Annotated in this window: 55 protein-coding genes, 1 pseudogene and 1 riboswitch (1 of these 57 running past the window's edge); of the genes and pseudogenes, 31 read left to right on the top strand and 25 right to left on the bottom strand. The window is 67.5% G+C overall.

Annotated features, from left to right (window positions below; translation table 11 throughout):
* The 7 genes from AB839_RS10965 to AB839_RS10935 form a co-directional block, all read left to right on the top strand.
* Window positions 1–241, top strand: partial view of an MltA domain-containing protein gene (locus AB839_RS10965; protein ID WP_061479398.1) — the end only. The gene continues 926 nt to the left of window position 1, outside the view; the window shows 241 of its 1,167 coding nt (coding positions 927–1,167); its start codon lies beyond the left edge, outside the window; the stop codon is at window positions 239–241.
* Window positions 242–348: 107 nt separating this feature from the next.
* Window positions 349–663, top strand: a complete 315-nt coding sequence (locus AB839_RS10960; protein WP_061479377.1) for a hypothetical protein — start codon at window positions 349–351, stop codon at window positions 661–663.
* Between the two features lie 138 nt (window positions 664–801).
* The gene (locus tag AB839_RS10955; RefSeq protein ID WP_061479376.1) at window positions 802–2,847 is read left to right on the top strand and encodes a TonB-dependent receptor; all 2,046 of its coding nucleotides are present in this window, start codon (window positions 802–804) and stop codon (window positions 2,845–2,847) included.
* Between the two features lie 170 nt (window positions 2,848–3,017).
* Window positions 3,018–4,079, top strand: coding sequence for an ATP-binding protein (locus tag AB839_RS10950; RefSeq protein ID WP_061479397.1), 1,062 nt, complete (start codon window positions 3,018–3,020; stop codon window positions 4,077–4,079).
* Window positions 4,072–5,520, top strand: a complete 1,449-nt coding sequence (gene ntrC / locus AB839_RS10945) for a nitrogen regulation protein NR(I) (protein ID WP_061479375.1) — start codon at window positions 4,072–4,074, stop codon at window positions 5,518–5,520. Before AB839_RS10950 ends, ntrC begins: the two co-directional genes overlap by 8 nt.
* A gap of 93 nt (window positions 5,521–5,613) precedes the next feature.
* Window positions 5,614–6,183 carry a superoxide dismutase family protein gene (locus AB839_RS10940; RefSeq protein ID WP_049439225.1) on the top strand — a complete coding sequence of 190 codons (570 nt, stop codon included), beginning with the start codon at window positions 5,614–5,616 and terminating at the stop codon, window positions 6,181–6,183.
* Window positions 6,184–6,215: 32 nt separating this feature from the next.
* The gene (locus AB839_RS10935) at window positions 6,216–6,842 is read left to right on the top strand and encodes a superoxide dismutase family protein (protein ID WP_061479374.1); all 627 of its coding nucleotides are present in this window, start codon (window positions 6,216–6,218) and stop codon (window positions 6,840–6,842) included.
* Window positions 6,843–7,039: 197 nt separating this feature from the next.
* Here AB839_RS10935 and AB839_RS10930 read toward each other — a convergent pair whose 3' ends face one another.
* A complete protein-coding gene (locus tag AB839_RS10930; protein ID WP_061479373.1) occupies window positions 7,040–7,927 on the bottom strand; it encodes a hypothetical protein in 888 nt (295 codons plus the stop codon).
* A 93-nt stretch (window positions 7,928–8,020) separates the two neighbouring features.
* Between AB839_RS10930 and AB839_RS10925 the strand changes: the two genes are divergently transcribed.
* Entirely contained in the window at window positions 8,021–9,316 is a 1,296-nt protein-coding gene (locus AB839_RS10925) for an acetyl-CoA C-acetyltransferase (RefSeq protein WP_152985301.1), read from the top strand.
* A gap of 118 nt (window positions 9,317–9,434) precedes the next feature.
* Here AB839_RS10925 and AB839_RS10920 read toward each other — a convergent pair whose 3' ends face one another.
* From AB839_RS10920 to AB839_RS10910, 3 genes are all read right to left on the bottom strand, one after another.
* Window positions 9,435–10,730, bottom strand: a complete 1,296-nt coding sequence (locus tag AB839_RS10920; protein WP_061479372.1) for a heme biosynthesis HemY N-terminal domain-containing protein — start codon at window positions 10,728–10,730, stop codon at window positions 9,435–9,437.
* 6 nt (window positions 10,731–10,736) lie between these two features.
* Window positions 10,737–11,714, bottom strand: coding sequence for a uroporphyrinogen-III C-methyltransferase (locus AB839_RS10915; protein ID WP_061479371.1), 978 nt, complete (start codon window positions 11,712–11,714; stop codon window positions 10,737–10,739).
* A gap of 105 nt (window positions 11,715–11,819) precedes the next feature.
* Window positions 11,820–12,629 carry a uroporphyrinogen-III synthase gene (locus tag AB839_RS10910; protein WP_061479370.1) on the bottom strand — a complete coding sequence of 270 codons (810 nt, stop codon included), beginning with the start codon at window positions 12,627–12,629 and terminating at the stop codon, window positions 11,820–11,822.
* Between the two features lie 35 nt (window positions 12,630–12,664).
* Between AB839_RS10910 and AB839_RS10905 the strand changes: the two genes are divergently transcribed.
* The 5 genes from AB839_RS10905 to AB839_RS10885 all read left to right on the top strand — a co-directional run bounded on the left by AB839_RS10905 (window position 12,665) and on the right by AB839_RS10885 (window position 15,750).
* Window positions 12,665–13,132 (top strand): YiiD C-terminal domain-containing protein, encoded by a 468-nt coding sequence (locus AB839_RS10905; protein WP_061479369.1) that lies wholly within the window; start codon window positions 12,665–12,667, stop codon window positions 13,130–13,132.
* 32 nt (window positions 13,133–13,164) lie between these two features.
* A complete protein-coding gene (locus AB839_RS10900; RefSeq protein WP_061479368.1) occupies window positions 13,165–13,590 on the top strand; it encodes a hypothetical protein in 426 nt (141 codons plus the stop codon).
* Between the two features lie 57 nt (window positions 13,591–13,647).
* Window positions 13,648–14,085 carry a rhodanese-like domain-containing protein gene (locus tag AB839_RS10895; RefSeq protein WP_049416566.1) on the top strand — a complete coding sequence of 146 codons (438 nt, stop codon included), beginning with the start codon at window positions 13,648–13,650 and terminating at the stop codon, window positions 14,083–14,085.
* Window positions 14,086–14,185: 100 nt separating this feature from the next.
* A complete protein-coding gene (gene secB / locus AB839_RS10890) occupies window positions 14,186–14,704 on the top strand; it encodes a protein-export chaperone SecB (RefSeq protein WP_005407596.1) in 519 nt (172 codons plus the stop codon).
* A gap of 20 nt (window positions 14,705–14,724) precedes the next feature.
* Complete coding sequence (locus tag AB839_RS10885) at window positions 14,725–15,750, top strand: NAD(P)H-dependent glycerol-3-phosphate dehydrogenase (protein ID WP_061479367.1); 1,026 nt, start codon at window positions 14,725–14,727, stop codon at window positions 15,748–15,750.
* Window positions 15,751–15,893: 143 nt separating this feature from the next.
* Here AB839_RS10885 and AB839_RS10880 read toward each other — a convergent pair whose 3' ends face one another.
* Entirely contained in the window at window positions 15,894–16,349 is a 456-nt protein-coding gene (locus AB839_RS10880) for a nuclear transport factor 2 family protein (RefSeq protein ID WP_061479366.1), read from the bottom strand.
* A gap of 135 nt (window positions 16,350–16,484) precedes the next feature.
* Between AB839_RS10880 and AB839_RS10875 the strand changes: the two genes are divergently transcribed.
* The gene (locus AB839_RS10875; RefSeq protein WP_061479365.1) at window positions 16,485–17,159 is read left to right on the top strand and encodes an Ivy family c-type lysozyme inhibitor; all 675 of its coding nucleotides are present in this window, start codon (window positions 16,485–16,487) and stop codon (window positions 17,157–17,159) included.
* Window positions 17,160–17,172: 13 nt separating this feature from the next.
* Here the strand turns inward: AB839_RS10875 and AB839_RS10870 are convergent, their stop codons facing one another.
* From AB839_RS10870 to AB839_RS10855, 5 genes and pseudogenes are all read right to left on the bottom strand, one after another.
* Window positions 17,173–17,547 (bottom strand): hypothetical protein, encoded by a 375-nt coding sequence (locus AB839_RS10870; RefSeq protein ID WP_061479364.1) that lies wholly within the window; start codon window positions 17,545–17,547, stop codon window positions 17,173–17,175.
* Window positions 17,548–18,034: 487 nt separating this feature from the next.
* Window positions 18,035–19,066 (bottom strand): ACR3 family arsenite efflux transporter, encoded by a 1,032-nt coding sequence (gene arsB / locus AB839_RS10865; RefSeq protein WP_061479363.1) that lies wholly within the window; start codon window positions 19,064–19,066, stop codon window positions 18,035–18,037.
* Window positions 19,067–19,079: 13 nt separating this feature from the next.
* Entirely contained in the window at window positions 19,080–19,583 is a 504-nt protein-coding gene (locus tag AB839_RS21920; protein ID WP_043034987.1) for an arsenate reductase ArsC, read from the bottom strand.
* Window positions 19,584–19,619: 36 nt separating this feature from the next.
* Window positions 19,620–20,039: pseudogene (arsN2, locus tag AB839_RS21915) on the bottom strand (arsenic resistance N-acetyltransferase ArsN2); the annotation flags it as partial.
* A 1-nt stretch (window position 20,040) separates the two neighbouring features.
* A complete protein-coding gene (locus AB839_RS10855; protein ID WP_061479362.1) occupies window positions 20,041–20,370 on the bottom strand; it encodes a helix-turn-helix transcriptional regulator in 330 nt (109 codons plus the stop codon).
* 17 nt (window positions 20,371–20,387) lie between these two features.
* Here AB839_RS10855 and arsH point away from each other — a divergent pair, with 17 nt between their 5' ends.
* Window positions 20,388–21,116 (top strand): arsenical resistance protein ArsH, encoded by a 729-nt coding sequence (gene arsH, locus AB839_RS10850; RefSeq protein ID WP_061479361.1) that lies wholly within the window; start codon window positions 20,388–20,390, stop codon window positions 21,114–21,116.
* 28 nt (window positions 21,117–21,144) lie between these two features.
* Here the strand turns inward: arsH and AB839_RS10845 are convergent, their stop codons facing one another.
* From AB839_RS10845 to AB839_RS10830, 4 genes are all read right to left on the bottom strand, one after another.
* Window positions 21,145–21,477 (bottom strand): hypothetical protein, encoded by a 333-nt coding sequence (locus AB839_RS10845; RefSeq protein ID WP_229298501.1) that lies wholly within the window; start codon window positions 21,475–21,477, stop codon window positions 21,145–21,147.
* 192 nt (window positions 21,478–21,669) lie between these two features.
* Window positions 21,670–22,356 carry a L,D-transpeptidase gene (locus AB839_RS10840; RefSeq protein WP_061479360.1) on the bottom strand — a complete coding sequence of 229 codons (687 nt, stop codon included), beginning with the start codon at window positions 22,354–22,356 and terminating at the stop codon, window positions 21,670–21,672.
* Between the two features lie 156 nt (window positions 22,357–22,512).
* Window positions 22,513–22,785, bottom strand: coding sequence for a hypothetical protein (locus tag AB839_RS10835; RefSeq protein WP_005420910.1), 273 nt, complete (start codon window positions 22,783–22,785; stop codon window positions 22,513–22,515).
* Between the two features lie 212 nt (window positions 22,786–22,997).
* Complete coding sequence (locus AB839_RS10830) at window positions 22,998–23,993, bottom strand: DUF2268 domain-containing putative Zn-dependent protease (protein WP_241776769.1); 996 nt, start codon at window positions 23,991–23,993, stop codon at window positions 22,998–23,000.
* 161 nt (window positions 23,994–24,154) lie between these two features.
* Here AB839_RS10830 and AB839_RS10825 point away from each other — a divergent pair, with 161 nt between their 5' ends.
* The 3 genes from AB839_RS10825 (at window position 24,155) to AB839_RS10815 (ending at window position 26,474) form a co-directional block, all read left to right on the top strand.
* Window positions 24,155–24,730: an Ax21 family protein gene (locus AB839_RS10825; protein WP_049465985.1), complete on the top strand. Its 576-nt coding sequence runs from the start codon at window positions 24,155–24,157 to the stop codon at window positions 24,728–24,730.
* A 266-nt stretch (window positions 24,731–24,996) separates the two neighbouring features.
* On the top strand, window positions 24,997–25,971 hold the full coding sequence (locus tag AB839_RS10820; protein ID WP_061479359.1) for a Dyp-type peroxidase: 975 nt from the start codon (window positions 24,997–24,999) through the stop codon (window positions 25,969–25,971).
* A gap of 86 nt (window positions 25,972–26,057) precedes the next feature.
* Window positions 26,058–26,474, top strand: coding sequence for a hypothetical protein (locus AB839_RS10815; protein WP_061479358.1), 417 nt, complete (start codon window positions 26,058–26,060; stop codon window positions 26,472–26,474).
* A 96-nt stretch (window positions 26,475–26,570) separates the two neighbouring features.
* On the opposite strand, the gene pnuC is transcribed toward AB839_RS10815, so the two are convergent.
* From pnuC to AB839_RS10790, 5 genes are all read right to left on the bottom strand, one after another.
* Complete coding sequence (pnuC, locus tag AB839_RS10810) at window positions 26,571–27,143, bottom strand: nicotinamide riboside transporter PnuC (protein ID WP_061479394.1); 573 nt, start codon at window positions 27,141–27,143, stop codon at window positions 26,571–26,573.
* An 8-nt stretch (window positions 27,144–27,151) separates the two neighbouring features.
* Entirely contained in the window at window positions 27,152–29,341 is a 2,190-nt protein-coding gene (locus AB839_RS10805) for a TonB-dependent siderophore receptor (RefSeq protein ID WP_061479357.1), read from the bottom strand.
* A gap of 70 nt (window positions 29,342–29,411) precedes the next feature.
* A riboswitch (TPP riboswitch) is annotated at window positions 29,412–29,507 on the bottom strand.
* A 43-nt stretch (window positions 29,508–29,550) separates the two neighbouring features.
* Complete coding sequence (locus AB839_RS10800) at window positions 29,551–30,675, bottom strand: phosphotransferase (RefSeq protein ID WP_061479356.1); 1,125 nt, start codon at window positions 30,673–30,675, stop codon at window positions 29,551–29,553.
* A 128-nt stretch (window positions 30,676–30,803) separates the two neighbouring features.
* On the bottom strand, window positions 30,804–31,196 hold the full coding sequence (locus tag AB839_RS10795; protein WP_053497758.1) for a glycine zipper 2TM domain-containing protein: 393 nt from the start codon (window positions 31,194–31,196) through the stop codon (window positions 30,804–30,806).
* A 466-nt stretch (window positions 31,197–31,662) separates the two neighbouring features.
* Window positions 31,663–32,301, bottom strand: coding sequence for a response regulator transcription factor (locus AB839_RS10790; RefSeq protein WP_005420808.1), 639 nt, complete (start codon window positions 32,299–32,301; stop codon window positions 31,663–31,665).
* A gap of 75 nt (window positions 32,302–32,376) precedes the next feature.
* Between AB839_RS10790 and AB839_RS10785 the strand changes: the two genes are divergently transcribed.
* Entirely contained in the window at window positions 32,377–35,976 is a 3,600-nt protein-coding gene (locus AB839_RS10785; RefSeq protein ID WP_061479355.1) for a transporter substrate-binding domain-containing protein, read from the top strand.
* Here the strand turns inward: AB839_RS10785 and AB839_RS10780 are convergent.
* Both AB839_RS10780 and AB839_RS10775 read right to left on the bottom strand, forming a co-directional pair.
* Window positions 35,970–36,371 (bottom strand): c-type cytochrome, encoded by a 402-nt coding sequence (locus AB839_RS10780; protein ID WP_061479354.1) that lies wholly within the window; start codon window positions 36,369–36,371, stop codon window positions 35,970–35,972. The two genes, AB839_RS10785 and AB839_RS10780, sit on opposite strands and share 7 nt — an antisense overlap.
* A gap of 65 nt (window positions 36,372–36,436) precedes the next feature.
* Window positions 36,437–38,113, bottom strand: a complete 1,677-nt coding sequence (locus tag AB839_RS10775; RefSeq protein WP_061479353.1) for an electron transfer flavoprotein-ubiquinone oxidoreductase — start codon at window positions 38,111–38,113, stop codon at window positions 36,437–36,439.
* A gap of 256 nt (window positions 38,114–38,369) precedes the next feature.
* On the opposite strand from AB839_RS10775, the gene AB839_RS10770 reads away from it, so the two are divergent.
* Both AB839_RS10770 and AB839_RS10765 read left to right on the top strand, forming a co-directional pair.
* Window positions 38,370–39,533, top strand: coding sequence for an acyl-CoA dehydrogenase family protein (locus AB839_RS10770; protein WP_024956299.1), 1,164 nt, complete (start codon window positions 38,370–38,372; stop codon window positions 39,531–39,533).
* Window positions 39,534–39,615: 82 nt separating this feature from the next.
* Window positions 39,616–40,101 (top strand): hypothetical protein, encoded by a 486-nt coding sequence (locus AB839_RS10765; RefSeq protein ID WP_061479352.1) that lies wholly within the window; start codon window positions 39,616–39,618, stop codon window positions 40,099–40,101.
* Window positions 40,102–40,274: 173 nt separating this feature from the next.
* Here the strand turns inward: AB839_RS10765 and AB839_RS10760 are convergent, their stop codons facing one another.
* Window positions 40,275–40,754 carry a tRNA (cytidine(34)-2'-O)-methyltransferase gene (locus AB839_RS10760; RefSeq protein ID WP_061479351.1) on the bottom strand — a complete coding sequence of 160 codons (480 nt, stop codon included), beginning with the start codon at window positions 40,752–40,754 and terminating at the stop codon, window positions 40,275–40,277.
* Between the two features lie 69 nt (window positions 40,755–40,823).
* Window positions 40,824–41,300 (bottom strand): hypothetical protein, encoded by a 477-nt coding sequence (locus tag AB839_RS10755; RefSeq protein WP_061479350.1) that lies wholly within the window; start codon window positions 41,298–41,300, stop codon window positions 40,824–40,826.
* 416 nt (window positions 41,301–41,716) lie between these two features.
* Here AB839_RS10755 and AB839_RS10750 point away from each other — a divergent pair, with 416 nt between their 5' ends.
* The 4 genes from AB839_RS10750 (at window position 41,717) to AB839_RS10735 (ending at window position 47,228) form a co-directional block, all read left to right on the top strand.
* Entirely contained in the window at window positions 41,717–44,566 is a 2,850-nt protein-coding gene (locus AB839_RS10750; RefSeq protein ID WP_061479349.1) for a pitrilysin family protein, read from the top strand.
* A 194-nt stretch (window positions 44,567–44,760) separates the two neighbouring features.
* Window positions 44,761–45,078 (top strand): DUF4156 domain-containing protein, encoded by a 318-nt coding sequence (locus tag AB839_RS10745; RefSeq protein WP_061479348.1) that lies wholly within the window; start codon window positions 44,761–44,763, stop codon window positions 45,076–45,078.
* A 102-nt stretch (window positions 45,079–45,180) separates the two neighbouring features.
* Window positions 45,181–46,197: a 3-oxoacyl-ACP synthase III gene (locus AB839_RS10740; protein WP_010487115.1), complete on the top strand. Its 1,017-nt coding sequence runs from the start codon at window positions 45,181–45,183 to the stop codon at window positions 46,195–46,197.
* Between the two features lie 140 nt (window positions 46,198–46,337).
* Window positions 46,338–47,228, top strand: coding sequence for an alpha/beta fold hydrolase (locus tag AB839_RS10735; protein WP_061479347.1), 891 nt, complete (start codon window positions 46,338–46,340; stop codon window positions 47,226–47,228).
* A 76-nt stretch (window positions 47,229–47,304) separates the two neighbouring features.
* Here the strand turns inward: AB839_RS10735 and AB839_RS10730 are convergent, their stop codons facing one another.
* Window positions 47,305–47,736: a YkgJ family cysteine cluster protein gene (locus tag AB839_RS10730; protein WP_005407630.1), complete on the bottom strand. Its 432-nt coding sequence runs from the start codon at window positions 47,734–47,736 to the stop codon at window positions 47,305–47,307.
* A gap of 104 nt (window positions 47,737–47,840) precedes the next feature.
* Here AB839_RS10730 and oleC point away from each other — a divergent pair, with 104 nt between their 5' ends.
* The 3 genes from oleC to AB839_RS21150 all read left to right on the top strand — a co-directional run bounded on the left by oleC (window position 47,841) and on the right by AB839_RS21150 (window position 50,725).
* Window positions 47,841–49,499: an olefin beta-lactone synthetase gene (gene oleC / locus AB839_RS10725; RefSeq protein WP_061479346.1), complete on the top strand. Its 1,659-nt coding sequence runs from the start codon at window positions 47,841–47,843 to the stop codon at window positions 49,497–49,499.
* Window positions 49,496–50,488: a 2-alkyl-3-oxoalkanoate reductase gene (oleD, locus tag AB839_RS10720; protein ID WP_061479345.1), complete on the top strand. Its 993-nt coding sequence runs from the start codon at window positions 49,496–49,498 to the stop codon at window positions 50,486–50,488. The genes oleC and oleD overlap by 4 nt, the downstream gene beginning before the upstream one ends.
* 81 nt (window positions 50,489–50,569) lie before the next feature.
* Window positions 50,570–50,725 carry a DUF1328 domain-containing protein gene (locus AB839_RS21150; protein ID WP_005407633.1) on the top strand — a complete coding sequence of 52 codons (156 nt, stop codon included), beginning with the start codon at window positions 50,570–50,572 and terminating at the stop codon, window positions 50,723–50,725.
* A gap of 76 nt (window positions 50,726–50,801) precedes the next feature.
* Here the strand turns inward: AB839_RS21150 and ddlA are convergent, their stop codons facing one another.
* On the bottom strand, window positions 50,802–51,896 hold the full coding sequence (gene ddlA / locus AB839_RS10715; protein WP_061479393.1) for a D-alanine--D-alanine ligase: 1,095 nt from the start codon (window positions 51,894–51,896) through the stop codon (window positions 50,802–50,804).
* 533 nt (window positions 51,897–52,429) lie between these two features.
* Here ddlA and AB839_RS10710 point away from each other — a divergent pair.
* The 3 genes from AB839_RS10710 to AB839_RS10700 are packed head-to-tail and all read left to right on the top strand — an operon-like array spanning window position 52,430 to window position 55,301.
* Entirely contained in the window at window positions 52,430–53,065 is a 636-nt protein-coding gene (locus AB839_RS10710) for an SCP2 sterol-binding domain-containing protein (protein WP_005420772.1), read from the top strand.
* Window positions 53,062–54,717, top strand: a complete 1,656-nt coding sequence (ubiB, locus tag AB839_RS10705; protein ID WP_061479344.1) for a ubiquinone biosynthesis regulatory protein kinase UbiB — start codon at window positions 53,062–53,064, stop codon at window positions 54,715–54,717. Before AB839_RS10710 ends, ubiB begins: the two co-directional genes overlap by 4 nt.
* 32 nt (window positions 54,718–54,749) lie before the next feature.
* Complete coding sequence (locus AB839_RS10700; RefSeq protein ID WP_061479392.1) at window positions 54,750–55,301, top strand: O-methyltransferase; 552 nt, start codon at window positions 54,750–54,752, stop codon at window positions 55,299–55,301.
* Window positions 55,302–55,355 lie beyond the last annotated feature (54 nt).

Raw genomic sequence — 55,355 nt, 5'->3', positions numbered from 1 at the left:
GGCGGTGGATCGCACCGTGGTGCCACTGGGCAGCCTGCTGTGGCTGTCCACCACGCGCCCGGACGGCACCCCGGTGGTGCGCCCGGTGGCTGCGCAGGACACCGGCGGCGCCATCGCCGGCGAAGTGCGCGCCGACCTGTACTGGGGCAGCGGCGATGCCGCCGGCAAGCTGGCTGGCGACATGAAGCAGAAGGGCAACATCTGGATGCTGTGGCCGAAGGGCGTGCCCCTGCCCAACTGAACCGGCAAGGGTCGGATCCCTTCCAAAGGAAAGGGCTCTGACCCCGGATGCCTGATAATGGCGCCATTCCGTACTTTCCGGCCGCGCCTGCGGCCAGGGCTCCTGCAATGACCTACGCAAAGCACACCGCAAGATCCGGCGCGAAATCTGCCGCAAAGAAGTACTACAAGCACTGGGCCGAATCGGGCCTGGGCAAGGGCAACGTGCTGATGGAAGCGCGTGGCGAGAAGATCGTGCGGCAGGTGGAAATCTACGGGACCAAGATGGTCTGGGCCGACGAGCATGCCCACAGCGACGACCGCTTCCTGCTGGCCGACCAGCCAGTGTCGTTCCTGGATTTCGACGAGGACGACGAAATTTCCGCGCGTGAATTCGAAGCCGCCTGGAAGAAGGCACGGGAAGCCACCGGCTACCCGGTGTAGTCCCCCTCGCCACCCGTCTTTGTAGAGTCGAGCCACGCTCGACTGCCGTTTGCCAGCAGCAGTCGAGCGTGGCTCGACTCTACAACGGCTACATGTGAAATGTTATATAATTACATTTTATCGTAGCCGCCCCTTCCCATGAAGACTCCCACCCTGGTGGCCGCCCTCGCCGCCGCACCGTTTGCTCCTGAAGCCTTCGCACAGTCGGCCGACGCCGCGCTCACTCTCGGCAAGGTGCAGGTGCACCAGCACGGCGAAGGCCAGCTCAGTGCGCATCAGGTACTGACCTCGGTGGACGTCCTGGGTGCAGACCAGATCGAAAACCGCAACGTCTCGCACAGCTGGGAACTGCTCGGGCAGATGCCCGGCATCCAGCTCACCGAAACCCGGCAGGGCGCCGAATCGGGCAAGGTCAGCTTCCGCGCCTTCAACGGTGAGGGCTACCTCAATGCCATCAAGACGCTGATCGATGGCATCCCCAGCAACGTCAACAGCGGCAACCAGCGCTTCATCGACATGCTGTTCCCGCTGGACATCAGCTACATCGAAGTGGTGCGCGGTACCAACGACCCGCGCTACGGCCTCCACAACATCGGCGGCAACGTGAACTTCGGTACGCGCCAGGGTGGCAGCTACACCGATGCGCGCCTGGCCTACGGCAGCTATAACACCCGCGATGCGCAGCTGGCAGTCGGCCGTGAAGCCAATGGCTTCGCGCAGAACTATTTCGTCGGCACCCAGGCCAGCGACGGCTACCGCGACCACGACACCTCGAAGAAATATTCGCTGGGCGGCAAGTGGTTCTACGGCTCGCTGGACGACGGCCTGCGCGTGGGCCTGACCGCCCGTGCGTACCACCACGAAGCCGACGAACCCGGCTTCATGACCGCCGACGAGCTGCGCACGCACCGCCGTGGCAGCGACCTGCGCAACGGCAACGATGGTGATGACCGCGACATGCGCCAGCTTGCCGCGCACCTGGACATGAAACTGTCCGACGCACTCACCCTTGGCACGCGGCTGTACTACAACCGCTACGAAGACGACCGCCGCGTGACCTTCAGCAACCTGCCCACCGGCAACCTGCCGCGCCAGCGCCGCGTGTGGGACGAGCGGCAGCATGGCCTGCTCAGCACGCTCACCTGGCAGGCCAGCCCCACGCTCACCGTCGAAGGTGGCCTGAACTACGAGCAGCAGGACAACGGCTACCTCCGCGAGCGCTACGCCTACGCCGAACCCACTGATTTCAGCCAGCCGCCAGCGCGGGTGCAGAACAATGATCGCCACAGCTTCGACAACTGGGGCGCCTACGTGCAGGCCGTCTACCAGCCCGTCCAGGCCTGGAAGATCGTGCCGGCCTATCGTATCGATCGCTTCAGTGGCAGTACCCACCTGATGAACGGCGTCAACGGCCGCCTGCAGGACTACGGCAGCATCGGCCAGCCCAAGCTGAGCGTCATCCACAGCCTGGGCCAGACCACCCATGTCTACGCGAACTGGGGCCGCACCTTCCAGGTGCTGACCGGCTCCACCGCACCGGCCTACCTCACCCCGGGGCAGGCGCCCCTGCAGCCGTCCACCAACACCGGCATGGAGCTGGGCCTGAAATTCCAGCCGTTTGCCGGCAGCCAGGCACGCCTGGCGGTGTGGCAGCAGGACGCGGAAAACGAGGTGTCCAACATGCCGGCCACCGGCACCACGGTCACCCTGGGCAAGACCCGCCGGCGCGGGGTGGATGCGCAGTTGAGCCTGCAGCTGGGCGACGACTGGACGGTATGGGCGTCGCACGCCTACCAGGAAGCGAAGATCACCCGCGACGACCGCGATGCCAGCATTTCCCTGCAGGGCCGGGAAGTGGCCGCCACCCCGCGCCACATCAGCAACCTGGGCGTGGACTACCGCGCCACGGATGCGCTGCGGCTGGGCCTGCAGGCGCGTACACAGGGCGATTACTACCTGGAAGAGCGCAACGTGGCCGGCAAGTTCGGAGGCTTCGCCGTGCTCGACCTCAGCGCGGCCTACCAATTCACCCCGCGTTTCAGCGTGGACCTGCAGCTGAAGAACGTGACCGGCCGCGAGTACGCCTACGCCTGGTACGACAGCTTCTTCTGGGACAGCGCACGCCCGATGTTCTCGCCGGCCCCGGGCCGCAGCGTGTTCGTCGGCCTCAACATGAAGCTGTAACCGGCCACGCATGTGGTCGTGGTCGAGCTTGCTCGACCTGCGGCAGGGGTCAGAGCCCTTTCCAGGCGGAAAGGGATCCGACCCCGGACCCCGCAGCGCATGCGGTCAGATCCCTTTCCGCGAGGAAAGGCTCCGACCCCGAACCCCGCGTTTTGCACTACATTGGTGCAATGTCCGACCCCTCTCCCCCGCCGTCCCTCGATGCCCTGGGCACGCCGCTGGCCTGGGCCGGGGCCGATGGCCGCATCATCGGCTGCAATCCGGCCTTCGGGCGCTGGCTGGGCGTCAGCGGGCGCCGCCTGCTGGGCCAGCCATTGGCCGCACTGGAAGTGCAGGGTGAGGCACTGGCCCATTTCCTTGCCCGCGATGAGCGCGACAGCCTGCGCCTGAACCGGCTGGCGCTGGCGGTGCCCGGCGAAGCGCCGCGCTTCGCCGAGGGCTGGATGAGTCGCCGCGACGATGGTGGCTGGCTGCTGGAGGCGCATCCGGTCGATGAATTCCCCGGGCTGGACCCGACCCAGGCCCTGCCCAGCGCGCTCAGCGCGGCGCTGAAGGGCTTGGCCCACGAGCTGCGCAACCCGCTGGCCGGGTTGAAGGGTGCGGCCCAGCTGCTGGCCCGCCGCGCGGCCCAGCGCGAGGCCAGCGAACGCGAGCTGATCGAGCTGATCGGCTCGGAGATCGAGCGCCTCAACGGCCTGCTCGACCAGCTGCTGTCGCCGGCCCCGGCCGCACCGCACGCCGAACTGAACATCCATGCCGCGCTCGAGCGCGTGCTGCGCCTGGCCGAGAACGAGGCCGGCTGGGCGGTACGCCTGCAGCGTGACTACGACCCCAGCATTCCCGAATTCCATGGCGATGCCGACCGCCTCACCCAGGCGGTGTGGAACCTGGTGCGCAACGCGATCCAGGCCGGTGCCGGCGGCATCACCCTGCGCACCCGCGTGGAGCATGGCGTGCGCATCGCTGAGCAGCTGCACACGCTGGCGTTGCGCCTGGAGATCGCCGACGACGGCCGTGGCGTGCCGGAGGAACTGGCCGAACACCTGTTCCTGCCCTTGGTGAGTGGCCGCGCCGAAGGCACCGGGCTGGGCCTGGCGCTGGCCCAGCAGGTGGCGCGCGAGCATCGCGGCACGCTCACCTACCGCTCGCGCCCGGGCCATACCGTGTTCACCCTGCTGTTGCCGATCGGCAACGGCGCCGCCCCGGCCGAGGAGGCCCCGCGCGATGTCTGAGTTCCCCACCACCGCGCAGCGCATCTGGGTGGTCGATGACGATCGTGCCGTGCGCTTCGTGCTGTGCACCGCGCTGCGCGAGGCGGGCTACCAGGTTGTCGATTTCGACAGCGCTGAGGCTGCCCTGCAGGCCCTGGGCGAAGGCGCGCCGCCGGCGCTGCTGTTCACCGATGTGCGCATGCCCGGCGACGATGGCCTGGTGCTGCTGGACAAGCTCAAGGCCGCGTTGCCGCAGCTGCCGGTGGTCGTGATGTCGGCCTATACCGATGTGGCCAGCACGGCCGGTGCGTTCCGCGGCGGCGCGCATGAATTCCTGTCCAAGCCGTTCGACCTGGACGATGCGGTGGCATTGGCGCAGCGGGTACTGCCGGCGGTGGCGCCCGCGCTGGCCGCTCCCAGCCCCGCCACCGAAACGCCCAGCGACCAGCCGCCGCAACTGGTGGGTGATACGCCGCCGATGCGCGCGCTGTTCCGCGCCATTGGTCGCCTGGCGCAGGCACCGCTGGCGGTGCTGATTACCGGCGAGACCGGCACCGGCAAGGAGCTGGTGGCCAATGCGTTGCATCGCGAATCGCCGCGCGCGCAGGGTCCGTTCGTCGCGCTCAATACCGCTGCAATCCCATCCGAGCTGCTGGAAAGCGAGTTGTTCGGCCACGAGGCCGGTGCCTTCACCGGTGCGCAGCGCCGCCATATCGGCCGCTTCGAGCAGGCCAACGGTGGCACGCTGTTCCTTGACGAGATCGGCGACATGCCGCTGCCGTTGCAGACCCGGTTGCTGCGCGTGCTGGCGCAGGGCGAGTTCTTCCGCGTCGGTGGCCGCGAACTGATCCGTGTCGATGTGCGCGTGGTGGCCGCCACCCACCAGGACCTGGAAGGGCTGGTCGCGCAGGGGAAGTTCCGTGCCGACCTTCTGCATCGCCTGGACGTGGTGCGCCTGCAGCTGCCGCCGCTGCGCGAGCGCCGCGAGGACATCGCACAGCTGGCCAGCACCTTCCTGGCCGCCGCCGCACGCAGGCTGGACACGCCACCGAAGCGCCTCACCGCCGCGGCGCTGCAGGCGCTGCGCGAACACGACTGGCCCGGCAACGTGCGCGAACTGGAAAACGTGTGCTGGCGGATGGCCGCGCTGGCCGCCGCTGACACCATCGGCGTGGCCGACGTCGATACCGCGCTGAACCGTACGCGGGGCCGTCGCGGCAGCATCAGCGGTGCCGATCCAGGCCAGTGGGAAGTGCTGCTGGCCGAATGGGCGCGCCGCCAGCTGGCCGAAGGTGTGGAAGGGCTGCATGCGCAGGTGCGCGAGCGGGTCGACCACGCGCTGCTGGAAGCGGCGCTTCAGATTACCCATGGCCGCCGCGCCGAAGCCGCTGCCCGCCTGGGCCTGGGCCGCAATACCCTTACCCGCAAGCTGGGCGCCGGGCGCCGCCGCGGGGGCCATTGAACGGTCCCTGCACGCGATCCTCGCGCCCGCTTGCCGAACCGTTGATCGTTCATGGACGATGCAATGCTTAGTGTCACCTGCAAGGAGTCTTCGATGCGTCTGTCCTTTGCCATCCTGCCGTTGTCCGCCGCCGTGCTGCTGTCTGCCTGTGGCAGTGCGCCGAAGAAGGCCGAACCCACGCCGCCACCGCCGACCGTGGTCAGTGCTGCGAAGCAGGGCGAGGCCAATCTCGCGCCGGCCTCGGCCAGCATCGTCAGTGGCCGCATCGCACTGATGGTGGAGCCTGGTGGCATCCACATCACCGGCCTGGTCGGTGGCCTGCAGCCGATGCAGCAGGCGGGCTTCCACATCCATGAGCGCGGCGACTGCAGTGCAGTGGATGCCAGCAGTGCCGGCAATCACTTCAATCCCGGTGGTGCTGCGCATGGCCGCGCCGGTACCGGCAAGCACCACCTGGGCGACATGGACAATCTGCGTGCCGATGCCCAGGGCCGCGCCAACGTCGATATCCACCTCAAGGGGGTTACCCTTGGCGGAGGCGCCGCCACCGATATCGCCGGACGCGCACTGGTCGTGCATGCCAACGCCGACGACTATCGCAGCCAGCCCGCCGGCAATGCCGGCGTCCGCATCGCCTGTGGCGTGATCCGGGTGGTCCGCTGATCACTGCAGGCATCATCGAGGGAGAGATTCCAATGCGTCTGATCCACACTTCGCTGTTTGCGGCCATCGCCGCGCTGGGCCTGGCGGCCTGCAACCAGCAGCCCGCCGCGCCACAGACTGAAACCCCGCCGGCCGCGCCGGCCGACGGCGCCACCACCGAACCGGCTGCAACGCCGGCCCCGGCGGCTGCACCGCCTGCCGATGCTACGGCCAGCGCCGAGCTGGCACCGACCCAGGGCAACGAGACCAAGGGCAGCGTCACCTTCAAGGTGGTTGATGGCAAGGTCCACGTGACCGGCCAGATCACCGGCCTGAAGCCGGGCAGCGAGCACGGCTTCCACATCCACGAGAAGGGCGACTGCAGCGCGCCGGACGGCATGAGCGCCGGCGGTCACTTCAACCCGGGCAAGCAGGATCATGGCAACGTCGCCACCGATCCGCACCACGGCGGCGACATGCCCAACATCAAGGCCGACGACAAGGGCGTGGCCACCATCGACGGCCCGGTGTCGAGCAACGTCAACATCGGCAAGGGTGATGATTTCGACATCATCGGCCGCGGCCTGATCGTTCACGCCGATGCGGACGACTACAAGACCCAGCCGACCGGCAACGCCGGCGCGCGCCTGGCCTGTGCGGTGATCCAGAAGGCCCCGTAAGAAACAAAGAACGCCGGCGCAAGCCGGCGTTTTTCTTGCATCCCTTCCTGTAGAGCCGAGCCCGCGCCCGGCTGCTCTTCCGGCGGCCTGAGCCGAGCATGGGCTCGGCGCTACAGCAATACGCACGGCGGTCGCGCCCCGGCGAAACGCAATTGCACGGTAGCGCCGGGCCATGCCCGGCGGTGCGGATCCGCAGATCAGCGCGACAGCAGCTCGCGCGCGTCCTGCCCGGCCTCGCAGTGCACGAACAGTACCGGCACGCCATGTGCTTCCAGCACCGCAGCCATCTGTCGCTGGCGCATCAGGAACTGCTCGTAGATGCCCTTCAGGCGATCGCAGTCGTTCTTGCTGTGGCTGTAGTGCGCGCACCAACCGGCCGGGTCGAACAGCGCCATGCGTGCTTCGCCATGCGTATAGCGCAGCAGCGGCTCGGGCGCGGCATTGAGCCACTCGTCCTCGCCCGGCGCCATGATCGCGGTCTCGATCAGCGGCCACAGTGCGGCCAGGCCCTGGTTGTCGTACTGCATCGACATCATCGCGGCCAGGTCGTTCACAGTGAAATAGCGCGCGTGCTCGATGCGCGCACCGAAGGTGTTCTGCGCCATCAGCGCGGTGTCGGCATGCGCCATGCCGTTGGCCAGCAAGGTTTCTTCCAGCGCATCGGCGACCGCGTTGGTGGTGGCCACATCGCTGCCGGTCAGCAGGAACGGCACCACGCGCAGGCCACCGCCCACCAGCGTGGCATCGGCCTGGAACGGCAGTGGCACGTCACCCTCGGCATCGGTACCGAAGGCCAGCAGGCGCGGGCCCTGGTTGCGGCCCGGGGCACGCATCTGCAGCTCTTCCAGGCGGCGATGGATCGGCCAGCCCGGGCGCAGCACTTCGGCCGGGTCGAAATGCGCGGCGGCGAACACCAGGTCCAGCTCGGCGACCTGCGGCACCAGCTTGGCCAGGTCACGGCCGACGCGTTCGGCCAGTTCACCGGCCTGTTCGGCGCTGAGTACCGCCTGGCGGGGGATTTCACCGCCGGCCAGTTCCAGGGCCAGCACGCCAAGGGCATTCATCGCGGGGTCGGGTTTGCTCATGGTTCCACGGTTGGCCCATCACAGGGCGGCAGCTACACTTGGCTCCATTATGCCTGCTCCGCCGTGCAGGCCATGTTGCAGACACCCTCATCCATGCCAGGTATCTCCATGCCCAACGCTCGTCCCGTCGCCATCCTCGGTGGCGTCCGCATTCCGTTCTGCCGCCAGAACACCGCGTATTCGGATGTTGGCAACCTCGGCATGTCGGTCCGTACGCTGGGCGCGCTGGTCGAACGGTTCGGCCTGCACGGCCAGCAGCTGGGTGAAGTGGCGATGGGTGCGGTGATCAAGCACTCCAGCGACTGGAACCTGGGCCGTGAAGCCACGCTGTCGTCCGGCCTGTCGCCGCTGACCCCGGGCATCACCCTGCAGCGCGCCTGTGGCACCTCGCTGGACAGCATCATCACTGTCGCCAACAAGATCGCGCTGGGCCAGATTGAATCGGGCATCGGCGGTGGTTCGGACACCACCTCCGACGTGCCGATCGTCTACGGCAAGAAACTGCGTGCGCGCCTGCTGGCGGCCAACCGCGCCAAGAGCACCGGCGACAAGATCCGTGCGCTCACCTCCGGTTTCAAGTTCTCCGAGCTCAAGCCCGAGTTCCCGGGCGTGGCCGAGCCGCGCACCGGCAAGAGCATGGGCGACCACTGCGAGGACATGGCGAAGGAGTGGAACATCTCGCGCGACTCGCAGGATGAGTGGGCGGTGTCGTCGCACAAGAAGCTGGCTGCCGCCTACGAGCGTGGCTTTTTCAACGACCTGATCGCACCGTTCCGTGGCGTCGAGCGCGACAACATCCTGCGCCCAGATACCTCGCTGGAAAAGCTGGCGACGCTGAAGCCGGCGTTCGACAAGGTTTCCGGGCGTGGTACGCTCACCGCCGCCAATTCCACCCCGTTGACCGACGGTGCCGCTGCGGTACTGCTGGCCAGCGAAGAGTGGGCACGCGCGCATGGCCATGAGCCGCAGGCCTACCTGCGTGATGCGCATGTCTCTGCGGTGGACTTCGTGCATGGCGAGGGCCTGCTGATGGCACCGACCGTGGCCGTGCCGGAGATGCTCAAGCGCAACGGCCTGACCCTGCAGGACTTCGACATCTACGAGATCCACGAAGCCTTCGCCGCGCAGGTGCTGTGCACCCTGCGTGCGTGGGAGAGCGAGGATTACTGCCGCAACCGCCTGGGCCTGGACGCGCCGCTGGGCCGCATCGACCCGGACAAGATCAACCTGCTGGGCTCGTCGCTGGCCACCGGCCACCCGTTCGCCGCTACCGGCGCACGCGTGATCGCCACGGCAGCCAAGCAGCTGGCCGAACGCGGCGGTGGCCGCGCACTGGTGTCGATCTGCACCGCCGGCGGCATGGGCGTGGTGGCGATCGTCGAACGCTGATCGCTGCGACCGAGCGCCAACCAAGGTTGGCGACTACCGGGTTCTACATATGAAAACGCCGCCCAATGGGCGGCGTTCTTTTTTGCACCGGTGGGTGCCGACCGTTGGTCGGCACGCTTCACGGCAACCGCGGATTACCGAACTCGTCGCGCTCTTCGTTGGCGTCATACACTGGCGGCTGCACCGCGATCGGCTGCTCCTCCACCGTGGCGCGCAGCGGCGCTTCGCTGCCACGCACCAGTTCCACGCTGTCCTCGCCGCGCTGCAGGCGCAGCGCATTGGCCAGGCACTGCGCGGCCAGCGCGTGTTCGCCACGTTGCGCGAACACTTCACCCAGCGCTTCCCACGCCGGTGCACCGGCGCCCGCGGCAATGGCCTCGTGCAGGAACGCATCGGCGGCATCCCATTGCTGCTGGCCCAGGGCCACGCGGCCCTGGGCCAGGCGCAGGGCGGCCGAGCCGTCATGCACGTTGCGCCAGCGCGCCAGATTGGCCTGGCGGGTGGCCAGGCGCTCGGCCGGCAGGCGGCCATACAGCGCCACCAGTTCGTCGTCCCAGCGATGGTCCAGGGCCTGTTCCAGCGCCAGCAGCGCCGGCTCGTCCCAGTTCAGGGCCACCGCGCGGCTGGCATACGCGCCGACCACGTCCGGGGTGGGGCGCAGCGCCTTCGGCGTGGCTTCCCACTGCGCGGCCAGCGCGTTGACGTCGGCCGCTTCCAGCAGCGCCTGTGCGGCCAGGCGTGCTTCCAGTTCGCTGTTCGCGTCGGCCGGCAGCACCTTGCTCTGGCGCAGTGCACCCAGCTGGCCATACGCCTCGTGGGCGCGGCCGGCCTGTGCCAGTGCTTCGGTGCGCAGCCACAGGCCGCGCGGCGGCAGCGGCTGGATCGCCGCTACGTCCAGCGCATTGATCGCATCGACCGGCAGATCGCGCGCCAGCAGCTGTTCGGCGCGCAGCAGCGCCTGCAGGGTGGCGTCGCTTTCACCCAGGCGCTGCAGCAGCGCCTCTCCGGCGGGGCCGTCGGCCCGTGCCTGCGCGCTCCGCACGGCGGTGGCCAGTGCGACCGCGCTCACTTCCGGGTCTTTGGCGGCGCCGTCCAGCAGCTTCTCCGCACGCTGCCACTGGCCATGCTCGTAGGCCTGCAGGCCGTCGATCAGGCGCACCCGGCCCTGCTTGCGGCGGTAGCGGCCCCAGGCACGGAACGGTGCAGCGATCAGGCTCCACAGCAGCCACAGCACCAGCACCGTGATCACCGCCAGCAGCGCTACCTTCGGCAGGTTGCTGTGATAGTCGTAGCCGCCGTAGCGCAGGGTCACTTCGCCGAAGCGGTTCAGGTCATCGGCGCCGAGCCATTGCGCGGCGACCACGCCGATGGCCACGGCCAGCAACAGCACGACCAGGGATTGCAGGGGTTTCATGCGGGCTTACCTCCGGTCGGTCTGGGTGCGCAGTTGTTGCAGGGTGCTGCCAAGGACAGCGTCGTTGGCCTGCAGCGGCAGTTCGCGCAAGGCCTTCAGTTCAGCACGTTGCGCGCGCAGGGCCGGTGAATCCGGCCAGCGCCGCTGTGCCCACTGCTCCACGCGGTCCAATGCGGTGTTGCGGCCCGCGCGGTCGCCGCGCTCGATCGCGGCGCGCGCCAAGGTCAGTTCCAGCTGCAGCGCATCGTCGGCGTTGCGCTTTTCGGCGGCAGTCAGTGGGCCGTTCTGGCGGCTCGGGGTGATGTCCACGAACGGTGCCAGCGTGGCCTGCCACCAGGGCTTGGCGGTGCTGCTGCCGGTCGTACCGGTGATCTGCGAGGGCAGGCCCTGCAGCGCCCGGGCCACAGCATCCAGGCGCTGCAGCGACTGCACGCGCGGGCCGCTGCCGAGCGCATCCAGTGCCTCGCGCTCCTGCACCAGCGCCTGGCGCAGGTTCAGGCCGTCGGCGTCGGGCAGATCGGCCAGCGCGGTGGCGGCCTGTGCATACAGGCGGCGTGCGCCGTCCACGTCGTCGGCGTAGTTCAGGCGCTGAGCAGCCTGGGTCAGCAACAGCTCGGCCTCATCGCGCTGCACCGCCTGGCGGCCCTGGTTGGCACTGTCGGCCAGCTTGGCCACGTTCTCTTCCAGCAGCGCGCTGCGCTGTGAGAGTCCCAGCATCTCGTCGCGCAGCACGCGGTTGGTGGTCGCCGCATCCTGCAGGCGCTGGCTGGTCGCGCGCTGGTCACGGCGCAGCGCATCCAGCGTGGCCTCCAGGCCCTTCAGCTGTACGGCCGTGGTCTGTGCCTGCGCCTGATGTTCGCGCTGTTGCTGCTGCCAGACGTACCAGCCGGCATAACCGCCCGCGCCGAGCACGACCACGGCGGCCAGCGGCAGCAGCCAGCGCACGGGTCGATGGGGTGGAGGTGCGGGCGGAGTATCGTTCATCGGGCTTCCTTGTCGGCAACGTCGCCGGTCGGGGTGCCGGCAGGCTGCGTTGTGCACAGCATCACCGTTGCCGACGACAGCGGCAAGCGTGATCCACGTCCCTGTTCAGGTCGCTGCCGGGACGGTGAGCGTGGCGTGTGCAGCCGCCACCAGCTGCGCAGCGGTGGGGCCGGCGCTGCGTGTGATGCGCTGCAGGCCGAGCGCCTGCGCCTGTTCGCCGAGGCGGTCACTGGCAACCACCACGCGGGCAGACGCCCGCAGGCGCTGCTGCCCGGCCGGCGAAAGCTGTTGCCAGAAATGCTGCAGCGCTTCGCCACTGCTCACGGCCAGTACCCACGGCTGTGCTGAATGCGCCAATCGCGCCAGCGTTCGCGGGGGCAGTCGCAGCAGGCGACGCTGGTAGACGTCGGCACGTTCGATCGTGGCGCCCGCCGCCTGCAGCTGCGCGGCAATCAGGCCACGCCCGCCGGGCGCGGTCACCAGTCCGATGCGCAGGCCCTGTACGTCGGCCAGCACCGGCATCGCCAGCAGCCCCTCGCTGTCCATCCGCTGCGGCGCGTGCACCTCGGTGATGCCGTGTGCCCGCAATGCGCGCGCAGTGCCTTCGCCCACGGTCAGCCACGGGCTGCGCTGCACGTCGGCCAGCGGCAGCAGGGACGCGGCTGCGGCAACGGCGGCCGGGCTGGTGAACACCACCCGATCGCAGTTCAGCGCGCGTTGCAGCTGGCGCACCACAGCCGTGCCATGCAGGCGCTGCAGGCGCCAGGGCGCCAGGGCCAGGACATTCCCGCCCAGCCCGGCAACGGCGCGGCGCAGCGCCACGTTCTGGCCCCGCGGGCGCAGCGAGATCAGGGTCCAGCGTGGGCCGGAACGGGTGGCGCCAGTGGGTATCGTATGGTCGACCATTGCCTGCATTATGCGGGCCCTTCGTTGTCGTGGTTGCTGCTCCGATGTCCGTTGATGCCCTGACTTCCTCGTTGGCCGCCCTGCAGGACGTGCTGGACTGCATGCCGGCGGTCCGCGCCATGCAGATCCAGCTCGACGGCTATGCCGATGGCGTGCTGCGCATCACCGCGCCGCTGGCGGCCAACGTCAACGACAAGGGCAACGCCTTCGGCGGCAGCCTGGCCTCGGTGCTGACCCTGTCCGGCTGGGCCCTGGTCAGCCTGCGCCTGCGCCTGGCCGGCCACGATGCCGAGGTCTATGTGGCCGACAGCAACCTGCGCTATCTGGCGCCGGTCTATGAGGACCTGCATGCCCACGCCGAAGCGGCCGAAGCCACCGGCTGGGACGCCTTCCTGAATACCTTCCGGCAGCGCCGCAAGGCCCGCATCAGCATCATCGCCACCCAGCCCGGTGCCGATGGCAGGCCTGCCGCCGAGTTCAGCGGTCGCTTTGTTGCCTTCGCCAAAGGGTAGGATGGCAGGCTGACGTTCTGGGGAAACCACCGATGCGCCGCCTCATCCAGTTCCTGATGTATTCCCTGCTGCTGGCCAGTGCCGTGGCCTCGGCCGACGACCTCAGCCGCAAGCAGCGCAAGCTGCTGGAAGAGACCCAGATCGCCTACGGGGCGACCATCCGCTGGGGCAGCATGGACGATGCCATCGGCTACCTCGACCCCAAGCTGCGCAAGGAAAAGCCGCCGACCGAGTTCGAGCTCAACCGTTACGCGCAGCTGCGCGTGTCGTCCTATCGCGAGCGCAGCAGCGCCTCGCTGGACGGTGGTCTGGTCGAGCGCCGGGTCGAAATCGGGGTGATCAACCAGAACACCCAGGCCGAGCGCACCGTGGTCGTGGTCGAGCGCTGGCGCTGGGACCCGGAGGCCAAGCGCTGGTGGCAGACCGCCGGCCTGCCGGACCTGTGGAAGGGGCAGTGACGGGCCGCGTCCGGCTTGTGCGACAATCGGCGCCCGCTTAATCGACCCGTGACCTGAGTGAATTACGAAGAGTTGCTGGCCTTTGCAGGCCGAAACCCGATGCTGTCCGCGGCCCTGGTCGGCCTGACCGTGGCCATCATCGTCACCGAGATCCGCCGCCTGTTCCGGGGCTTCAAGGGCATCAAGCCCGCCGAACTGACCCAGCTGATCAACGCGGGCGGCACGGTGGTGGTCGACCTGTCGGCCAGCGGTGACTTCGAGAAGGGCCACATTGCCGGCAGCCGCAATGCCCAGGCCAGTGCCTTCGGCCCGGAAAACAAGCTGGTGGCCAATGCCAAGCAGTCGCCGGTGGTGCTGGTGTGCCGCAGCGGCAACGCCTCGGAAACCGCCGCCAAGGCGCTGAAGAAGGCCGGCTTCGAAAAGGTCTACGTGCTCGACGGCGGCATTCCTGCCTGGCAGCAGGCCGAACTGCCGCTGGTCAAGGGCCGCAACTGATTGTCGCAGGTGGCGGATCCGGCCTTGTATGGGCCGGGTCCCGCCCCCATCGCAGTAATTCGACCATCGTTTTCATTGCATTCACCTGGAGTTACTGGAAATGTCCGAAGAGATCACCAACGGCGCCGCTGCGCCGGTCGATGCCGCTACCGGCCCCGCTTTCACCGTCGAGAAGATCTACGTCAAGGACGTCTCCTTCGAGTCGCCGAACGCGCCGACCATCTTCAATGACCAGGTGCAGCCGGAGCTGCAGCTGAACCTGAACCAGCAGGTGCAGCGCCTGGGTGAGAACGCCTTCGAAGTCGTGCTGGCCGTGACCCTGACCTGCCAGGCCGGTGAGCGCACCGCCTACGTGGCCGAAGTGAAGCAGGCCGGCGTGTTCGGCCTGGTCGGCCTGGACCCGCAGTCGATCGACGTGCTGCTCGGCACCCAGTGCCCGAACATCCTGTTCCCCTACGTGCGCCAGCTGATCAGCGATCTGATCCAGGCCGGCGGCTTCCCGCCGTTCTTCCTGCAGCCGATCAACTTCGAAGGCCTGTACGCAGAAACCCTGCGCCAGCGCCAGGAGCAGGGCGACGCACCGTCGCTGGCTGACTCCGAGCCGGCCGGCAACGCCTGATTCCTGCCGCGACGTCACGGATGAGCACTCCCGCTGACAAGATCGCCGTGCTCGGCGCCGGTTCCTGGGGAACCGCGCTGGCCAGCCTGCTCGCACGGCACGGTCACCCGACCGTGCTGTGGGGGCGCGATGCTGCCGTGGTCGAGGCCATCGACCAGCGCCACGAGAACCCGCGTTACCTGCCGGGCATCCCGCTGCCGGACAGCCTGCGTGCCACCACCGACTTGGCGTCGGCGGTGCAGGGCGCGGCCTGGATCCTGGTGGTGACGCCGTCGCACGCGTTTGGCGAGACCGTGCGTGCGCTGGCGCCGCTGCGACCGCCCGGTGCCGGCGTGGCCTGGGCCACCAAGGGCTTCGAACCCGGTTCGGGCCGTTTCCTGCATGAAGTGGCGCGCGAAGTGCTGGGTGAGGATGTGCCGCTGGCCGTCGTCACCGGGCCGTCGTTCGCCAAGGAAGTCACCCAGGGCCTGCCGACCGCGATCACCGTGCACGGCGACGTACCCGAGTTCGCGCAGACGGTGGCCGAGGCGATGCATGGCCCGGCGTTCCGCGCCTACACCGGCGACGACATGGTCGGTGCCGAGCTGGGCGGCGCGATGAAGAACGTGCTGGCCGTGGCCACCGGCGTGGCCGATGGCATGCAGCTGGGCCTCAACGCCCGTGCCGGCCTGATCACCCGTGGTCTGAACGAAATGCTGCGCCTGGCCGCTGCGATCGGCGCCAAGCCGGAAACGCTGATGGGCCTGGCCGGCCTGGGCGATCTGGTGCTGACCTGCACCGGCGACCTGTCGCGCAACCGCCGCCTGGGCCTGGCCCTGGGCCGCGGCCAGACGCTGCAGGATGCGGTGCGCGAGATCGGCCAGGTGGTCGAGTCGGTGCAGACTGCCGACGAAGTGATGCGACAGGCGCGCCGTCATGGCATCGACCTGCCGATCTCCGACGGTGTGCGTGCCGTGCTGCATGGCGAGCAGACCCCGGAAGAAGGCTTGCGCGCACTGCTGGCGCGGGAACAGAAACCGGAGTATCCGGACACGCTGTTCAAGTGAATCGAAAAACCCCGGCCAGGTGCCGGGGTTTTTTCTTGTGCGCCTCATCCACGCATGGCGTGGATCCAGGACGGAACCCGCTTCTGGTAGCGGCCAACCTTGGTTGGCGCCCAGTAGCGCCGGGCCATGCCCTGCGGAATCCCTCACCGCGCGCGCGGTGGCGTGTTGCCGTTGTCCATGTCCGAGAAGATCAGCCACGGCCCGTCACCCACGCGCTTCAGCGTCAGTGTGAACTTGCCGGTATCGCCCACGTTGTTGCCGTAGCTGTACGCACCGATGATGTAACCCGTGTTCCCTTCCACCGCATACGCCAAGGCACGCAGCCGCAACGGACTGCCGCCCTGTCCGGCATATGCAGCCTCGATCGCAGTGCGCCCGCGCACGGGTGGCTGGTTGCTCTGCAGCACAAAGCCATCCTCGGCGAAGAGCGCAGCCAGTGCCCTGGCATCACCCCCGCGCCACGCCTGCTCGTAGTCGCGCAGTACACGGTCCAGCGGTGCGGGCAGCGCGATATCGGGAAGCGGCTGTGCGGGCTCCGCGCCTTCTGCATCGTGGACATTTGCCGGCGATGCCATCAGCAGGGCACTGCAGAAGATCATGGCGAGTGGTGTACGGCGCATGCGTCCGGCTCCAGGCGATGACGGGAAGCTGCGAACGCATCCTGGCGCGGTGCTGGTTAGAATCACGCGGCCGCCGATTCGGTGGATGCAGCGCAGATCAGACAAGGACACGCGATGAAGATGCGAATCACAGGGATGGCGATGATGGCCGCGCTGCTGGCAGCCTGCGGACAGGTACCGGAGAAGACTGGCGAGGCCGCGCCTGCTGCGGCGCCAGCACCAACCACCGAAGCTCCGGCCGCCACGGCCACGGTGGTCGAGAAGGAACCGTCCATCGAAGACAGCGTGGACCCCGCGGTGTGGGACAGCGAGGGCGAACCGGAAGACCCGGGCGCCGGCGGCGAACTGACCTGCGCGGACAATCCGCTGGCGACCCACTTCTTCACCCTGGTCGGCGGCAGTACCGTGGACGACTGCGGCCGCAAGGACCCGAAGGTGCTGGCCGCGTTCGATGCGCTGATGAAGGACACGCAGGACGCCGAATCCACTGACAAGGATATGCCGTCGCTGCGCAAGCGCCTGTTGAGCGGACCCAGCGGCCCTGGCGAGCTGGTAGTGCTGCAGGGCGAGCCGTGGTGGTTCTACACCGCCTGCCAGGCCCACGACTGCCCCGGCACCGCGTTGGCGATGCTGTACTCACCCACGCAGGCGAAGATGGTCGGCCGTCTTACCGCGCGCTGCCGTGTGTGGTGGCTGGGCGAGCCGACGGCGGAACAGCGTGAGCAGATCGAACAGCGCCAGCCACTGCAGGATGCCGCGTTGAAGGAAGACAGCGCGCTCTGCGAGTGATGTGGCGCCGGCGTCACCCGTCCGGCTGCATGCGCGCGCTGGCCTGTGCGTTCATCGTCAGGCACGCCATGATCAGCCCTTCCATCACCCGGTCGCCCACGTACTCGGCCTCCGTGCCGTTCTGGCGCACGCGCTCGGCCGCCAGCAGCAGCTCCAACGTCACGCGTTGGCCGGCCAGTGCACAGTCCGCATCGCCCAGCGCCATGCAACGGCCCGGCATCTGGTGACGCTCCGGCCAGGGTTGGCCATCGGCGGCCGCGCCTTTGCCGATGCGGTGAAGCGTGGCGATGAAGGCGTTCGGGTCGGTCGCAGCCGCGTGCTCTGAGGGCTCACCGCCAGTGGCGGACGAGCGATGCGGATGCAGGCGGGGGAAGTCCGGTGAGGTCATGGCAGTGCTCCGTGCAGGACAGACGGTAGCCGCCACGCAAAGGTGGCGGGCGGAGACGTGGCTCGAAAACCGGGAGATCACGAACAAGACCGGCAGGCGCAAGGCCTCCACGCTCCGCCCGCCATAGCCGGCAGACGGAATGCCAGCCTGCGCCACGCGGGGTGATGCCGGCTGGCAAGCGCAAACAACGTTCGTGATCTAACGGATTTTCGAGGCCCGGCCACCGATTTTCCGGTGGCCCGCCATCTGTACCGCTGTCGCTGCGCAACGCCAATCAGACGAGTTGCAAACAGCGTTTGATCGAAGACGCTTTCAGCATTCTTGCATGCTGCTAAGCCGTCGCTGACGCAGGTGCCGCAACGTCCGTAGCAGCATGGGGAATATGCGACATGGTTCGAACTTGATGACAGGGATATGGGTACCCCACCAAGCCGATGACGACAGTGCGGAGCGAAGAACGTAGATCGAACTCGCCCCACTCTGGTTGTCAGCGCTCTTCGGGTCCTTCGTACCAAGCCTGAGTACGGTTCACGATCCGCACCACGGACAGCATGACCGGCACCTCGATCAGCACGCCCACCACCGTCGCCAGCGCAGCACCCGAATGCACGCCGAACAGTCCCACCGCAGTCGCCACCGCCAGTTCGAAGAAGTTGCTGGCGCCAATCAGCGCTGACGGGCCGGCCACGCAATGCGCCACGCCCAGACGGCGGTTCAGAAGGTAGGCCAGGCCCGAAGTGAAATAGACCTGGATCAGGATCGGCACCGCAATCAGCGCGATCACCAGCGGTTGCTTCACGATCTGCTGGCCCTGGAACCCGAACAGCAGCACCAGCGTCAGCAGCAGCGCGGACAGGGACAGCGGGCCCAGCCGTCGAAGCGCGCCCTGCAGGCCCGCCTCGCCGCTGCGCGAAAGGATCCAGTGCCGCAGCACGGCGGCCACCAGCACCGGCACCACAATGTAGAGACCCACCGACAACAGCAGCGTGTCCCACGGCACGGTGATCGCCGACAGGCCCAGCAGCAGTGCAACCACCGGCGCGTAGGCAACCACCATGATCGCGTCGTTCAAGGCCACCTGGCTCAGGGTGAAGTTGGCATCACCGCGGCACAGGTTGCTCCACACGAACACCATGGCGGTGCAGGGCGCGGCCGCCAGCAGGATCAAACCGGCGATGTAGCTGTCGATCTGTGCTGCGGGCAGCCAGTCCGCGAAGGCATGGCGCAGGAACAGCCAGCCCAGCAGCGCCATCGAGAACGGCTTCACGGCCCAGTTGATGAACAGCGTCACGCCGATGCCCTTCCAGTGCTGCTGCAACTGGCGCATCGCAGTGAAGTCGACCTTCAGCAGCATCGGGATGATCATCAGCCAGATCAGCACCGCAACCGGCAGGTTGACTTTGGCCACTTCGGCGGAGGCCAGCACCGCGAAGGCATCGGGCAGGACGTGGCCCAGCAGCGTGCCCATCGCAATGCACAGCACAACCCACAGCGTCAGGTGTCGCTCGAACAGACTCATGGCAGTGGCACCGTCACTGCGCGCCGTCGGTCGGCAGCAGCTGGCCGATCCGGTCCAGCGCGTGCTGCAGCGCTTCGCGTTCAGACCACACCGATTCGGGCAGTGCGAGCAGCGCACGCAGGCGCGTTTTCACGATGGCATGGGCCAGTGCGAAGGCTGCGGCCTTGTCGGCATCGCTGCCTGCCACGGCGGCCGGATCAGGCAGGCCCCAGTGGCTGCGGATGAAGTCACCGAACACCACAGGGCAGGCTTCGGCAGCGGCCGCGTCACACACGGTGATCACCAGATCCATCGGGGCTGCATCCACGAACTCATCCCACGACTTGCTGCGCAGCCCTTCAACGGGCATTCCTTCGGCCTGCAGCTGGGCGAGCGCGAAGGGATTGATCTGGCCAGTGGGCTGGCTGCCCGCACTGAATGCGCTGAAGTGATCGCCGCCCCAGGCGCGCAGGGTGGCTTCAGCCAGCACGCTGCGCGCGCTGTTGCCGGTGCAGAGGAACAAGACATTGCGGGTCATGTGGCTTCCGTGGTCAGTGAGTGGCTTGGACATGCACAGCGCGCTGGCCGGGCAGAGACTAGTGAACTCGGCAGAGCTGCGGATCGCCTCCGCTATCTGCGCGCGATCGCATCCGGCATAGCCGTGCCGCGCGAACCACGGGCCTGCCGACGTTGTCAGCAGCACCAGTTCCCTGACCTGCATGCGGCGGGCCATGTCCTCGGCCGCTGACAGCAACGCGCGCCCAAGGCCGGTATTGCGTCGGTCATCGGACACCACCAGGGAGCGAAGCAGGGCCGACGCGCCGAAGATCTGCAATCCAACGGCACCCACGGGAATGCCGTCGAGGTCTGCGACGAGAAACGCCACCTCGCTGCTTTCCAGATCGGCCACGGGCAACTGCGCCTGCTGCAGAAGGTCACGGATGGAGCACAGGTCGTCGCGCGTGCCTGCACGAATCACCGGATCGGGTTTCATCTCAGCACCTGCATGCCGGTTCGGTGACCGCGCACCGCTCATCCGGGGAGCCCGCGCAGCAGTTGTGCGTCAGGTACTGGATCAAGCCGTTCATCGCATCGAAGTTGGCGCGGTAGCAGACGTGGCGGCCTTGGCTTTCGCTCTCCACCAGCCCGGCCTGCACCAGCTCCTTCAGGTGGAAGCTGAGCGTGGCGGGAGGCACCTGCAGGGCCGTGGCGATGTCGCCCGCCATGCGCCCTGCCGGGCCCGCCTCCACCAGCAGCCGGAAGGCAGCCAGGCGGGTGACATGGCCGAGGGCGGTCAGGGCAGCGATTGCATTCGACGTTTCCATATTTCTAGAATAATCGAATGAATAAGCCAATCACAAGTCTGGACCTGCCCAACCTGGCGGAATCGTCATTGCCCCAGCCCAATCATCACCAGCTCGCCGCGGCAGATCTGGGGCCGCCACGCATTCTCCTGCTCTACGGCTCGCTGCGGCCCCAGTCGTTCAGCCGCAAGCTGGCGCTGGAAGCCGAGCGGCTGCTGCGCCACCTGGGGTGCGATACCCGGGTGTTCGATCCGCATGCGCTGCCGATGCTGGACAGCGTGGACAGGAATCACCCCGAAGTGCAGCGACTGCGCGAATGGTCACAGTGGTCGGAAGGGCAGGTCTGGGTCAGCCCCGAGCGGCATGGCACGGTCACCGGCGTGTTCAAGAACCAGATCGACTGGTTGCCGCTGGAAGATGGCAGCGTGCGGCCCACGCAGGGCAGGACGCTGGCGGTGATGCAGGTGAGCGGCGGCTCGCAGTCGTTCAACACCGTCAACACGTTGCGCGTGCTCGGCCGCTGGATGCGCATGCTCACCATCCCCAACCAGTCGTCGGTGGCCAAGGCCTGGCAGGAATTCGATGACGACGGCCGGATGAAACCCTCGCCGTACTACGACCGGGTGGTGGACGTGATGGAGGAACTGGTGAAGTTCACGCTGCTGACGCGGGGCCGGTCGGACTACCTGGTGGACCGCTACAGCGAGCGGAAGGGCGACGCGCACGCCGCGGCATTGGCGCGGGCTGCAGGGGCTACGGCTTCCTGATCCTCATGGGTGCCGATGTGAGGCACGCTCACCCGAGCAGCCTCTTCACCCTTGAAGCTGCAAGGCGGATGATCACCACATAGGCAAGCAACATGCCGGTACCGATGCCCATTACTTCGATTTCCCAGTTGCGGCGGTAGGGAGAAGGGCCCATGAAGGCCCACGCCAGAAGCACCGCCGCAATCAGCAAGGCGCTGCGGTTGGCCTTCGAAATGAGTTCATCTTCTGTCGCGCACCCCATGTTCGGATCCCAGGAACCGAGCAGCCATCCAAGGCCACGCAGGTACTCACGTCCCACGAAGAACAGGAAGACGAATACGCCACCCATCGTGCTCAGCAAAAACTGGAAGAGTGGGTCCACCGGCGGCCTCATGGACGAGGCAGACATTGCCTCGCAGGATCGTCGCAGGATGCCAGCGCGCCGCGCCTCGGGGGGCACCAGGTCTCATAGGCAGGCGGCTTTCCACGAGCAGACCGTGCATCGCGGCCGCCCCGGCGGCCGGGCAAGGCCCAGGCATGTGCCCACAACGCCCAGGGCGGACGCACAAACGCACTACTCGCCAGCGTGCTGTGCGGTCTTCTTTTCGTCGCCATCTGCGGCGGCACGGCTCTGCGCGAATTCCGGGAACGTCTTCGCGATCGAATCCTTGTCCGGCAGGATGTAGAACACGCCGCCCTTCTCGAACGTGGAGTGCACGATCTGCTCGTAAAACGCGGGTGAGACGTTGATGCAGCCGTGGGTGACGCGGTTGTCGTCCGGCGTCGGCGTCGCCAGTCGTTCGGCACGCTTTTCCTTCGGGCTGCCCGGCGGCAGTGGATGCATCGACACGGCGGAATCGTAGTCCACCCACAGCACACGCCCGGCATCGTCGGAGGGGCCATAGGCACCAATGAAGCGGCCCGCCGGCGTGGTGCGGTCGTGGCCGGGAATCGCGCTCAGGGCGAGCTTGGCGACGCCGGGTGCAGAATGATCGCCGATGGCCGAACCGAACAGCGCCGGCGCGGCGCCGCGCAGCTTGCCGTCGCCGCCGAAGACCAGAACCTGCGCGGCCGCCTTGTCCATGATCGCGAACGGATAGCCCTGGTTGTCCTTGCTGGCGACCACCCAGCCGGCCAGCGCGATCACTGTTTCGGAGACGCTCTGGTCGGGCGGAAGTTCATCAACGGCGGCCGCCGGTGGTGCGGGTGCGTCCTTGTCCCTGGCGTTGGCTACGCCGCTGCATGCAACGGCCAGTGCCATGGCCAGAGCGGCATGGAGGGCGCGGCGTGCAGGCGAGGAGGAGGTACGAATGGGAAGGCTCCTGGCAATGCAATTCTGGTGGAAGGAGGCCAGTGGCCGGCGAGGGCCACTGGTTCCCGATACAGAGGTGGATCAATTCAAACGGTGAGGGAGCGATCAGCCGCGCGGCTTGCGCCCGACGGGTGCCCTTTCAAGCTGCTGCACGCGGCCTTCGATCTGGTCCAGGCGCTGATTGGCCTGCTGTGCCGACTGGTTGGCGGACTCGGCACTCTGTGCAGCGCCCTGCACCTTTACATCGAGCTGATCGAGGCGCGAGTTGATGGTTGCGAACTCGTCCTTGTAGGTGGCACAAGCGCCAAGGCTTACGGTGGCGATGAGCGCCACAGCAAGTGCGCGGGCCGTCTTCATGTGTTGCGGGTTCAGGTTCATTGCACTCCCTCCTTCGTCTGGGGAAGCTGGAATATAGCGGCGTTTGTTCCCCACGCTGACAAGCGCTTTCAGCTGAAGTTGGAAGACGTGGAAGGGTTGTGAAATATGTTCATCAGCAAAGCTTAACGAGTGAGATCAGGCGAGCTGATGTGCACAGAGGCGATGGCCTTGCAGTTGCTTGAATCGCCCAATTCATCAGCCTGAAGACGGCCTCATTCCTGCCCGTTTTCCACTGGCCCACACGCCGGGCGCCATTCACTTGCGGCAAACAGTGCCGGCGCACTTTCCGGACGCACCGCCAGCAGCGTGGCGACGGCACCGGCTTTGTCATCGGCGCGGGCAACGTAGTCAGCGGCAATGCGGTAGCCGATCCAGTAGCCAAGATCGCCGCGGCGCGTTTCGTCGCCGGCGCCGTTGTAGAGCCATTGCGACAGCTCAGTACCCGCGCTGTCCCGGGCGAACTGGCGTTCCAGGGCGCATTCGCGGCCCTGCGTCCAACGACGCAGATGCGCGTTGGCCGGTTGCCCCGAGATCAGTTCGCCCACGTACTCGGCGCCGCCTTCAAGCAACGTCTGATAGAGCAGGGTGGGCTGCGCGACATCGACGCTCGCACCGGGCTGCTGCACGTGCACGTACTCATGGGCGATCAGGTGCACGAAACGGTCGCCCACATCGGGCTGCATCCAGTCGGCGTTGCACAGTGCCTCCAGTCCGATCACCACGCCGTCGGGCGTGGTGACACCCCCGCTGTTGCCCCGACCCACCAGCACGGTGACCGGCGGAAAACGTGCGGAGGGAAGCAGAGTGCCCAACCGATCGAGTGCCTTGGCAACCCGCTCGCGGATCTCCGGCAGCGCCGTCGCACAGGTACGTGCTTTGGCAAACAGCGCAGGTCTGCGCTGGATCGCATCTGCAAGACGATCCATCGAGCCGATACGGCTGTCAGTGAAGCTGCGTAGTGCATCCGTACCCGCATGCAGATAGCCGCGCTGCAGATCGTCGGCATTCGGCTTCCCTCCGCTTGCATCCAGCACGCTGAAGAAGCGCGTGACATCGTCGGTCTGAATCACGATGCGCCCGGAAGGGCGGGTACGCTCGGTTGCGTTGGCTACCTGCAGCATCATCGGCAGGGCGAAGAGCAGCAAAGCCCGCACTGTGCGCCGGGCATGAAGCGGAAACAGCAGTGACGCGACTGATGCGTGCGGCATGAGGAGTTCCCTGAACGCCAGCCTTATTTATACACCAGTCAGTTCAATATTCAGGGTCGATTGGCCCCCCTAACGGATAATTCACACCTGTCGACCGCCTCCTCTCTCTCCCCCTCCCGGGAGGCGGCCGACGAAACCAAAATAATTAAAGGTGTGTCCCGATGAACAAGAATTCGCTGCTCGCCCTGGGTCTTTTGGCTGCCCTGCCGTTCGCTGCATCGGCAACCGACGGCCTGTCGTACAACTACGTTGAAGGCGGCTACGTGAACACCGATGCCAAGGGCGGCGACGCCGATGGCTGGAAGGTGAAGGGTTCGGTGGCGGTGCACCCGAACTTCCACATCTTCGGCGACTACAGCGCGCAGGAGACCGACACGTTCAAGAATGACGTCGACCAGTGGCGCATCGGTGCCGGCTACAACTACGGCATCGCACCGAACACCGACCTGGTCGCCCGCGTCGCGTACCAGAAGTTCGACATGAAGCACGGCCTGGACTTCAACGGCTACTCGACCGAAGTCGGCGTGCGCACCGCGTTCAACCCGTACGTGGAAGGCTACGTGATGGCCGGCTACGAGGACTACACCAAGAAGCACGGCATCAACCCGGACGGCGAGTTCTACGGCCGCGTCGGCGCCACCGCCAAGTTCAACCAGAACTGGGGCCTGAGTGGCGAAGTGAAGCTGGCCAAGGCCGGCGACCGCGAGTGGTTCGTGGGCCCGCGCTTCACCTGGTAACAAACGCCCGTCGTTAGAGCGTGTTGTGCTGGCGTGTGACTCTCTCTCTCTCCCACACGCCAACCGAAGCCCGGCCTCGCGCCGGGCTTCTTCTTTTGTGGGCGTCCGGAGAGTGCAGGGCCGCAGCAGTTCCATGTAGCGCGGGAATGCACGGTGCTGCTCGCAGGACGGAACGAGAACCGCTCCGTTGCCGGTCAGGCGGTTCCGCTATGATCCCGGCACGTCGCCATTGACGATGCACCCGCCTCAAGCCAGCAGGAACTGCCGTGAATTCCCAGCCCGCACCGATCACCGCCCTCAACCACACGCTCGACAACGAGCCGCAGCAGATCACCGCACCGCTTACCCATTCGGCGGCGTTTCTGGTGCTGAAGGTGAAGGATGACGAGGCGTCGATCGCCAAGGCACGCGAGGTGCTGGCGAGCACCGATGACCTGATCAAGAACACCGCCATCCGCGAGATCGAGCGCACCTTCACCTGCAACGTGGCCATCGGCCATCGCGTGTGGCAGCCGCTGGTGGGCTCCACGCCGCCACGCGAGCTGAAGCCGTTCCGCGAGATCAAGGGCGCGACCCACACCGCTGTGGCCACGCCCGGTGACCTGCTGTACCACATCCGCGCACGTACCATGGACCTGATCGTGGCGTTCGAGCGCAACCTGCTGATGGCCTTCGGTGATGCGGTGGAAGCGGTCGATGACGTGGCCGGCTTCCGCTACTTCGATGGCCGCGATCTGCTCGACTTCGTCGACGGCACCGCCAACCCGGAAGGACTATCGCTGCCGGAAGCCACCATTGTTGGCGATGAAGACCCGGAGCATGCCGGCGGCAGCTACGTGGTGGTGCAGAAGTACCTGCACAACCTCGATGCCTGGCGCGCGCAGAAGACCGAGGCGCAGGAGGCGATCATCGGCCGCACCAAGCACGACAACATCGAGCTGGATGATGCGCCGGCCGATGCGCAGAAATCGCACAAGACGCTGTGCACCATCGAAGACGCCGACGGCGAGCACGAAATCCTGCGCGACAACATGCCGTTCGCCAACCCGGGTCGCGGCGAGTACGGCACCTACTTCATCGGCTACACGCGCCGCCTGTGGGTGATCGAGAAGATGCTCGAGCGCATGTTCATCGGCAATCCTGCGCCGCTGCACGACCGCATCCTCGACTTCTCCACCGCCACCACCGGCGTGACCTTCTTCGCGCCCTTGCGCAAGGTGCTGGCCGACCTGGGCGAGTGATCGCGCCGGGCCATCACGGCCCGCCATCTGCCTGTCATCTATGGCGCCGACCATGGCGCGCTGGAGGGGAGCGCAGGAGGCAGGCGATGGTCATGTCAGCAAACAGGACCGGCATCCGCCGCTGGTGGCGGCCACTGGCCGCGTTGTTCGCCGCGCTGGCGCTGGGCAGTTCGGCGGCGTCCGCACACGAAGCCCCTGCGCACTGGATGGCCTACGCCGCCGCCGTGGGTGGCCAGCTGCAGCAGCGCCTGCAGCAGGAACAGGACCCGCAGGCGCAGCGCGTGGTGGAGTGGTTGCGTGCACACCCGGATACACCCACGCCGCTGCCTGTGAGCCTGTGGATTGCGGCGGACGGCCGCATCTCGAAGCTGGAGTTCGACAGCCTGGGTGACGCCCAGGTCGATGCCGACCTGCGCGCGACGTTGCAGGCAGCGCCGTTGCAGGCCGCACCGCCGGCCGACATGCGCCAACCGCTGCGATTGGGTCTGGTGCTTGACCGGTAGATCCACGCCATGCGTGGATGGGCCTACCGGTGACCCTTCAGCCACGCATGGCGTGGCTCTACTGTGGATGGCCAGCGCACAGCCCGGCCATCCGCATCAACGAACCGGCGCCACCTGCGGCTCGCGCGCGGCGGCGCTCCATGCGCGCAGCCCGAACACGGCCAGGCCGAGGAAGAACACGTACAGTGCCGCGGTCACGTGCAGCGACTTGAACAGGTACGCACCCACATAGACCACGTCCACCGCGATCCACACCCACCAGCAGGCCACGTGGCGACGTGCCTGCCACCACTGGCCGACCAGGCTCAGTGCGGTCAGCATCGCGTCCAGCCACGGCAGCGCGGCATCGGTGAAGGTGTGCATGGCCGCACCCAGCGCCACGCCACCGCACAGGCCGATGGACAGGTCGCGCAGCAGCGTGCCGCGCGCCAGTGGCACGATGCGGATGCTGCCCTCATCGGCGGCGTGCTGCCGCCAGTTGAGCCAGCCGTAGACCAGGAAGCCACCGAAGGCGACCTGCAGCAGGGTGTCCGAGTACAGCTTGGCCTCGGCGAACACCAGCCCGTACAGCGCGACCGACAGCAGGCCCACCGGCCATGCCGACAGCCGGCGTCGGGCCATCAGCCAGACGCCGAGGATGCTGCACAGCGCGGCGGTCCACTCGAGCACGACGCCGTTCACAGCGCGAACGTCACCGACAGGCGCGCCTGTCGCGGTGCGCCGGGGAACAGGTAGTAGTCACCGCCGCTGCTGCCGGTGTCACGCCAGTAGAAGCGGTTGAACACGTTGTCCACCGACAGGTTCCAGGTCACGGCACGCTCGTGCAGCCGGTGCTGGAAACGCAGGCCGGCATCGAACACCGAGTAGTCCGGCGCGCGCACGGCGCCGTCGGCGCGTGCCACGTTGGCACCGGCATAGCGCCACCCGCCAGTGACATCCAGGCCCTGCACGAACGGCAGTGCATAGGCCACGTGCACGCTGGCACGCACCTTCGGCACGTTCACCAGCTGATGGCCCTCATAGGCCGGCGTGCCGGTGTCGCGCGCGCGCGCCTGCAGCACGCTGGCGCTGGCCACGATCTGCAATGCATCCGTCAGCTGGCCGTTGGCGGTCAGCTCCAGGCCGGTGTGGGTCTGCGTGCCTTCCTCGACGAAGGTGTAACCCACGTCGCTGTTGTCCGGCTTGGCGTACTGGTACGGCTGCGAGATGCGGAACACGGCTGCGCCCAGCGTCAGCGCCTCGACCGGCACGTACTTCACGCCTACTTCCAGCTGGCGCGACTGCACCGACGGCAGGAAAGTGTCGGCATTGCTGGTCCAGAACGGCGCTTCCTGGCCCAGCGAAATGCCGCGCACGTAACTGGCGTAGGCGTTGAGCTGGTCGGTGGCTTTCCACACCACCGCAGTCTGTGGCAGGAAGCGCGACAGGCGGCTGTGCCGCTGCGGGATGCCGCGCTTGTCGTAGGCGCGCTCGTCCAGGCGCACGAAGCGGCCACCGGCCAGCCACTGCCAGTCGTCACCAAAGCTCATCCGGTCCAGCGCGAAGAACGCGGTCTGGCGACTGTCCAGGCGACGTGCGGACGGGCCCGGCATCTTCGGCGACGGCGCGAACACCGGCACCGGTGCGTCGTGGATGTTGCTGGTGCCGACGTACTCGTTGACGCTCGGGCGCCTGTCCACGGTGCGGCGGAAGTAGTCGGCACCGAGGGTCAGCTGGTGGCCGATGCTGCCGGTCTCGAAGCGGCCACGCAGTTCGGCACGGGCCTGCTGGTTCTGGCGGGTGTCGTCCGGGCTGCGGTAGTCGTAGACGTCATAGTCGCCGTTCGGCGCGAAATAATTGCCCGGCACGCTGCCGTCGGCGCACTGCGTGGCGTAATAGCAGCCGTAGGCGAAGGCGACGTTGTCGTCGATCACCGAGCGGCTGTGGCCCACCGAGACGCGCGACTGCCAAGCGTCATTGAAATCGTAAGTATGCAGCGCGGTGATGTTGGTGCTGGCGATATCCACCGGGCGCTGCCACGGCTGATAGCCGAGCAGATGCTCGCGGTCGACACCACGCGGCAGGTCACGCGCGCCCAGCAGCTGGTAGCCGGACACCGAGCGCTGCGAGCTGGTCTGGTAGCTGGCATCCACTTCCAGCTTGCCGCGCTCGCCGATCAGCCAGTCGGCGGCCAGCGAGTAGAAGTTGCGGCGGCCATCGGCATGCTCGACGTAGGATTTGCTGGAATCCCATGCGGCATTCAGGCGCAGGCCGAAGCGCGGGGTGATCCAGTGGCCGACATCGACGGCGACGTAGCGCGAGCCTTCCGAATCGGTGCCGAGCGTGGCGGTGCGCACTTCGGCCGGGCGCTTGCCGATGTAGTTGATGATGCCGCCCGGCGCCATCACCCCTGCCGCCAGGCCGGCTTCACCCTTGAGGATCTCCACCGACTGCACGTTCTCCAGCGCCAGGCGCTGTTCGCCGGCGATGGACAGGCCGTTGAAGCGGTAGCCGGTGGCGGCGTCCAGGGAGAAGCCGCGGATGGCGATGTTCTGGTAGTAGCCCACCGGCGCATACGCGTCGCCCAGCGAGGCATCGTTGTTGGCCAGCTCGGACAGCGTGCGCACCTGGCGGCGCTCGAGGTAGTCGCGCTCGAGCACGTTCACCGAGGCCGGCGTGTCTTTCCACGAACCGCCACCGAAGGCGTTCACGCGCGAGGTATCGGCCTTCGGTTTGCCGGCCTGCACGCGCACCGCTGCCAGTTCGGTCGGCGAATGCTCGGCGCCGGTGGCAGCCGCATCGGGGGACGCCTCGGCCTCGCTGGCGTGCAGCGGCAGCGCGGCGCAGAGGGCGAGGGAGAGCAGGGTGGGGCGCAGGCAGCGGTTCATTCGATTCGTCTTCGGACAACAAGGGAGACGAAGCGACGGCGCGCAGGTGCACCGGCCCATGACGGGGGTGTGGCTGCGGCTCAAAGCTCCCTACGCCGGTGCAAACCGGATCAGGTTCCAAGGGACTCTCTCAGCCTGGCAGATCCAGGCACCCCCGCTTCAGGTGACCATTTCACTACAAATGGTACGGATTTGCGAGCCGGCGCCCTTCAGGCTGCCGCGTGCAGGGCCTGCAGCAATGCCTGTCCCGGCGCGCTGTGGAACCACGCCGGGTGCCCCAGCATGAAGGGCTGCCACGCCACGTCGGCATTCGCGGTCGAGCCGGTGACACCTTCGAAGTACTCCACTTCGGACAGTGCGAAGTCGAAATGGACCATCGGCAGCAGGTCGGCCAGCAGGTGCACGCGTGCCGCCGACAGCGGCAGCACCTCGCGGTAGCCATCGAGCAACGCCAGCGCGATATCGATGCGCACGGCCTCCATGCCGCGCGCCAGCTCCAGCCACGCCACGGCGTTGCGCTCGATGGCGGTGGCCAGGTCGAACAGTGCGCTGGTGGGCGAGGCCAGGCCGAAATCCAGAACGGTGCTGACCTGCCCGTCGCGCCACAGCAGGTTGGAGACATGCCAGTCGTTGTGCGCCCACAGCCGTGGTTCGTCGCGCAGGCGCTCGGCCAGGCCCGTGTGCCACGGCAGCACGTCGTTCTGCAGCTGCGCTTCCCACGGAATGCGCGCGAGATAGCGGGCCAGGCCGGGGCGCGCGTGCAGTCCTGCCTTGATTGCCGCCACCGGGTCGTCGGCGCGGATCAGGTCGTCGCGCGCCACCAGTAGATGGGTGCTGCGCTGGGGCGCGCGGTAGCCGTCGGCAGCACGGTGCAGCTGGGCCAGCATGCGTCCGGCTTCACGGGCCTGCGCGACGTCGGTCAGCAGCGACCACGACACCGCGTCGCGGTACAGGTCGTCGCCTACGCCGACGTCGTGCAGTTCAAACGTCCATTCGCCGCGTTCGACTGCGGTGTGACCATCGGTCGCTGCAAGCACCTGCACCACCGGCACGCCAGCAGTGGCGAGATGGGCGATGAAGCGGTGCTCTTCCTCCAGGCAGGCCGCGTTGCGCACGCTGTGGTGATGGCGCTTGATGAACACCGCGCCGCGCGTGCCATCGACGATGGCGGCAGCCGACAGCGGTCGCGGGCTGTGCCAGCGCGGTTGGCTGCCGCTGTGCAGCTGCGGATAGCACTGCCGCAACCACGCGATGTCCGCCGCGCTGATCGGTGGCCAGTCGGCAGCGACCTCGTCGTTGTTGAGGCCCTGCACGCGGTGGGAGGAAGACGTCATGCCGCAGCCTGAGAGGGGAAAGTCACATCCAAGGCTGCGCATTCAACGCCATGCGCGCGGCCAACGCAAACGGGCGGGTCATCGACCCGCCCGTCTCTGCCATCGGCAGGGTAACGCCGCCGTGCCGCTTACCAGCCGCGATGGCGACCGCGGTCGTGGTAGTAGCGGTTGTCGTAGTAACGCTCGCGCTGCCAGCGGCGGTCGTCGCCACGGTTGTAGTAGCCGCTGCGGTAGTAGCCACGATCGTAACGGCGGTCGTAGCGATTGTCGTAATAGCGACGGTCGCGGCGGTCGGAGGTGGTCAGATTGCCGATCGCGCCGCCGGCCACGGCACCACCGACGGTGGCGGCAGGATCACCGTTGGAGAGCAGGTTGCCGGCCACGCCACCGACCACGGCGCCGACCAGGGTGCGCTTGTCCTTCCTCGACATCGCGCTGGCATCGCTGACCACGGCGACACCGGCAACCAGTGCCAGAGCCATCGCCAGACCACGGAAGCTGAGTGTGGAAGTACTGAGCATGTTCGTTCTCCTGTGAGGTGCATGCCACGCTGGGCAGGGAGGGCGCGGGGCGCCCCGGCTGCCGTGATGTCCACGCTGGCGTTCCAACATTGCCGGAACATTGCCTGGTGCACCGAGCGGCTTGCGCATTCATCTAGCGGCAGGCGGCATGAAGCAAGGCTGAAAGCGGCTGCGGCCGCTCAGCTGGCGGAAAGGAAAAGGGCCGCGGAGGTGGCCCCTCCCTTCTCTGCCAAGGCGTTGGCATGTCCGACGCCCATCGCTTTCTGGGCCTGCCGCGCCTGCTCCTGCGGGGTCTCCTGCTGCGGCCGCAGCACGTCAGGCGCGCTCTGCACCGCACCGCGGCGAAGCGCCAGGCTCTGCCCGCTGGCGGCCCGCGTCTCTACGGTGACGCGGCTGGCGGCCGGACATGCGCCGGTCGATTCCTTCGACCTCGCATTGTTGCTGGGGCGATTATGTGAATCGCGTCTCAGATCTTGCCGTCACGCAGATAGTCGAACAATTCGGCATCGCCCTTCAGCCCCAGCTTGAGCATCGCATCGCCCTTCTGCCGGCTGATGGTGCTGACGCTCTTGTGCAGCAGCAGCGAAATCTCCTTTACCGTCATGCCGGTGCCGAGCAAGCGCAGCACCTCCACCTCGCGCGGGGACAGCGGCTTGCCGTCGCCCTCGCGCATGCGCCAGCTGCCGGCCGCTTCCACCCGCTCGCGCAGGCTGCGGCTGATGTAGGGCTGGCCGCGGTAGACCGACTGGATGGCCTGTGGCAGTTCGTCCATCGACGAACTCTTGTCGACCAGGCCGAGCACGCCGCTGTCGAGCACCATGCGCAGGATCGCCAGGTTGCTGGAGACGCTGAGCATCAGCACCGGCAGGTCGGGATGGCGGCGGCGGATCATGCCGATCATGGCGAAGCCGTCGGCCTGCGGGCTGCCCGGCATGGAGTAGTCGGTGACCAGCAGGTCACAGGGCTGGCTGGCGAGCAGGGTCATCAGCGCCTGCGCGCTGTCGGCCTCGCCGACCACGCGGCCGACGCCGCTCGACTCGATGACGGCGCGGGTACCGATACGGACCACGGGGTGATCGTCTGCGATGATGATGCGCAAGCTCATGCTCTAGTATGGCCATCGGGCACGCCGGACCGCGACCATCGCAGTCCCTGGCAGGATTCTAGGAGATCGACGCAGATGCGTAGGTGGGCTGTTCGCGGGCTGCTCCTGCTGCTGGCGGTGCTGGCGCTGCCCGTGGCCCAGGCACAGCCGGCCCCTGGCCTGCTGCCGCTCAGCCCGTTGCAGCGCGAATACCTGGTGGCGCATCCGACCATCGTTGTCGGGCAGTATGACAGCGGCTGGCCGCCCTTCGAGTCCCTCCGTGATGGCGAGCAGGTCGGGCTGGGACCGGACTACCTGTCGCATCTTGCTCGCCAGCTCGGTGTGAAGGTCGAGGCGCGCCGCTATCCGGACTGGACATCCGTGCTGGATGCGGCATGTCGTGGCGAGATCGACGTGGTGATGAATGTCGGACTCAGTGCCGACCGCACCCGCTGCATGGTCTATACCGCCGCCTACAGTGAGGCGCCGCTCGCACTGGTGGGCCGGCCCGATGACCTGCGTGCCTCCGACATGCCGGACCTGGATGGGCTGAGGGTGGTGATCGAACAGGACTTCCTGACCGGTCCGCAGGTGCGCGCCCGATTCCCGCGTGCCCGCCAGCTTGTCGCAAATGACACGTTGAGCGCATTGCAGATGGTCAGAGACGACAAAGCGGACGTCTACATCGGCAATGCCTTCGTCGCCACCGAGCTGATTGCCAGCCGGCGCCTGCAGGGCGTGGCGCTGTTGCGGCCGAGCGACCTGCCCCCTGAACGGTTGCACTTCGGCATTCCCAACAGCAAGCAACCCCTGGCCGAAGCCCTGGACCTGGCGCTGGCCGCGACCAGCCAGGCCCAGCGCGATGCCCTCGCACAACGCTGGTTGTCACCGCCGCACTGGTCGGCATCGGCGCAGCTGGCGCTGAGCCAGGCCGAGAAGCGTGTGCTGGAGCAGCCGCTGATGATCGGTTTCGCGCCGAATGCCGCGCCCCTGTCGTTCACCGGCGAGGATGGCCGGCCCAGTGGCCTGGCCAGCGAGTACCTGCAGCGCCTGATGCAGGCCGGCGCCAACCTGAAGGTCGAGAGCAGCCACGACTGGTACGAGGTGCGTGAGAAGGCCCGCCGCGGTGAACTGCAGGCGGTGATGGGCATACCCGTTGATTCGCGCTACCTGGGCCCGGACTGGGTGTTCAGCCAGCCCTTCATCAGCGTGCCGAACGTGATTGTGGTCAGGAGCGATGGCGAGTCGCTGCTGGGCCTGGCCGACCTGCAGGGCAAGCGCGTGCTGCTGTCCGACCCGGAGCGCGTGCGTGGCTATGTGCAACAGCAGGCGCCGCAGGCCCGGATCATTGCTGCGCGGAGCGCCGAGCAGGCGCTGCAGCGCCTGCTCGAGGGTGAAGCCGATGCCTATGTCGGCAACCTTGCCGTGGTCGATCACCTGCTGCGCAGCCGTTTCCCGGGGCGGATGCAGGTCGCGGCTCCGGCCGGTTTCAACGACCAGCTGGCGCTGGCAGTGGATCGCCGCCATGCGGCCCTGGCCACGACCTTCGATCGCCTGCTGCTGCAGATGACCCCACGCAAGCGCGAGGCGCTGCGCAGCGCCTGGCTGGCGGTGGAGTACCGCAGTGGGGTCGACTGGAGCAATCTGCTGCGGTGGGGCGTGCCCGTGCTGATGGTGCTGCTGACCGCACTGCTGGTGCATGGCGTGGGCCATTGGCGGCTGCGCCGTGAGGTGGCAGGACGCCGCCAGCTGGAGCAGCGCCTGGCCGAGGTGACCGACAACCTGCCGGCGGTGGTCTACCAGGCCCGTCGCGATGCCGATGGCACGCTGAGCTTCCCGTTCATCGCCGGCGACCTGCCTGCGTTGTTCGGCATCACCCGGCAGCAGGCCGAACAGGATGCGAGGGTGTTGCTGGAACGCGTCGAGCAGGAGGACCGCGCGCGCATCCTGCATTCCATCGAGCAGGCCGCGCACCAGTTCGCGCCGTTGATCCTGGAGTTCCGCCTGCGCAGCGACGGGGAAGGCGTGCGCTGGGTGCGCAGCCAGGCCCATCCCTACGCCGCCGAAGAAGGCGCGGTGATCTGGAGCGGGTACTGGGTGGATGTAAGCGAAGCCCGGATGCAGGCCGATGCACTGGCGGCGGCGAAGGCGGACGCCGAGCAGGCCGCTGAGGCCAAATCGCGTTTCCTGGCCACGATGAGCCACGAGATCCGTACGCCGATGAGCGGCGTGCTGGGCATGCTGGAGGTGCTGGCGCACTCACCGCTGGACAGCGAGCAGCAGCGCATCCTCGGCGTGATCGAGGATTCGGCGCAGATGCTGCGGCAGATCCTCGACGACATCCTCGATTACTCGCGGCTGGAAGCGGGTGCACTGCGCCTGGAGCCGGTGCCGCAACCGCTGCGGCCCCTGCTGGAAAGCGTGTGCCGGTTGATGTCGGCGCAGGCCAGTGCACGCGGGCTGGAACTGCACGTGCAGATCGACCCTCAGCTGGCGGCAGCGCACGAAGTGGATGGCGTGCGCCTGCGCCAGATCGTGTTCAACCTGCTCAGCAATGCCATCAAGTTCACTGCACGCGGCGAAGTGCGGCTGCAGCTGGAGGTACTGGGCCCGACCGCCGAAGACGGCAGCCAGCCGCTGTGCCTGAGCGTCACCGACACCGGCACCGGGATCGCACCGGAACAGCTGCAGCACCTGTTTGCGCCGTTCACCCAGGCCGGTGCCTACATCCAGCGCGACCATGGTGGTACCGGCCTCGGCCTGAGCATCTGCCAGCGTCTGGTGCAGATGATGGGCGGCGAGCTGGAGTTGCACAGCACGCTGGGCGAGGGCACCCGCGCCGAGGTGCGGCTGGCGCTGGTGGAGGCAGGCAGGGGTGACGTTGAAGCGCTGGTTGCGGAGCAGGAGCAGGCGGCGCTGCTGCCGCCGGCGCTGCGCGAGGCACGCGTGCTGGTGATCGAGGATCACCCGACCAACCAGGCGATGATGGCGTGGCGGCTGCAGCAGCTGGGCGTACCCCATGTGCTGCTGGGCGATGGCCAGCAGGCACTGGACCGCTTGTCATCGGAGGCCTTCGATCTGGTCATTACCGACTGCCGCATGCCGGTACTCGACGGCTTCGGTTTCACCCGCCTGCTGCGCGAGCGCGAGGGCCGTACCGGCCAGCCGCGGCTGACGGTGCTGGCGCTGACCGCCAGCGTGCTGGACGACGATGCGCGCCGCTGCCGCGAGGCCGGCATGGACGAGGTGCTGGCCAAGCCGCTGTCGCTGGCCACGCTGCGCACCGCGCTGCTGCGCTGGCTGCCGCAGGCACAGGGCCAGTCGTTCGATGCGCCCGTGCAGGAGACTGTCGCCGACGACGCTGAAGTGCTGCCTGATCTGGCCACCCTGCAGCAGCGCTATGGCTCGCGCGCCGTGGCCGAGCAGCTGCGCGACAGCCTGCTGCAGGCCAGTGAAAGTGATCTGGCGGCGGTGCAGCGCGCCGTGCGGGCCGGTGACCGCGAGACTGCGGCGCTCCACCTGCATCGCCAGGCGGGCGGTCTGGGGGCGATCGGGGCAAGCGCACTGGCCGGGCAGGCCAACGCGCTGGTCGAGCGCCTGCAGGATGCGACCGAGGCCGATCCGGCACCGGTGTTCGCCGCTGTAACGGCGTTCGTGGAGCGCCTGCAGCACCAGCTGCAGCGACTGGGTCACTGAGACGACTGCTGTTGCAGGTAGGCGATCACCAGTGCGCGGCGTTCGGCGCTGGGAAAGGCGTTGTACATGCGCGTGCCGGGCACCACGTGGGTGGGCGACTGCAGGAACGCGTCCAGGGTCTGCGCGCTCCAGGTGATGTCGGCGCGGCGCATGCCGTCGGAATAGCCGTAATCGGGCAGGCTGCCGGCGCGACGGCCGATCACGCCGTGCAGGTTGGGGCCGAAGCGGTGGATGCCGCCAGGCTGTACGGTGTGGCAGCCGGCGCACAGTTCGAACGCGCGCTGCATGGCCTGCTGCCGGGCCTGTTCAGGCGTGGCCGGCGCCGCAGGCGTGCGCTGGCAGGCCGTGGCAAGCAGGGCCACGGCAACGGTGGTGAGCAGGCGGGAGGCACGCATGGGCGGGCAGGATAGCGGTGCGGTGGAGCGGCCGGGCTGCGACACGTGGTCGCAGCCCGGGGCGATCACATGCCCGAGTAGTTCGGGCCGCCGCCGCCCTGCGGGGTCACCCAGACGATGTTCTGGGTCGGGTCTTTGATGTCGCAGGTCTTGCAGTGCACGCAGTTCTGCGCGTTGATCTGCAGGCGCGCGTTGTCGGCGTCGCCGACGAACTCGTACACGCCGGCCGGGCAGTAACGGGCTTCGGGACCGGCGTACTCGGCCAGGTTCACCTTCACCGGAATGCTCGGATCCTTCAGCGTGAGGTGGCTGGGCTGGTTCTCGTCGTGGTTGGTGCTGCTCAGGAACACCGAGCTGAGACGATCGAAGGTCAGCACGCCATCGGGCTTGGGGTAGGCGATGCGGGTGTGCTGCGACGCCGGCTCCAGGCAGGCGTGGTCAGGCTGGGTGCGGTGCAGGGTCCACGGCGGGTTGCGCACGCCCAGCTTCGGCAGCAGCCACTGCTCCACGCCGGTCATCAGCGTGGCAACGGTCTGGCCCTTCTTGAACCACTGCTTGAAGTTCTTGGCCTGCTGCAGTTCGGTGAACAGCCAGCTGGCTTCGAACGCCTTCGGGTAGGCGCTCAGTTCATCGTGCTGGCGATCGGCGGCCAGCGCGTCGAACGCGGCGTCGGCGCACAGCATGCCGGTCTTGATCGCGGCATGGCTGCCCTTGATGCGGCTGGCGTTGAGGTAGCCGGCCTCGCAGCCGACCAGCGCGCCCCCGGGAAACACCGTCTTCGGCAGCGACAGCAGGCCGCCGGCGGTGATCGCACGGGCGCCGTAACCGATGCGGGTGCCGCCCTCCAGGTGCTTGCGGATGGAGGGATGGGTCTTGAAACGCTGGAACTCCTCGAACGGGCTCAGCCACGGGTTCCTGTAGTCCAGGCCGACCACATAGCCGATGGCGACCTTGCCGCCGTCGGCGTGGTACAGGAACGCACCGCCGTAGGTGTCGCTGTCCAGCGGCCAGCCAGCCGCATGCACCACCAGGCCCGGCTCGTGCCGGGCCGGGTCGATCTGCCACAGCTCCTTGATGCCGATGCCGTAGGCCTGCGGGTCCTTGCCTTCGTCCAGTTTGTAGCGGGCGATCAGCTGGCGGCCGAGGTGGCCGCGCGCACCTTCGGCGAAGATCGTGTACTTGGCGTGCAGCGCCATCCCCCGTTCGAAGGCCGGACCGATGCTGCCGTCCTTCTCGATGCCCATGTCGCCGGTGGCCACGCCGATGACCTCGCCGTTGTCGCCGTACAGCACTTCTGCAGCGGCGAAGCCAGGGAAGATCGCAACCTCCAGCGCCTCGGCCTGCTGCGCCAGCCAGCGGGTCACTTCGCCCAGGCTGATGATGTAGTTGCCTTCGTTGTGGAAGCACTCCGGCAGCAGCGCATTGGGGGTGCTGCGCGCGCCGGTCTCGCTGAGGAACAGGAATTCGTCGCGGGTGACCTTCTGCTTCAGCGGTGCGCCGCGCTCGGCCCAGTCCGGGAACAGTTCGGTCAGCGCGCGCGGATCCATCACCGCGCCGGACAGCACGTGCGCGCCCGGTTCGGAGCCCTTCTCCAGCACGCACACCGACAGCTCGCGGCCGGCTTCGATCGCGCGCTGGCGCAGGCGGATCGCGGTGGCCAGGCCGGCGGGGCCGGCACCGACGATCACCACGTCGAACTCCATTACTTCACGCGGGGGCAGGGCGTTGGCTTCAGCGCTCATCGATTGCATGACTCGTGGGTAGGGCCGGCATCGGGGCCACCGGCGGTGCCTGGGAATCGCGCGTGCGGCCACGGCGAAACGGTTGTTTGAATGTGTCAGGGTACCGGGCCGCGCGTGATCGAGCTAGATCGGCCATGTTCACGTCATGATTGCTGCATTGCAGCGTAGCGGTGCATCTCTGGTGGGTGCCGACCTTGGTCGGCACGCTCTGCCCGGATGACCGACAATGGCCGGGTCCTGACTGCGTGTGAGTGCCATGGCTTTGCATCCGTACGATCTGTTCGATGTCCGTTCCCTGCTCAACGAGGAAGAGCGCGCGGTGCAGGAGAGCGTCGCCCGCTTCACCAACGAGCGCGTGCTGCCGATCATCGGCGATGCTTTCGATCAGGCCCGCTTCCCCGACGAACTGGTGCCGGAGATCGCCTCGTTGGGCCTGCTGGGCGCGACCCTGCCGACCGAGTACGGCGGCGGTGGCCTCGGCGCGGTCAGCTATGGCCTGATCTGCCAGGAGCTGGAGCGCGGCGATTCGGGCCTGCGCAGCTTCGTTTCGGTGCAGAGCTCGCTGTGCATGTATCCCATCTACGCGTACGGCAGCGAGGAACAGCGCCAGCAGTGGCTGCCGGCGATGGCACGCGGCGAACTGATCGGCTGCTTCGGCCTGACCGAGGCGCACGGTGGTTCCGACCCGGCCAGCATGAAGACCCGCGCGGTGCGCGACGGCAGCGACTGGCGCATCAGTGGCAGCAAGATGTGGATCACCAGCGGCCCGGTGGCCGACCTGGCCATCGTCTGGGCACAGACCGAAGACGGCATCCAGGGCTTCGTGCTGGAAAAGGGCATGGCCGGCTTCACCACCCAGGAGATCAAGCACAAGATGAGCCTGCGCGCGTCGCTGACCGGTGCGCTGTTCTTCGATGACGTGCGCGTGCCCGACAGCCATCGCCTGCCGAATGTGAAGGGCCTGAAGGGGCCGCTGGGCTGCCTGACCCAGGCCCGTTACGGCATCAGCTGGGGGCCGATCGGTGCGGCGATTGCCTGCCTGGATGAAGCGCTGGGCTATGCCAAGGAGCGTGTGCTGTTTGGTCGTCCGCTGGCGGCCACGCAGAGCGCGCAGATCAAGCTGGCCGAGATGGCTCGCCGCATCACCACCGCGCAGCTGCTGGCCTTGCAGCTGGGCCGCCTGAAGGAAGCCGGCCAGCTGCAGCCGCAGCAGGTCAGCCTGGCCAAGTGGAACAACTGCCGCATGGCGATTGACATCGCCCGCGAGTGTCGCGATCTGCTCGGTGGGGCTGGGATCACCACCGAGCACGTGGCGATCCGTCATGCGCTGAACCTGGAATCGGTGATCACCTACGAGGGCACCGAGACCGTGCACCAGCTGGTGATCGGCCGCGAGCTGACCGGCATCAACGCGTTCTGAGTGCATCGGTAGTGCCGGCCGCTGGCCGGCATTGCCAGGTAGGGTGGGCGGCAAGGGACGTCTATCCGGAGATGCAAACTGAATGAAGAACAATTCCGCTGTAAGACTGCTGTGCCTCCCGCTGCTGTTCCAAGCCTCCGTGCTGCAGATGGCGTGGGCAGGCAACAGGGTTGATGCGGCATGGGCAGGCAGCTATTCGCAGGCGAGTGATCTGTGTACCGAACCGGGCAGCGGACGCAGTTGCCGCGATGGGTTCAGGGACAGGCTGTCGATTGTCGAAGAATCACTCGGCTATAGGGTTGAGCTGCACAGTACCCAGTCGATGCAGCACGTCTGCTCCTTCGTGCTGCATATGAAGCCAGAAGGCGGAAAACTGATTCATCAGTCCGAACTAGGCACAGTGGCTATCGAGAAACATGCAGGTGCGCTGAGAGTCTCATCCGGCGGGATCGACCCGACGGTAGCGGGCTTGGGCATGTGCGGTGCGCATGCCGATATTGATGGTCTGGAGTTTTCTTCTGTCGGCAATCGCACGCGCCCCGGGCAACGCAAGGGCGCCCACTCCTGATTGATCCAGGCGGAACGCATCCACGCATGGCGTGGATCTACCGCGCGGCTGTCGGGTCCGCCTTGAAGCGGGCCGAGGAGCGCAGGGTACCGGTGCGCAGCACCGGCTCGCCGATGGCGGCGCGTTTCTTTGGTTACTTTCTTTGCGCGAGCAAAGAAAGTAACACACGTGAGCTACGCGCCACCGGCAAACCCATGCTGCCGCCACGCCTCGTACATCACCACCGCAACGGTGTTGGAAAGATTGAGGCTGCGGTTGTCCGGCCGCATCGGCAGGCGCAGGCGGCGGCCATCCGGCAGTGCATCGAGCACGTCCTGCGGCAGGCCACGGCTTTCCGGGCCGAACAGGAACGCATCGCCCTCTTCAAAGGCCACGCTGTCGTAGCGCACGCTGGCGCGGGTACTGAGTGCGAACAACCGATTCGGTGCGATCCGCGCCAGCGCGGTGTCCAGGTCGGGGTGCACCTGCAGGCGCGAGTACTCGTGGTAGTCCAGGCCGGCGCGCTTGAGCTGCTTGTCTTCCAGTGCGAAACCGAGCGGCTCGACCAGGTGCAGCTGCGCGCCGGTGTTGGCGCAGAGCCGGATCACATTGCCCGTGTTGGGCGGGATTTCCGGTTGGAACAGGATCACGTGGAACTGGGGCGCGGCATTCATCGGCGCAGTGTACCTGCGACGACCGCCGCCTTTACGGCGCACGCCCTGCGCGGGGCAGGGCGGCACCGGTTACGGGCGCAGCAGGACCTGGGCGGTTTCGGTGGCCAGGGCCTGCAGGTCGGCAGCGCTCGGACGCACCTGCAGGGCTGGCAGGTTGACGATGACCGAGTTGGCGACGTTGCTGGCAGCGGCAGCCAGGGTGGCGGCGTAGCGCTGGGCTTCCAGTTCGGCGGCCAGGGCGACGCGCTGTTCCAGGCTCGGGCGCACTTCCACCGAGGCCAGGGTGGTGATCGGCATCGCGGCGGCGACCGGAGCGGCGACGTAGTCGCTGCGCTCAGCCAGCTGGTCGGCGCTGGGGCGCACTTCCACGGTGGCCAGGGTCGGGATGCCGCTGGCCTGTTCCCAGGCCTGCTGGGCCAGCTGGTCGGCGGCCGGGCGGACCTGCACGGTGGACAGCGTCTTGATGGATTCGGAGGCCTGCACCGACGAAACAACCGCGGTGCCGGCGATCAGGGCGATGGCGATGGCAATGGTCTTGGCGTTCATGACGGGGCCTGTTTAGTGTTGGTGAGCAGTGGTGTGGTAGTAAGGTAGTACACCAATTCTGGGCATGCAAGAGAAATTTTCTATTTCCTTCATTTGTTCAGTCTTCAGTCAGCTTTTGTCTGAAGCCCTTCCTGGCGCAGGAAGTACCAAGCAATCCGCGTGCCAACTTTTAGTTGTTGATTTGCAAGGCTTTTATGTGGTCCCGAAAGTGTCCGGTGGGCGGACACCTGTCCATTCGATAAGCCGCGGACACTGTCCTGACGCCTTCAGCCGGCGTCTGTGACGTTTCAAGAGCGCCCGTGGGCATCGGACTGGATGGCCATCTGGGCAAACACCCCCAGTGACTGGCGACCGATTCCGGCCGCCGCGCGCGCAGGCTAGGATCGGGGTTCACCTTCGTGACCAAGGATCCGGATATGTCTCTCGCCCTTCGCCCGCGCGCTGCACTGCTGGCCGTCGCCCTCAGCACCGCCCTGGGCACGCTCGCGCCCACCCATGCGCTCGCCGCCAAGCCGGCGGCACCGGCCAAGGTCGATATCCCGTACGAGCAGTTCACCCTGCCCAACGGCCTGCGCGTGATCGTGCATACCGATCGCAAGGCGCCGATCGTTGCGGTCAACGTCTGGTACCACGTGGGCAGCAAGGACGAGCCGGCTGGCCGTACCGGCTTCGCGCACCTGTTCGAACATCTGATGTTCCAGGGCAGCGAAAACCACGACGGCGAATTCTTCGAACCGTTCAAGCAGGTGGGTGCCACCAACCAGAACGGCACCACCAACACCGATCGCACCAACTATTTCGAAAACGTGCCGACCACCGCGCTGGACATGGCGCTGTGGATGGAATCGGACCGCATGGGCCATCTGGTCGGTGCGATCGACCAGGCCGCGCTGGACGAGCAGCGTGGCGTGGTGCAGAACGAGAAGCGCCAGGGCGAGAACCAGCCCTACGGCCAGGCCTGGGACCAGCTCAACAAGGCGCTGTACCCGGTGGGCCACCCGTACCACCACGGCGTGATCGGGTCGATGAACGATCTGAACGCGGCGTCGCTGGATGACGTGAAGACCTGGTTCCGTACCTGGTACGGCCCGAACAACGCGGTGCTGGTGCTGGCCGGCGACATCGACCTGGCCACCGCCAAGGAAAAGGTCGCCAAGTACTTCGGCAGCATCCCGGCCGGCCCGACCATGGCGCAGCCGGCGGTGAACGTGGCCAAGCGTAGTGCCGACACGCGCGAGACGATGACCGACAAGGTGCCGCAGGCACGCATCTACCGCGCCTGGAACGTGCCGCAGGTCGGCACCATCGAGGTCGATCAGCTGCAGCTGTTCGCGCAGGTGCTGGGCGGTGCGAAGTCTTCGCGCCTGAGCCAGCGCCTGCAGCACCAGGACAAGCTGGTGGACAGCATCGCGTCGGGCCTGTCGACCTCGCAGTTGGGCTCGAACTTCGTGATCATGGCGACGGTCAAGCAGGGCCAGGACCCGGCCAAGGTCGAGAAGATCATCGACGAGGAACTGGACCGGCTGATCAAGCAGGGCCCGACCGCGGCCGAACTGGAGCGTGCCAAGACCGGTGCCCGCGCCGGCTTCATCCGCGGCATCGAGCGCATCGGTGGCTTCGGCGGCAAGGCCGACGCCCTTGCAGAATGTGCGGTGTTCACCGGCGACCCGGGCTGCTTCCGTACCTCGCTGGCCAACATCGAGAAGGCCAGTGCTGCTGATCTGAGCCGGCTCGGCGCGCAGTGGCTGGACAAGGGCAGCCACACCCTGGTGATCGCACCGGGTGAGCGCGTGGCGCTGAAGGAAGACCCGAGCCAGGCGCCGAAGCCGTTCACTGTGCCGGCGGTGGACCCGAAGTACAGCACCCTGCCCGAGCAGGTCGACCGCAAGGCCGGCGTGCCGCAGACCCGCGAGTTCCCGCAGCTGAAGTTCCCGGCGCTGCAGCGTGCGACGCTGAAGAACGGTACCCAGGTGATCCTGGCCGAGCGCCACGAGATTCCGGTGGTGCAGTTCAGCTACCAGTTCCCGGGCGGCTTCAGTGCCGACCAGGGCCGCAAGCCGGGCACCGCCAACTTCACCATGAGCCTGATGACCGAAGGCGCCGGCAAGCTGGGCTCGCTGGCCTTCGCCGACGCCGCGGATGCGCTGGGCGCCAGCCTGGATGCCTCGGCCGGCCTGGACTCGATGAGCGTGGACCTGTCGGCGCTGAAGGAAAACCTGGTGCCGTCGCTGGCGCTGTACCGCGACCTGCTGCGCGAGCCGCGCTTCGAGCAGGGCGAGATCGACCGGGTCAAGGCGAGCTGGATCGCTGGCATCCAGCAGGAGAAGGTCAACCCGGGTGCGGTGGCAATGCGCGTGCTGCCCCCGCTGCTGTACGGCAAGGGCCACCCGTATGCCATTCCGTTTACCGGTAGCGGTGACGAGGCGGCGATCAACGGCCTGACCCGCGAGGACCTGGTCGACTTCCACCACGACTGGCTGCGCCCGCAGAACGGCACCTTGATCGTGGTCGGCGACACCACCCTGGCCGAGATCGTGCCGCTGCTGGACAAGCAGCTGGGCGACTGGAAGGCCAGTGGCGAGGCCCCGCAGGTGAAGGCGGCCACCGACGTTGCGCTGCCGAAGGGCCCGCGCGTGTTCCTGATCGACCAGCCGGGCGCGGTACAGGCCAACCTGTTTGCCGGCCAGGTGGTGGCACCTTCCAGCGCCACCAGTTCGACCCGCTTCGACATCGCCAACGGCGTGATCGGCGGCGACTTCACCTCGCGCCTGAACATGAACCTGCGCGAGGACAAGCACTGGTCGTACGGTGCGCGCAGCAGCGCGGTCAATTCGGTGGGCCAGCGCCCGTGGATGGCCAGCGCGCCGGTGCAGATCGACAAGACCGGCCCGGCGCTGGCGGAAATGCGCAAGGAAATCGCCGCGTTCGCCGATGGCAGCAAGCCGGCCACCGCTGCCGAGGTCAACCGCATCCGCAACATCCAGACCCTGAGCCTGCCCGGTGCCTACGAGACCGCCAGTGCGGTGGCGTCGACCATCGGTTCGATCGTGCAGTTCAAGCGCCCGGACGATTACGTGCTGCGGCGCAAGGCCGAGATCGAAGCGATGACCCCGGCGCAGGTGCAGCAGGCCGCCGCCGAGATCAAGCCGCAGGCCCTGACCTGGGTGGTGGTGGGTGACCTCAAGCAGACCGAAGCGGCCGTTCGCGCGCTGAACCTGGGCGAGGTGACGGTGATCGACGCCGAAGGCAACCCGGTCAAGAAATAAGGGATGTGCCTGCCCGCCACGGCGGGCAGGTCTCCCGTGGTAGCGCCGGGCCATGCCCGGCGGCTTTCCGGCGGCCAGCCATGCCGCGCTGTGCGCTCGCCGGGCATGGCCCGGCGCTACCTGGGCTCCGCCCCGGCTACCCCCGATTCAGGCTGTTCAGGCAGAATCCCCCCATACCCTTCCAGGATCTGCCCATGCGCGTTCTGCTGCTTTCCTCCCTGCTGCTCACCGTCACCGCCTGTACCTGGGTGCCGATCGAACCGGCCGGCAAGGCAACCCGCGTGCTGCTGGCAGGGCCGGTTCCGGCTGGCTGCATCGCCAAGGGCGAGGTGGTGGTCACCGTGAAGAGCAAGGTCGGCTTCTACAACCGCAACCCGCTGCGGGTGCAGGAAGAGCTGGAAACCCTGGCCCGCAACGAGGCCCCGAGCGCCGGTGCCAATGCCGTCCAGGCCGCTGCGGCCCCCGCCGATGGCAGCCAGCGCTTCGCCGCGTTCCAGTGCCCGCCGCGCTGAACGCTTCACCATACGGCCGAGGCTGAATTCGTAAAGATGCGGTGAAAGCCCGGGGGTTATAGAATAGCGCCCCCTTTTGCCTGAGCCTTGGCGCTAACCTCGATGCTCTTCAAGAATGTCTCGATCGCCGGCCTGGCACACGTCGACGCACCGCATACGCTGACGACCAAGGAAATCAACGAACGCCTGCAGCCGACGTTGGATCGCCTGGGTATCCGCACCGATGTGCTCGGCGACATCGCCGGCATCCACGCCCGCCGCCTGTGGGACAACGGCGTGCTGGCGTCGGACGCCGCCACCATGGCCGGCCGCAAGGCACTGGAAGACGCGGGCATCACCGCGACCCAGGTCGGCCTGCTGGTCAACACATCGGTCAGCCGCGACTACCTGGAGCCGTCCACGGCCTCGATCGTGTCGGGCAACCTCGGTGTCAGCGACGAATGCATGACCTTCGACGTCGCCAACGCCTGCCTGGCCTTCATCAACGGCATGGACATCGCGGCGCGCATGATCGAGCGCGGTGATATCGACTACGCGCTGGTGGTGGACGGCGAGACCGCCAACCTGGTGTACGAGAAGACCCTGGAGCGCATGACCGCCCCGGACGTCACCGCTGACGATTTCCGCAACGAGCTGGCTGCCCTGACCACCGGTTCGGGTGCCGCCGCGATGGTGATGGCACGCTCGGAGCTGGTGCCGGACGCGCCGCGCTACAAGGGCGGCGTGACCCGCTCGGCCACCGAGTGGAACCAGCTGTGCCTGGGCAACCTGGACCGCATGGTCACCGACACCCGCCTGTTGCTGATCGAAGGCATCAAGCTGGCGCAGAAGACCTTCAGCGCCGCCAAGATCGCACTCGGCTGGGCCGTGGAGGAGCTGGACCAGTTCGTGATCCACCAGGTCAGCCAACCGCACACCGCCGCGTTCATCAAGAACTTCGGCATCGACCCGAAGAAGGTCATGACCATCTTCGGCGAGCACGGCAACATCGGCCCGGCCTCGGTGCCGATCGTGCTGAGCAAGCTCAAGCAGCTGGGCAAGCTGAAGAAGGGTGATCGCATCGCGCTTCTGGGTATTGGCTCGGGCCTGAACTGCTCGATGGCTGAAGTGGTCTGGTAAGCAGCCCGTTGCCCGACCTCCTGTAGAGCCGAGCCATGCTCGGCTCACGCGCGCAGCGCGGCTCTTCCGCAGCGGACCGGAGAGCAGCCGAGCAACGGCTCGGCTCTACATTGCGCCGCGACTCTCCTTAGGTGCTCCGCATGCGCGATCTTCCCGGTTACCCCGCCCACCCGCAGCGCTTCGAGGTCCGCCCCGGCCTGTCGATGAACTATCTCGACGAGGGCCCGCGCGATGGCGAGGTGGTGGTGATGGTGCACGGCAACCCGTCGTGGAGCTATTACTGGCGCACGCTGGTGGCCGGCCTGTCGGACACCTACCGCTGCATCGTGCCGGACCACATTGGCATGGGCCTGTCGGACAAGCCGGACGACAGCCGCTATGAGTACACGCTGCAGTCGCGCGTGGACGATCTTGATGCGCTGCTGAAGCACCTGGGCATCACCGGCCCGGTGACCCTGGCCGTGCACGACTGGGGCGGCATGATCGGCTTCGGCTGGGCGCTGTCGCACCACGAGCAGGTGAAGCGCCTGGTCGTGCTCAACACCGCTGCCTTCCCGATGCCGGCGGCGAAGAAGATGCCGTGGCAGATCGCGCTGGGTCGCCACTGGAAGATCGGCGAGTGGATCATCCGCAGCTTCAACGCGTTCTCGTCCGGGGCCTCTTGGCTTGGCGTGGAGCGCAGGATGCCGGCCGATGTGCGCCGCGCCTACGTGTCGCCGTACAACAGCTGGGCCAACCGCATCAGCACCATCCGCTTCATGCAGGACATCCCGCTGTCGCCGGCTGACAAGGCCTGGTCGCTGCTGGAGCGTGCCGGCAAGGCACTGCCCTCGTTCGCCGACCGCCCGGCCTTCCTCGGCTGGGGCCTGCGTGACTTCGTGTTCGACCATCATTTCCTGAAGGGTTTCCAGGCCGCACTGCCGCAGGCCCAGGTGCATGCCTTCGAGGACGCCGGCCACTATGTGCTGGAAGACAAGCACGAAGTGCTGGTACCGGAGATCCGCGCGTTCCTGGACAAGAACCCGATCTGAGAGGTGTGCCGACCAACGGTCGGCACCCACAAGTGGAAGGTATGGGTGGGTGCCGACCGTTGGTCGGCACACCGGATTATGCGGCGACCGGTGCCTGCGGCGGCGAGGACGGGCTGTTGCCGTTGTCGTCCGGATGATCGTCGTCATTGTCGGCGTCATCGCGCCAACGCCAGTCGGCCGGCGTCAGCGGATCCAGGCCATAGGCAATGCGCGCCTTGTCGCACTGCGGGCTGGCCTTGCCGTATTCCCACGATGCATCCACCTCACGGCACACGCTGGGCCGGTTGGGGTGGATGGTGCAGCGTGAATACACGCCGATCTGCGCATCCAGCGCGACGCAGCGCACCGGCTTGGAATGGGTGCCGCGCATGCACAGGCGGTGCGGATCCAGCACCTCGGTGAGCTGATGCGGCACGCCGCCGGGGGTGACCTCGTCCGATTCCATCCAGTGGAAGGCCACGCGGTACTGGGTGCAGCAGGCGCCGCAGGTCATGCAGGGATGTTGCATGGGCAAGCCGCCTCGGGCGGCAGTCGGAATCAGGAACGAGGGAGCGGATTTTCCACGAAGTGGGCCGCCGCGCAAGAAATTCCGTAAGCGGCGACAATGAACGGATGAACCGACCCTGCAATATCGCCGCACGGCTGCCTGAACTGGCGCGTGAACGCCCCGACCAGATCGCCATCCGCTGCCCCGGCCGCCGCGGCGCCGGCAACGGCATGGCCGCCTACGATGTCACCCTCGATTACCGTCAGCTGGACGCCCGCAGTGATGCCATGGCCGCCGGCCTGACCGGCTACGGGATCGGCCGTGGCGTGCGCACGGTGGTGATGGTGCGGCCTTCTCCGGAGTTCTTCCTGCTGATGTTCGCGCTGTTCAAGCTGGGCGCAGTGCCGGTGCTGGTCGATCCGGGCATCGACCGGCGCGCGCTGAAGCAGTGCCTGGACGAGGCGCAGCCGCAGGCCTTCATCGGCATTCCGCTGGCGCATGTGGCGCGGCTGGTGCTGCGCTGGGCGCCGTCGGCCACCCGGCTGGTGACGGTCGGCCGCCGCCTCGGCTGGGGCGGCACTACGCTGGCCGCGCTGGAGCGCGCTGGCGCCAGCGCTGGGCCGATGCTGGCCGACACCGATGGCGAGGACATGGCCGCGATCCTGTTCACCAGTGGCTCCACCGGCGTGCCCAAGGGCGTGGTCTACCGCCACCGCCACTTCGTTGGACAGATCCAGCTGCTGGGCAGTGCCTTCGGCATGGAAGCGGGTGGGGTGGACCTGCCGACCTTCCCACCGTTCGCGCTGTTCGACCCGGCGTTGGGCCTGACTTCGGTGATCCCGGACATGGACCCGACGCGGCCGGCGCAGGCCGACCCGGCACGCCTGCACGATGCGATCCAGCGCTTCGGCGTGACCCAGCTGTTCGGCTCGCCAGCGCTGATGCGGGTGCTGGCCCGGCACGGGCGGCCACTGCCGACGGTGACCCGGGTGACCTCGGCCGGGGCACCGGTGCCGCCGGACGTGGTCGCCACCATCCGCAGCCTGCTGCCGGCCGATGCGCAGTTCTGGACTCCCTATGGCGCCACCGAGTGCCTGCCGGTGGCGGTGGTCGAAGGCCGCGAACTGGAGCGCACCCGCGCGGCGACCGAGGCCGGTGCCGGCACCTGCGTGGGCAGCGTGGTGGCCCCCAACGAGGTGCGCATCATCGCCATCGACGACGCACCGCTGCCGGACTGGTCGCAGGCGCGCGTGCTGGCGGTGGGGGAAGTGGGGGAAATCACCGTGGCCGGGCCGACCGCCACCGACAGCTACTTCAACCGCCCGCAGGCCACCGCGGCGGCGAAGATCCGCGAGACGCTGGCCGACGGCAGCACCCGCGTGGTGCATCGCATGGGCGACGTCGGTTATTTCGATGTGCAGGGCCGCCTGTGGTTCTGCGGGCGCAAGACGCAGCGCGTGGAAACCGCGCGCGGGCCGCTGTACACCGAGCAGGTCGAGCCGGTGTTCAACACCGTGGCCGGCGTGGCGCGCACGGCACTGGTCGGCGTCGGCGCCGCCGGCGCGCAGGTGCCGGTGCTGTGCGTGGAGCTGCAGCGCGGCCAGTCCGACAGCCCGGCGCTGCAGGAAGCGCTGCGTGCGCACGCCGCCGCCCGCCTGCCGGAGGCCGGCCTGCAGCACTTCCTGGTGCATCCGGCGTTCCCCGTCGATATCCGTCACAACGCCAAGATCGGCCGCGAAAAGCTCGCCGTCTGGGCCAGCGCCGAACTGGAGAAGCGCGCATGAAGATCCTGGTCACCGGTGGCGGTGGTTTCCTTGGGCAGGCGCTGTGCCGCGGGCTGGTCGAGCGTGGCCACCAGGTGCTGGCGTTCAACCGCAGTCATTACCCGGAACTGCAGGCGATGGGCGTGGGCCAGATCCGCGGTGATCTGGCCGATGCGCAGGCGGTGCTGCATGCGGTGGCCGGCGTCGATGCGGTGTTCCACAACGGCGCCAAGGCCGGCGCATGGGGCAGCTATGACAGCTACCACCAGGCCAACGTGGTCGGCACCGACAACGTCCTCGCGGCGTGCCGCGCGCATGGCATCACCCGGCTGGTCTACACCTCCACGCCCAGCGTGACCCATCGTGCCACGCACCCGGTGGAAGGCCTGGGGGCTGACGAGGTGCCGTACGGCGAAGATTTCCAGGCGCCGTATGCGGCCACCAAGGCGATCGCCGAACAGCGCGTGCTGGCCGCCAACGATGCAGCGTTGGCGACGGTGGCGCTGCGTCCGCGCCTGATCTGGGGCCCCGGTGACCAGCAGCTGGTGCCGAGGCTCGCCGAGCGTGCGCGGCAGGGACGCCTGCGCCTGGTCGCCGATGGCAACAACAAGGTCGATACCACCTACATCGACAACGCCGCGCTGGCGCACTTCCTCGCCTTTGACGCCCTGGCACCGGGCGCTGCGTGTGCGGGCAAGGCCTACTTCATCTCCAACGGCGAGCCGTTGCCGATGCGCGAGCTGGTGAACAAGCTGTTGGCTGCGGTGGGCGCGCCATCCGTGGACAAGGCGATCAGCTTCAAGACCGCCTACCGCATCGGCGCCGTCTGCGAGCGGCTGTGGCCGCTGCTGCGCCTGCGCGGCGAGCCGCCGCTGACCCGCTTCCTGGCCGAGCAGCTGTGCACGCCGCACTGGTACAGCATGGAACCGGCGCGCCGTGACTTCGGCTACGTGCCGCAGGTCAGCATCGAAGAAGGGCTGCGCAGGCTGAAGGCTTCATCTGCTGCATAGATCGCCATCACTGGTTGCACACCGCAGGATCGGGAGGATGGACCCACGCCATCCAAGGCTCGACCACCCGCGAGGAGCGCCATGCTGCACTACGCCATCATCTTCTTTGTCATCGCCATCATCGCCGCCGTTCTGGGTTTCTCCGGAATTGCCGGCGCCGCAACGAACATCGCCTGGATCCTGTTCGTGGTGTTCCTGATCCTTGCGGTGATCTCGATGTTCCGCAAGCGAGGCTAGCTGGTAGTGCCGGCCGCTGGCCGGTATCGCTTTCCGCAGAGTCGAGCCATGCTCGACTCTGCGGGCGATAACAACGCTATACAGCGCTCTGCAGTTCGCGATCGGCTTCATGGCGCTCCAGCGCCAGCTCGATCAGGCGGGTGATCAGCGTGGTGTAGTCCACGCCGCTGGCACCCCACAGCTTCGGGTACATGCTGATGCGGGTGAAGCCGGGCAGCGTGTTGACCTCGTTGATGATGATGTCGCCGCCCGCGGTGAGGAACACATCCACGCGCGCCATGCCGGCACACTCCAGCGCCTGGTAGGCCCGCAGCGCGGTCTGCTGGATCCGCGCCTGGGTTGCAGCATCGATATCCGCAGGTACCACCACTTCGGCACCATCGGCGTTGATGTACTTGGTGTCGTAAGCGTAGAACTCGTCGTGCACCACCACCTCGCCGCACAGGCTGGCCTGCGGATGTTCGTTGCCCAGCACCGCGCACTCGATCTCGCGGCCGATCACCGCCGATTCCACCAGCACTTTGTGGTCGTAGCGCAGCGCCAAGGCCAGCGCTTCGGCAAAGCCCGCCGCATCCTTGACCTTGCTCACGCCTACCGACGAGCCTTGGTTGGCCGGCTTCACGAACAGCGGCAGGCCAAGCTGGGCGATCACCGCGTCGACATCGACTGCCGCCGCCTGCTGGCGACGGATGCACAGCCACGGCGCCACCTGCAGCCCGGCGTCGCGCAGCAGGCGCTTGGTCACGTCCTTGTCCATCGCCACTGCCGAGCCCAGTACCGGCGAACCGACGAAGGGCAGGTTCGCCATGCGCAGCAGGCCCTGCAGCGCGCCGTCCTCGCCCAGCGGCCCGTGCACGATCGGCAGCACCACATCGATCTGCGCCAAGGCGCTGGCCGCATCGCACGGCTGCAGCTGCCCCTGCTCGGCACCGGGAAGGACCGCCAGCGACTGGCCGGAGCGGTGCAGCGCGATGCGCGAGGGATCTTCGGCATTGATCAGGAACGTCTCCGGCTGGCTCAGGTGCCACTGCCCCTGCTTGTCGAGGCCGACCAGCACCGGCTCGAAGCGCTCGCGATCGAGCGCATCGAGGATGTTCTTCGCCGACTGCAGTGAAACTTCGTGCTCGGAAGACTTGCCCCCGAAGATGATGCCGACCCGGGTCCGTGCCATGGGGAATGCGATGTCCTGTGCGTTGCGTGGCCCCATAGCATGAACCTTCATCGGCCTTCCGCGTGAGGCACAGATGAACCAGAAATCCATCCACGCATGGCGATCTACCGTGTCGACCAAGGTCGACACCCACCAACAACAGCAGGAACCTGTCGAAGGCGGGGTGGGTCCGGTTGCGGGGGCGTGAGCCGCATGGGCCCGAGGCATGCCTCGGGCGGGTTGGGCAGGATGCCCAACCCCGGTCTTGCCGCGTGCGCAGGACAGCGCACACGAGCAAGCGGCGACCGAGCTTACATGGGTGAGGGCGCTTTGCTTGCGAAGCACTGCTTCGCAAGCGCCCGAACGCACAGCCGCCCGCGGCTGGGCCGGGCCCCGGAGGGGGACTTGCAGCGTCCCCCGCAACCGGACCCACCCCGCCATCCCACGGACAGCCCGCTTTTGATGTTGATCTTGCCGGCCAGCGGCCGGTGCCTCTGCGGGTGCCGGGCGGCAGCCCGGCCCAAGCCCCCCACCCACGCAGGTAGAATGCGCCCATGGCTCTTTCCCTGCTCAAGTCCCTCAAGCCGGTCGCTGGCCGCGCCCTGCAGATCGCCCTGAACCGCGCGCTGGCGCTGGATCCGGATACCCGCCATGCCCTGGCCAGCCTCGATGGCCGGCACATCGACCTGACCCTGGAAGCGCCGTCGCTGGCGATGCGCATCAGCGTCGACGGCGACCAGCTGCGGGTCGGCCCGGTGGATGCGCAGGAAGCCGACCTGGCCGTGCGCAGCAGCCTGGCCGGCGTACTGGCGCAGCTGCCGCTGCTGGCCAACGCACGGCGCGGCGAGTCCAACAACAAGGGCCGTGTACGCGTGGCCGGTGACGCCGAACTGGCGCGGCGCCTGCAGCAGCTGGCCAAGGGCTTCGATCCTGACTGGCAGCAGCCGTTCGTCAGCGTATTCGGCGAGGTACTGGGCGTGCAGGTCGCCAACACCCTGCGCAGCGCCCTGCAGCACGCGCGCCAGGGTGCGATCGACCTGGCCCACAGCGCCGCCGAATTCATCACCGAGGAATCGCGCGACGTGGTGCCGCGTGCCGAGCTGGATGCCTTCCATGATGATGTGGACGTGCTGCGCGATGACGTCGAGCGTCTTGGCGCGCGCGTGCAGCGCCTGCGGGGTGCCGCATGAAGGCCGTGCTGCGGGCGAGCCGCATCGGCCGGGTGATCCTGCGTTACCGCCTTGACGACCTGCTGCAGGGCACGCCGGCCGAGCGTTGGCTGCGCCTGGCCAAGCCGTTCGTGCCGCGTGCCTCGGCCGACATCGCCGCACAGTCGCGCGGTGCACGCCTGCGCCTGGCGCTGCAGGACCTCGGCCCGATCTTCGTCAAGTTCGGCCAGATCCTGTCCACCCGCCGCGACCTGGTGCCGCCGGACGTGGCCAACGAACTGACCCTGCTGCAGGACCGGGTCAAGCCGTTCGACGGTGACACCGCGCGTCGCATTGTCGAGGAAGCGCTTGGCCTGCCGGTCAGCGAGGCGTTCGCCAGCTTCGATACCGAACCACTGGCCTCGGCTTCGATCGCGCAGGTGCATGCGGCCACGCTGGCCGATGGCCGCCAGGTGGTGGTCAAGGTGCTGCGCCCGGGCATCGAGAAGCAGATCGATGCCGACATCGCCCTGCTCAACTCGCTGGCCGCGCTGGTCGAGCGTACCCATCCGCGTGCCGACAAGATCCGACCGCGCGAAGTGGTGGCCGAAGTCGAGAACACCCTGGCCGCCGAGCTGGACCTGCAGCGCGAAGGCGCCAATGCCAGCGTGCTGCGCCGCTTCTGGGAGAACAGCGACGACCTGTACGTGCCGGAAGTGATCTGGAGCCATACCGCCGAGCGCGCGCTGACCCTGGAGCGCGTGTGGGGCATCCCGTCCGACGACATCGCCGCGCTCGACAAGGCGGGCATCGACCGCAAGGCACTGGCCGCCAAGGGCGTGCGGGTCTTCTACACCCAGGTGTTCCGCGACAACTTCTTCCATGCCGATGCGCACGCCGGCAACATCTGGGTCGACACCGATCCGGCCCGCCGCGCCAACCCGCGATTCATCGCGCTGGACTTCGGCATCATGGGCCAGCTGTCGCAGGAGGATCAGTACTACCTGGCCGAGAACTTCATGGCCATCTTCAACCGCGACTACCGCCGCATCGCCGAACTGCATGTGCAGGCGCGCTGGATGCCGGACAACGTGCGCATCGATGATCTGGAAGCGGCTGTGCGTTCGGTGTGCGAGCCGTACTTCACCCGCCCGCTGTCGCAGATCTCGCTGGCCGAAGTGCTGATGAAGCTGTTCCGCGTGGCGCAGCGCTACCAGCTGACCCTGCAGCCGCAGCTGATCCTGCTGCAGAAGACCCTGCTGAACATCGAAGGTGTCGGCCGCCAGCTGGATCCGCAGATCGATATCTGGGCGGTGGCCAAGCCGGTGCTGGCGAAGATCCTGCGCGAGCGCTACAGCCCACGCCGGGTGGTGCGCGAGATCGGCAAGCGGTTGCCGGAAATCATGACCCACGCGCCGGACATGCCGCGCCTCGTACACGCCTGGCTGACCCAGCAGGTGGAGGGGCGCCACGAGCTGGCGATGCGCTCGCGCGATCTGGTTGCGCTGGATGCCAGCGTGCAGCGCCTGCAGAAGCGCGCGGTCGGCGCGATCACCGGCGTCGGCCTGCTGGCCATCGCCGCGCTGATGTACGTGCTGCAGCCGCCGGGCTGGTACTGGGGCGACCTGCCGATGTGGAGCTGGGTGTCTGGTGCCGTCGGCGCGCTGGCGCTGGCGCGCGCGTGGTGGAGATAGACCCGGTGCTGCAGACGCTGAAGAACGAACTGATGCACTTCGGTGCTGAAAACGACGCGCATGAAACCGAGCGCGCTCGGCGCATGCTGAACATCACGCCGGATACCGGTGAATTCCTGTCGGTGCTGGTGCGTTTCGGCACCGCACGCCGGGTACTGGAAATCGGCACCTCCAATGGCTACTCCACGCTGTGGCTGGCCGAAGCCGCCGCCGCCATCGACGGCCACGTGACCACGCTGGAAGTCGCCGAGGACAAGGTGGCGATGGCGCGATCCACGTTCGCGCGCAGCGGCTTGGCCGCGCACATCACGCTGGTGCATGGCGATGCCGGGCAGTGGTTGGCAGAGGCCGGCGAAGGCTGCATCGACCTGCTGTTCCTGGATTCGGACCGCGGGCAGTACGCCGGCTGGTGGCCGCAGCTGCGCCGCGTGCTGCGGCCAGGGGGCCTGCTGGTGGTGGACAACGCCACGTCGCACGCGGAAGAGATGAAACCCTTGTGCCTGCTGCTGGATGCCGATCCGGACTTCAGCACCAGCGTGGTGCCGGTGGGCAACGGCGAACTGCTGGCCGTGCGCAACGGCTGACCGCCGCGCCACACACCCGGGGTCAGATCCCTTTTCCGCAGGAAAAGGGATCTG

Source organism: Stenotrophomonas sp. DDT-1 (genome assembly GCF_001580555.1).
GTDB classification, from domain to species: Bacteria; Pseudomonadota; Gammaproteobacteria; order Xanthomonadales; family Xanthomonadaceae; genus Stenotrophomonas; species Stenotrophomonas sepilia.
The sequence above is the reverse complement of the archived record's forward strand: the minus strand, read 5'-3'. Positions and strand labels throughout refer to the sequence as shown.

Coding starts and splice junctions, on each gene's coding strand:
- AB839_RS10915 (WP_061479371.1), bottom strand. CDS start 11,714: ATGAACGATACTCCGCCCGCACCTCCACCCCATCGACCCGTGCGCTGG.
- AB839_RS10815 (WP_061479358.1), top strand. CDS start 26,058: ATGGTCATGTCAGCAAACAGGACCGGCATCCGCCGCTGGTGGCGGCCA.
- AB839_RS10745 (WP_061479348.1), top strand. CDS start 44,761: ATGCGCGTTCTGCTGCTTTCCTCCCTGCTGCTCACCGTCACCGCCTGT.
- AB839_RS10835 (WP_005420910.1), bottom strand. CDS start 22,785: ATGAACCTGAACCCGCAACACATGAAGACGGCCCGCGCACTTGCTGTG.
- AB839_RS10805 (WP_061479357.1), bottom strand. CDS start 29,341: ATGAACCGCTGCCTGCGCCCCACCCTGCTCTCCCTCGCCCTCTGCGCC.
- AB839_RS10880 (WP_061479366.1), bottom strand. CDS start 16,349: ATGATCTTCTGCAGTGCCCTGCTGATGGCATCGCCGGCAAATGTCCAC.
- AB839_RS10950 (WP_061479397.1), top strand. CDS start 3,018: ATGTCCGACCCCTCTCCCCCGCCGTCCCTCGATGCCCTGGGCACGCCG.
- arsH (WP_061479361.1), top strand. CDS start 20,388: ATGAATAAGCCAATCACAAGTCTGGACCTGCCCAACCTGGCGGAATCG.
- AB839_RS10840 (WP_061479360.1), bottom strand. CDS start 22,356: ATGGCACTGGCCGTTGCATGCAGCGGCGTAGCCAACGCCAGGGACAAG.
- oleD (WP_061479345.1), top strand. CDS start 49,496: ATGAAGATCCTGGTCACCGGTGGCGGTGGTTTCCTTGGGCAGGCGCTG.
- AB839_RS10900 (WP_061479368.1), top strand. CDS start 13,165: ATGCGCCGCCTCATCCAGTTCCTGATGTATTCCCTGCTGCTGGCCAGT.
- AB839_RS10795 (WP_053497758.1), bottom strand. CDS start 31,196: ATGCTCAGTACTTCCACACTCAGCTTCCGTGGTCTGGCGATGGCTCTG.
- AB839_RS10905 (WP_061479369.1), top strand. CDS start 12,665: ATGTCCGTTGATGCCCTGACTTCCTCGTTGGCCGCCCTGCAGGACGTG.
- AB839_RS10885 (WP_061479367.1), top strand. CDS start 14,725: ATGAGCACTCCCGCTGACAAGATCGCCGTGCTCGGCGCCGGTTCCTGG.
- AB839_RS10830 (WP_241776769.1), bottom strand. CDS start 23,993: ATGCCGCACGCATCAGTCGCGTCACTGCTGTTTCCGCTTCATGCCCGG.
- AB839_RS10925 (WP_152985301.1), top strand. CDS start 8,021: ATGCCAGGTATCTCCATGCCCAACGCTCGTCCCGTCGCCATCCTCGGT.
- AB839_RS10765 (WP_061479352.1), top strand. CDS start 39,616: ATGAAGAACAATTCCGCTGTAAGACTGCTGTGCCTCCCGCTGCTGTTC.
- AB839_RS21920 (WP_043034987.1), bottom strand. CDS start 19,583: ATGACCCGCAATGTCTTGTTCCTCTGCACCGGCAACAGCGCGCGCAGC.
- AB839_RS10775 (WP_061479353.1), bottom strand. CDS start 38,113: ATGAGCGCTGAAGCCAACGCCCTGCCCCCGCGTGAAGTAATGGAGTTC.
- arsB (WP_061479363.1), bottom strand. CDS start 19,066: ATGAGTCTGTTCGAGCGACACCTGACGCTGTGGGTTGTGCTGTGCATT.
- AB839_RS10875 (WP_061479365.1), top strand. CDS start 16,485: ATGAAGATGCGAATCACAGGGATGGCGATGATGGCCGCGCTGCTGGCA.
- AB839_RS10935 (WP_061479374.1), top strand. CDS start 6,216: ATGCGTCTGATCCACACTTCGCTGTTTGCGGCCATCGCCGCGCTGGGC.
- ntrC (WP_061479375.1), top strand. CDS start 4,072: ATGTCTGAGTTCCCCACCACCGCGCAGCGCATCTGGGTGGTCGATGAC.
- ubiB (WP_061479344.1), top strand. CDS start 53,062: ATGAAGGCCGTGCTGCGGGCGAGCCGCATCGGCCGGGTGATCCTGCGT.
- AB839_RS10790 (WP_005420808.1), bottom strand. CDS start 32,301: ATGAGCTTGCGCATCATCATCGCAGACGATCACCCCGTGGTCCGTATC.
- AB839_RS10955 (WP_061479376.1), top strand. CDS start 802: ATGAAGACTCCCACCCTGGTGGCCGCCCTCGCCGCCGCACCGTTTGCT.
- AB839_RS10855 (WP_061479362.1), bottom strand. CDS start 20,370: ATGGAAACGTCGAATGCAATCGCTGCCCTGACCGCCCTCGGCCATGTC.
- AB839_RS10800 (WP_061479356.1), bottom strand. CDS start 30,675: ATGACGTCTTCCTCCCACCGCGTGCAGGGCCTCAACAACGACGAGGTC.
- AB839_RS10755 (WP_061479350.1), bottom strand. CDS start 41,300: ATGAACGCCAAGACCATTGCCATCGCCATCGCCCTGATCGCCGGCACC.
- AB839_RS10870 (WP_061479364.1), bottom strand. CDS start 17,547: ATGACCTCACCGGACTTCCCCCGCCTGCATCCGCATCGCTCGTCCGCC.
- oleC (WP_061479346.1), top strand. CDS start 47,841: ATGAACCGACCCTGCAATATCGCCGCACGGCTGCCTGAACTGGCGCGT.
- AB839_RS10735 (WP_061479347.1), top strand. CDS start 46,338: ATGCGCGATCTTCCCGGTTACCCCGCCCACCCGCAGCGCTTCGAGGTC.
- AB839_RS10760 (WP_061479351.1), bottom strand. CDS start 40,754: ATGAATGCCGCGCCCCAGTTCCACGTGATCCTGTTCCAACCGGAAATC.
- AB839_RS10940 (WP_049439225.1), top strand. CDS start 5,614: ATGCGTCTGTCCTTTGCCATCCTGCCGTTGTCCGCCGCCGTGCTGCTG.
- AB839_RS10785 (WP_061479355.1), top strand. CDS start 32,377: ATGCGTAGGTGGGCTGTTCGCGGGCTGCTCCTGCTGCTGGCGGTGCTG.
- AB839_RS10960 (WP_061479377.1), top strand. CDS start 349: ATGACCTACGCAAAGCACACCGCAAGATCCGGCGCGAAATCTGCCGCA.
- AB839_RS10730 (WP_005407630.1), bottom strand. CDS start 47,736: ATGCAACATCCCTGCATGACCTGCGGCGCCTGCTGCACCCAGTACCGC.
- AB839_RS10700 (WP_061479392.1), top strand. CDS start 54,750: ATGCACTTCGGTGCTGAAAACGACGCGCATGAAACCGAGCGCGCTCGG.
- ddlA (WP_061479393.1), bottom strand. CDS start 51,896: ATGGCACGGACCCGGGTCGGCATCATCTTCGGGGGCAAGTCTTCCGAG.
- AB839_RS10750 (WP_061479349.1), top strand. CDS start 41,717: ATGTCTCTCGCCCTTCGCCCGCGCGCTGCACTGCTGGCCGTCGCCCTC.
- AB839_RS10825 (WP_049465985.1), top strand. CDS start 24,155: ATGAACAAGAATTCGCTGCTCGCCCTGGGTCTTTTGGCTGCCCTGCCG.
- AB839_RS10910 (WP_061479370.1), bottom strand. CDS start 12,629: ATGCAGGCAATGGTCGACCATACGATACCCACTGGCGCCACCCGTTCC.
- AB839_RS10920 (WP_061479372.1), bottom strand. CDS start 10,730: ATGAAACCCCTGCAATCCCTGGTCGTGCTGTTGCTGGCCGTGGCCATC.
- AB839_RS10930 (WP_061479373.1), bottom strand. CDS start 7,927: ATGAGCAAACCCGACCCCGCGATGAATGCCCTTGGCGTGCTGGCCCTG.
- secB (WP_005407596.1), top strand. CDS start 14,186: ATGTCCGAAGAGATCACCAACGGCGCCGCTGCGCCGGTCGATGCCGCT.
- AB839_RS10710 (WP_005420772.1), top strand. CDS start 52,430: ATGGCTCTTTCCCTGCTCAAGTCCCTCAAGCCGGTCGCTGGCCGCGCC.
- AB839_RS21150 (WP_005407633.1), top strand. CDS start 50,570: ATGCTGCACTACGCCATCATCTTCTTTGTCATCGCCATCATCGCCGCC.
- AB839_RS10770 (WP_024956299.1), top strand. CDS start 38,370: ATGGCTTTGCATCCGTACGATCTGTTCGATGTCCGTTCCCTGCTCAAC.
- AB839_RS10780 (WP_061479354.1), bottom strand. CDS start 36,371: ATGCGTGCCTCCCGCCTGCTCACCACCGTTGCCGTGGCCCTGCTTGCC.
- AB839_RS10740 (WP_010487115.1), top strand. CDS start 45,181: ATGCTCTTCAAGAATGTCTCGATCGCCGGCCTGGCACACGTCGACGCA.